This window comes from Rhodococcus sp. TAF43 (genome assembly GCF_052113525.1).
GTDB lineage: Bacteria > Actinomycetota > Actinomycetes > Mycobacteriales > Mycobacteriaceae > Prescottella.
In genome coordinates this window covers 115,344-171,525 of the sequence record NZ_JBFRDL010000006.1, presented here as the reverse complement: position 1 = coordinate 171,525, position 56,182 = coordinate 115,344, and the positions used below count along the sequence as shown (strand labels likewise).

Genomic DNA, 56,182 nt, shown 5'->3' with positions numbered 1-56,182 from the left:
ACTGTTGTTGGTGCCCACGATGTGGCAGGCCGTCATGGGTGTGCCCGATCTGGAACGCTACGACCTGTCCTCGCTCGACTGTGCCCTGACATCCGGTGCGCCTGCACCTGTCTCGGTGCTGGACTTCCTGGCGCGCAGTGGTATCCCGTTCCGGGAGGGGTTCGGGATGACCGAGTGTGCCCCGTCGATCGCGCTGCTCGACTCCGAGCACGTTCGGGAGAAGGCCGGATCGATCGGACGGCCGCTCTTCGGGATCGACACGCGGTTGGTCGACGACCTGGACCGCGACGTGCCCGTCGGAACGGTGGGAGAACTGTTGGTCCGAGCCGACAACGTGTTCGCCGGGTACTGGATGCGTCCCGAGGAGACGTCCCATGCGTTGCGGGGTGGATGGTTCCACACCGGGGACATGGCACGAGCGGACGACGAGGGTTTCATCACCCTGGTCGACCGGAAGAAGGACATGCTGATCAGCGGCGGTGAGAACGTGTACTCCCGTGAGGTGGAGGTGGTGATCGCCGAGATGCCCGGAGTGCGCAACGTGGCGGTGGTCGCGGCCTCCCACGAGAAGTGGGGCGAGACGCCGGTGGCCTTCGTCGTGCCGACCGAGGGTGCCGCACTCGCCGAGGACGACGTCATCGCCTTCGCTCGGCAACGGCTGGCGCGTTTCAAGGTGCCGACCCGGGTCCGGTTCATCGAGGCGCTGCCGACGACGGCCACGGGCAAGGTGCAGAAGAACGCGCTCCGCGATCGCCTGCTCACCGAGACGGTCTGAGCGGGAACCGGCTCCGGTACTCGTCCCAGCTCRCCTTGCACGCGCGGGCGAGGTGGTCGATYCGGTCCTGATCGGCGGTCGGCCAGTCGACGCCCGGTTCCATCAGTTCGGCCGTCGCCCGTTCGCCGAGCAGGAACTCGCGCCGGAATTCGGCCTGCACCGCACCGAGGACGACCCCGGCGGCCTCGGTGCGGTGCCGCAGCGCGGCGAAACGGGCGCCGGCCGCGATGATCTCCTGGCTGCCCAGGTACGGCTGGTTGAGCTGCACGGCTTCCGCCTCGGCGGTGAAGTCCACGAATCCCTTGCGATGTGCCTGCGCGAGTGCGCGGACCCGGGCGGGGTCCATCGTGACCGGATTGTCGCCCCGCGGATCGCCCTCGTGGTCCCCGCGATTCGACAGGGCCACGACATCCGGTAGCAGGTCGGGCTCGGCCCGCAGGACGTTGACCGCGCCGTCGCGTCGGGTCGTGTGGTTCATCGTGTCGTGGAACGAGAGGGTCGTGAAGTCGGTGCCGCGGCGCAGGGCCAGTTCCGCCATGCGGTCGACCAACTCGTCGCGGGTGCGCTCGTAGACGCCCAGGCCGCGGTCGGCGACCTCGGTGAAGGTGTCGGCCAGATGCTTCCATCCGGCGTCGTCGGTGGGTTCGCGCAGCAGCGGGTAGAACGAGAACGTGACCGGTCGGACGGCGTCGACGCCGTCGAGGTCGGCCCGGTTGCCGGGGCCGGCCTGCCGCACCCGCGCGAATGCCTCGCGCAGCGTCGCCTCGAGATCCGTCGGGCGGGCCCGGTTGGGGTCGCGGATCATGCGCGGGTGCGGATTCTCGACATACACGATCCGGGGGTCGATCTCGGCCCAACGCCGCACGATCGGCCCGGTGGACATATCGGTGAAATCGAACTGGAGTCTGCGAGTGAACTCGGGTGCGAGGAACGGTGCGAGCTCCTCGGGGATCGCGTAACCCGAATGCGGGCAACTCACCAGCAGATCCGCCTCGGCCAGCGCCTGATCGAGCGTTCGATTGCCTGGGTCGGCGTAGAACACCAGGTCCTCGGGCGTGAATTCCGTTCCGGCAGGGACGAACAGCGGCGTGCCAGTCATGGCTCGACCATATCGTCTCGGAATACTTTGGGGCGGTAGGGAAATGCGGTCGAATCGGACAGTGGGGAGCGCTGCCGAACGGGCGACGGGCCGCGTCGTCGAAGTCGCTCGAGATTCGGTCGAGAATCCCGGTAAGGCCGTACAGACCGGCCTCCACTCACTAGTCTAGTGGATGTTCCGGACGGTCTTTGACCAGGTCGGGGCCGTCTTCCTGCAAGGAGGGGAGCTCCCCGTGAAACTCCACAGAACAGCCGCCGTGTCCGTGCTGGCCATCGCGGCTCTGGGTGTCGCCACCGGCACCGCTTACGCCGAGCCCGGACCTCCGCCGAGTCCTGGGGTCATTCACTATCAGACCCAGATCGGTTCGAACGGAACATCGCTCGACACTGTGCTCGATGCCGGCACCTTCCGGGTCGCAGGCAATGTCGTCGACGTCGTCGATCCCGCGGGCGCCACCGTCGGCACCATCCCGCTGACCTACCCGGTGGCCGGTACCGACATCTCGCTGGTCCCGTCGGTCGACGGCAGCAGGCTCACCCTCACGCCGGCGGTCCCGGCCCAGGGCGTCGCTGCGCTGCACAACGTGGACGCCCGCCAGGACGCCTACGACAACATGGTCCGGCAGATCGAACAGGGCTGGTTCAACGGAGGACAGATGTCCGCGCAGATCGGCGCGGGTGTCGGTGCCGTCGTCGGCTGCGTTCTGTTCCTGTTCGTCGGCTGCATCCCGGGTGCCGCGATCGGTGGCGCGATCGGAGCAGCGACCGGAATCACCAACAACAACCCGGCGGTCCAGCCCGCCGTGTTCGATTTCATCGCCACGCTCTACTGACCCGGCCGGTCGCTCGCCTCAGAGTCGGGGAGGGGCGAGCTCCGGTGGAGCAGCGCGCGCAGGTTGTCGGTGACGATGCGGGCCGAGATGGTGGGGTCGATGGCGCGCTGGATGCCGAGACCCACGCCCAGGCTGAGAACGCTGCGGGCGGCGTCGTCGGGTGGGATCGGGAGCGTGACGCCGGTCGTCTCGGTCAGCGAATTCAGCAGGGCCAGAACCATTCCGTGCGCCATGCCGAGCGTCGACGCGAGCGCGGCCCGGACCTCGGGGTCGTGTCGGGACGCGGCGATGAACTCGAACTCGAGCATCGTCCAGTCGACATCGCCGAGTGTTCGTTCGGCCCAGTCCTGGAAACGGGCGAGTGTGGTGTCGAGTTCGCCGTCCGCCGCGAGCAGTGCGGCGACCTCCGCGAACTTGGTCGAGTGGATCAGGTCCAGGACCTCGAGGCACAACTCCTTCTTGCCACGGAAGTTCGAGTACACCGCACCCTTCGAATAGCCCGCCGTCTCGGCCACCTTCTCGAGCGACGTCGCCGCGTATCCGTCGGTCAGGAACAGGTCGCGGGCGGTCGACAGCAACTCGGCCCGGGTCCGGGCCTGACTCTCCGACCTGGTCAGACGGGGCATCGCCAATCTCCTCGCGCATTTGGGGTACCCAGAGTATCTGGATGCTGTTAGTTTCTAGATATGACGTCGAGTGACACACATCTCAGTCGCGGCTTGGTGATCGGATGCGGGGGAACGTTGGGGGCGGCGTGGACGGTCGCGGCGCTGGTCGCCGTGCGGGACGCGCTCGGCTGGGATCCGCGCGACGCCGACGTCCTGATGGGCACGTCGGCCGGGGCCGAGCTGGTGACGATGCTGGGCAGCGGAATCGGTGTCGACGAGATCCTGGCTGTGCAGTTGGGCGAGTCGACGCATCCCGTGCTCTCCGGACATCTCGCCGGCGCGCCGGGACGTTTCCCGCCGCTACCGCGACCGCGCCTGGGCTCGCCCGGGCTGCTGCGTCGCGGCCTGCCGACCGTGACCGGGCTGAGCGGGATGCTCCCGGAGGGCGGTGGCGACACGGGCTGGCTTGACCGGCTCGCGACCGGTCTCGGTGCCGGTGGCTGGGTCTCGCATCCCGACACCCGGCTGGTCGCGATGGACTACGGCACCGGCGAGCGGGTGGCGTTCGGTGCGCAGGGGGCACCGAACGCGACGCTGGCGGAGGCGCTCCGGGCGTCGTGGGCGATCCCGGGCTGGATGCCGCCCGTCCGGATCGGCGGCCGACGGTTCGTCGACGGCGGTGCGGCGTCCACGGCGTCCGCCGACCTGCTGGCCGGGCGCGGACTGGACGAGGTGATCGTGTTGGCTCCCATGGCGTCCGGCGGACGCATCCGCGCTCGGGGACCGGCGATCCTCGAGCGGACGGTGTTGCGGAACTGGATGAGCGCCGGACTCGACGCCGAATGCGCGGCGCTGGAGGCGTCCGGCACCCGGGTGATCCGGATCGACGCGACCGCCGAGGATCTCGCCGTGATGGGCGCCAACTTCATGGACGACCGGCGTCGGCTCGCGACGCTGGAACACGCGCTGCGCAGCACCCGGACCGCGGTGGAGCACGCCCTCACGACAGGAGTTCGCGGATGACCCGCCACCACGAGGTGATCGTCGTCGGCGCCGGAATCTCGGGAATCGGCGCCGTGATCCGGCTGCAGCAGATGGGGGTCGACGACGTCGTCGTCCTGGAGAAGAGCGATTCGCTCGGTGGGACGTGGCGCGACAACACCTATCCCGGGTGTGCGTGCGATGTACCGTCGGCGCTGTACTCGTACTCGTTCGCGCCCAACACCGACTGGAGTCGACTGTTCGCGGGGCAGGACGAGATTCGCGAGTACATCGAGCGGACCGCGGCGGCGCACCGCGTCCACGAGCGCGTCGAGTTCGGCACCGAACTGCTGCGCGCGCAGTGGGACGAGCTGTCGCGCCGCTGGCTGCTGGAGACGTCGAACGGTGTGCTCACTGCGAACGCGGTGATCGYGGCCGCCGGACCGTGGAATCAGCCGCTGATCCCCGACATCCCGGGGCTCGACGGTTTCGGCGGCGAGGTCTTCCACTCGTCGCGGTGGAACCACGACTACGAGCTGGCGGGCAAGCGGGTGGCCGTGGTGGGGACCGGCGCGTCGGCGGTGCAGTTCGTGCCGGAGATTGCGCCGACCGTGGCGGAGTTGCACCTGTACCAGCGCACCGCGCAGTGGGTGCTGCCGAAGCCGGACACCACGATCCCGGGCGCGGTGCGAGCGGCCATGGGGCGGGTGCCGGGCGCGCTGAAGGCGTTGCGGCGCATCCAGTACGGAATCATGGAGGCGCTAGGGATCGGCTTCCGCAACCCGTGGATCCTGCGGGTGGTCCAGCAGATCGGTCGGGTGCAGCTGCGGGCGCAGGTTCGCGACTCGCACCTGCGGAAGTCGCTCACCCCGGACTACACGCTCGGCTGCAAGCGCCTGTTGATGTCGAACACGTACTATCCCGCGTTGAATCGCCCGAACGTCGAGGTGCACGCGAACGCGGTACAGCAGGTGCGTGGCAACGTGGTGGTCGGCGCCGACGGCCAGGAGCGCGAGGTGGACGCCATCATCTTCGGCACCGGCTTCCACATCCTCGACATGCCCATCGCGGGAAGGGTGTTCGACGGTCAGGGCCGCAGCCTGGGCGACCACTGGAAGGGCAGCCCGCAGGCGTACCTCGGCACCACCGTCGCCGGGTTCCCCAACGCGTTCGTGCTGCTCGGTCCCGCGCTCGGCACCGGCCACACGTCGGCGTTCATGATCCTCGAGGCGCAACTCGACTACCTGGCCGCCGCGATCGCCACCGCCCGCGCCGCAGGCTGGACCCGGATGGAGACCCGTCCCGAGGTGCAGGCCGCGTTCAACGCCGAGGTGCAGCAGGCACTCGCCACCACCGTCTACAACGCCGGCGGCTGCCAGAGCTACTTCCTCGATGTCAACGGCCGCAACAGCTTCAATTGGCCGTGGTCGACCGGACGGATGCGGGAGAGGCTGCGGCACTTCGACAAGGCGGCCTACCTGACATCGACGGAGGTGTCGTCATGACCCGGTATCCCGCGATTGCTCTCGGCGGCGCGCGGGTGCTCGTGACCGGCGCCGGACGCGGCATCGGCAGGGCCACCGCGCGGGCGTTGGCGGCCCACGGCGCGACCGTTGCTCTGGCCGACATCGACCGGAGTGCGGTCGAGGACGCCGCCGCAGGTCTCGGTACCGCCCACGTGCTGGACGTCCGGTCCCGGGCGTCGTGGGACACGTGCGTGGCCGAGGTGGGGCCGATCGACATTCTCGTCAACAACGCTGGCGTCATGCCGGTCGGGGCGTTCCTCGATGAGCCGGACGCGACCGGTGAGATGACGATCGACGTCAACGTGTGGGGACCGATCCACGGCATGCGGGCCGTGGTGCCCGGCATGATCGAACGCGGCCGCGGCCACGTCGTGAACGTCGCGTCGCTCGCCGGGAAGATCGCCATCCCCGGGCTCGCCGTGTACAACGCGAGTAAGTATGCGGCCGTGGGACTCTCGTCGGCGGCGCGCCTCGAGTTCGCCGAGCACGGAGTCAGCGTCAGCGCCGTGCTGCCCAGCGCGGTCCGCACCACACTGACGTCCGGGATCCCGCTCGGCAAGGGCCTGCCCACCGTGGACCCCGAGGACATCGCCGACGCCGTCCTGCGCACCGTCCGCACGCGACGCGCCGAGACCCCCGTCCCGGGGTACCTCGCGGCCCTCGACGTCGGGGTGGCGGTGGCGCCCGAACGGCTGGTACGGCTGATCCGACGCGTCATCGGCGGGGAGCGGGCGCTCACCCACGTCGACCCCACCGCGCGGGCCGACTATGACGCGCGGCTGCGGCGCACCGAGTCGGAATGAATCCCGCGGTCGGCGCGGGGAGGTTTCGACGGCACTAGGGGAGTGGCGCCGCGTTGCGCTGCGCGAGCATGACCGTCATCAGACCGGACTCCTGGGTCTGGGAATGGAGCATCTCGCGGGCCGCCTGTTTCACCGGTCCGTCGGCGAGTTTCGGTCCGCGGCCTGCGCCATCGCGATCCCGCCCCGGTGGTGACGCTCCATCAGTTGCAGGAACAGGGATCTCGGCGTCCGGGCCCCGGCTCGCCGCCTGATGGCGGCGGCAGCGGCGACCGCGAGCGCTCGGCGGGAACGCGCGCGTACGAAGAATCTCGGCCGCGATGCGAGCCTGCTGGTGGTCACAGCGTCCCCCTGCGTCAGTCGTCCCGGAAGCCGACCGCCACGACCCCGTCGGCCCCTCTGCGGAATTCGCCCGACCGGACACCTGTCCGATCGTCACCGTAGTGTGTGTGACACACCTCATACGGCCAACAGGGTGCGGGCGTAGTTCAGGAGGGATCCGGCCCGAATTTCACCCCCTGGGCGAGGGGGAGTTCATCGGAGTAGTTGACGGTGTTGGTGACGCGGCGCATATACGACTTCCAGGCGTCCGAACCGGACTCGCGTCCGCCGCCGGTCTCCTTCTCGCCGCCGAACGCGCCGCCGATCTCGGCGCCCGAGGTGCCGATGTTGACGTTCGCGATGCCGCAGTCGGAGCCGTCCGCGGCCAGGAATCGTTCGGCCTCACGCTGGTCGGTGGTGAAGACGGCGGACGACAACCCCTGCGGGACACCGTTGTGCAGCTCGATCGCCTCGTCGAACGTGTCGTAGGGCAGGACGTACAGGATCGGGGCGAACGTCTCGGCGCGCACCATCGCGGTCTGCGACGGCATGCGGACCAACGCGGGCGTGACGTAGAACGAGCCACCGCCGCCGACTCGCTCGCCACCGGTCACCACGACACCGCCGTCGGCACGCGCGGTGTCCAGTGCCGCGTGCATCGAGTGGAACGCGGCACCCGAGATCAGCGGACCCACCAGCACCCCGTCGTCGAACGGATTACCTACCGTCAACTGCCGGTACGCGTCGGCGATCCGGTTCGTCACCTCGTTCACGATCGACCGGTGCACGATCAACCGGCGCAGCGTCGTGCACCGCTGGCCGGCGGTACCGGCGGCCGCGAACACGACGGCGCGCACCGTCAGATTTAGGTCGGCGGACGGCGTCACCACCGCCGCGTTGTTGCCGCCGAGTTCGAGGAGGCACCGTCCGAAGCGGGCCGCCACCCGCGGCGCCACGGCCCGTCCCATCCGCACCGATCCGGTGGCGCTGACAAGTGCCACGCACGGGTCGTCGACGAGTTGCTCGCCGACCACCGCCGTCCCGAGCACCACATGGTGCAGGCCGTCGGGGGCGCCGGTCTCGGACGCGGCCCGGCGCAGCAGCGCATCGCACGCCATCGCGGTGAGCGGTGTGCGCTCCGACGGTTTCCAGACGACCGGATCGCCGCACACCAGCGCGAGCGCGGTGTTCCACGACCACACCGCGACAGGGAAGTTGAACGCCGAGATCACCGCCACCACACCGAGCGGGTGCCACGATTCCGACAGCCGATGTCCGGGGCGCTCCGACGCCATCGTGCGGCCGTACAGCTGCCGCGACAGGCCGACCGCGAACTCGCAGACGTCGATCATCTCCTGCACCTCGCCGAGCGCCTCCGAGCGGATCTTGCCCGCCTCGAGCGTCACCAGCTCGGCCAGATCACTCTTGTGCTCGGTGAGCAACTCCCCGAGCCGGCGGACCACGGCGCCGCGCCGGGGTGCGGGCACCGTCCGCCACGTCGCGAACGCGTCGTGGGCGCGACCGACCGCCGCGTCGACGACGGCGGAGGTGCTGGGATGCACGAACGCGAGCACCGAGCCGTCGATCGGGGTGTGTGCCGTGAGCGGCGCGGGACCGGCATCGCCGGCGATCTCGGGAAGTGTGGCGCCGCAACGCCCGAGCGCGACGATCGCGCGGTCCGCCAACGTGCCGGTGCCGGGAAGCGTCATGATCCGGTCCCTCCTGAGCGTTGCTGTTGTCGCCGATACAGCTCGTACGGGTCGTGCACCTCGCGGTCGATCGCCGCCGCCAGCGCATCGCGGTCGTAGCCGACGCCGGACTCCCCGGCCGTCGCGCGGGTGTCCGTGTCGAGGTTGGATCGGAAGATCCCCGCCGCGGACTTCGGCAGGAAGTCCTCGTAGACGATCGGTGCGCGAACCCCGTCGTGGTAGGTGAAGTAGGCCATGCCGCGCTGCTCGAGGTCGTCCTCGGACCGTGGGAACCGCTTGTCCCACAAACGGTTCTCGTTGAACGGATCCGCACCCAGCAGTTCGTCGTACAGCGTCCGTCCCGCCGGGGTGAGCGCGATCCCGCGCGCCTCGACCTCGCCGAACCGCACCCGCAGCTCGCCGTCGGTGATCGAGCCGTCGGAGTCGAGGAAGCGGCGCGGCTCGGCCAGCGCGCGGAACGACGTCTGCCGGAGCAGCACCGCCGGTCCGTCCCACCGCGGCGGGCCCTGGATCCGGTCGATCATCGCGATGCCGCGCGCCGACATCCGCGCATAGAGGTCGTCGATGTCGAGGACCCGCGGCGTGAGGTGGTTGATGTGGGTACTGGTCACGCCCCCGATGTCGGCGGCCACCGCGGAGACCTGCTCGAGTTCCCGGTACCAGCCGCGGTCGACCGGCTCGCCCGACAACTCGAACACCCCGGTGGCCAGCTTGACGAACCGCTGCGCCTGCGACTCGTCCAGTCCGCCGTCGTCGGCCGCGCGGCGGGCGAGCGAGAGCAGCACGTCCGGGAACAGTCGCCGCCTGTCCAGGAAGCCGTCGAGCCGCCGCTGCAGATCGGCGTCGAAGAACCGTCGGTCCGCGGTGGTGAGCATCGACGTGAACACCCGGAACGGGTTCCGGGCCAGTTCCTCGGGGTCGATCGGGCGGAACGCGGTCGACACCACCGGAACCGGGGGAGTGGCCTCCCTCAGGTCGTAGAACCCCACCGGATACATGCCGAATCCGGCGAACAGGACTGCGACGTCGTGCATCTCGGCCGCGGTGCCGACCCGGATCGCGCCGTGGCGCTCCGCCGTCACCCGCGCGATGCTGCCGAGCCGCTCGGCCGAATCCGGATGAGCGGCCAGGAAGTCCGCATTGACCTGTCCGGTGACCTCCACCAGGGTCGTGTAGGCCGGCACCTCGCGGCCGTACGTGCGAGACAGCGCCGCAGCGAATCTCGACCGTAGTTCGTGGATTTCGGCCATCGCACCTCGATCGTACGAGTCCCGACAGCCCTCCGTGACCCGGAACGCTGACGTAGCCTTTCCGTATGAGCACCGCGGTCCGCCCCGCGGCCGGTGACTCGGACCTGCCGGCCGCGCGCGTTCACGACGTCCTGCGCGCGCACATGCTCGCGGACGGGTTCGACCTCGTCCTGGATCTCGAGACGTCCCGCGGCGCGCACGTCGTCGACCTCCGCGACGGCACGACGTATCTGGACATGTTCGGGTTCTTCGCGTCGTCGGCGCTCGGCATGAACCACCACGCGCTCGCCGACGACGAACAGTTCCGCCACGAACTCGTGACGGCGGCGATCAACAAGCCCAGCAACTCCGACGTCTACACCGTCCCGATGGCGCGGTTCGTCGACACGTTCGCGCGCGTGCTCGGCGACCCGGCGCTGCCGCACCTGTTCTTCGTCGACGGCGGCACCCTCGCCGTCGAGAACGCGCTCAAGGTCGCGTTCGACTGGAAGAGCCGACTCAACGAGACTCGCGGGCTCGACCCCTCGCTCGGGACACAGGTGCTGCATCTGACGGAGGCGTTCCACGGCCGCAGCGGCTACACGCTCTCGCTCACCAACACCGACCCCACCAAGATCGCGCGGTTCCCCAAGTTCGGATGGCCGCGCATCGACGCGCCGTACCTCGCGGACGGACGAGACCCGGAACAGGCCGAGGAAGTTTCGCTCGCGCAGGCGCGTCGCGCCTTCGCCGAACACCCGCACGACATCGCGTGCTTCATCGCCGAGCCGATCCAGGGGGAGGGCGGCGACCACCACTTCCGGCCCGAATTCTTCCACCGCATGCACGAGTTGTGCCTCGAACGCGACGCGCTGCTGATCTTCGACGAGGTCCAGACGGGCTGCGGGCTCACCGGCACCGCGTGGGCGTTCCAGCAGATGGGTGTCACCCCGGACGTGGTCGCGTTCGGGAAGAAGACCCAGGTGTGCGGGATCATGGCCGGCGGCCGCGTCGACGAGGTCCACGACAACGTCTTCGAGGTCAGTTCGCGGATCAACTCGACGTGGGGCGGCAACCTCACCGACATGGTCCGCGCCCGGCGCATCCTCGAGGTGATCGAGGAGGACCGGCTGATCGACCGCGCCCGACTGTGCGGCGCGCACCTGCTGCGGCGACTCGAGGTGCTGGCCGCCCGGTACGACGCCGTGACCGAGCCGCGGGGGCGCGGCCTGATGTGCGCGATCACGCTGCCGTCGCCCGAGTACCGGGATCGGGTGGTGACCGAGTTGCGCGAGCGCGAACACGTGCTGTTCCTCGCGACCGGCGAGCGCGGCATCCGGTTCCGGCCGCCGCTGACCGTGACGATCGCCGAACTCGACGCCGCCCTCGACGCGCTCGACCGGGTCCTCGTCCGCTGACTCCGTAGGGTCCTGAGACCCCCATCCAGGTGTTTCGTCCCACATCGACGGTGCGCCGGGCGGGTCCGGTGCGTGGTCTCGTTACGATTGTCGAGGTCTATCGAGGAGGCAGACGAGTGCAGATCACCAGCGTCGGACACGCCGGATTCCACATCCAGACCGAAGCGGGGTCGATTCTCTGCGACCCGTGGGTGAACCCCGCGTACTTCGCGTCGTGGTTCCCGTTCCCCGACAACACCGGCCTGGACTGGGAAGCCCTCGGCGACGTCGACTACCTGTACGTCTCGCACCTGCACAAGGATCACTTCGATCCGGAGACGCTCACCAAGCACGTCAACAAGGACGCGACGGTGCTGCTCCCGGACTACCCGGTGCCGGATCTCGAGCGTGAACTCCGCAAGCTGGGGTTCACGAAGTTCTTCGAGACGCAGGACTCCGTCAAGCACCGCGTGAGCGCAGCCGGCATCAAGGTCGCTCCGCAGGCTCCGCTCCAGGCGGGCGAACTCGACGTCATGATCATCGCGCTGCGCGCCCCGGCCGACGGCCCGATCGGTGACTCCGGCCTGGTCGTCTCCGACGGCGAGACCGTGTGCTTCAACATGAACGACGCGCGCCCGGTCGACATGGATCCGATGCTCGAGGCATTCGGCAAGATCGACATCCACCTGCTGCAGTACTCGGGCGCCATCTGGTACCCGATGGTCTACGACATCCCGGCCGGCACCAAGCGCAACTTCGGCAAGCAGAAGCGTCAGCGTGGCATGGACCGTTGCCGCAGTTACATCGAGCAGGTCGGCGCCACGTGGGTCGTGCCGTCCGCCGGTCCGCCGGTGTTCCTGGACGACGCGCTGCGTTCGCTCAATGACGACCACGGCGACGAGGGCAACATCTTCCCCGACCAGATCGTGTTCCTCGAACAGATGCGCATCCACGGCAACGACGGCGGCCTGCTGATGATCCCCGGATCCACCGTGGACATCCACGGCGAGAAGGCGACGCTGGCGCACCCGATCCCGGACGCCGACGTCGACAAGATCTTCACCGACAAGGCCGCCTACATCGAGGACATGGCCCAGCGCATGGCGCCGGTCATCGCCGCGGAGAAGGCCGCGTGGGCGCCCGCCGAGGGTGAGCCGCTGCTGGGTCCGCTCAAGGCCAAGTTCGAGCCGATCATGGCGCAGTCCGATCTGATCTGCGACGGGATCGGCTACCCCGTCGGCCTCGAGATCGGGGACGAGACCGTCGTCCTCGACTTCCCGAACCGCACGGTCCGCGCGCCGCAGGCAGGTGACGGCAAGTACCGCTACGGCTTCCGCATCGCGCCCGAGTTGGTGCGCACGGTGCTGCGCGACGACGAGCCCGACTGGGTCAACACGATCTTCCTGTCCACCCGCTTCGAGGCGTGGCGCGTCGGCGGCTACAACGAGTTCCTCTACACGTTCTTCAAGTGCCTGACCGACGAGCGGATCGCGTACGCCGACGGCTGGTTCTCCGAGGCCCACGACGACACCGCCTCGATCGAGGTGGGCGGCTACGAGATCCAGCGCCGCTGCCCGCACCTCAAGGCCGACCTGAGCAAGTTCGGCGTCGTCGAGGGCTCCAACCTGACGTGCAACCTGCACGGCTGGCAGTGGGACCTCGAGACCGGGCGCTGCAAGACCTCGAAGGGGCACGAGCTGCGGTCGACGAAGCTGGGCTGACCGCCCGCCCCGCACGACACGAATCCGCCGGCCGAGGCTCGAGAGAGCCCCGGCCGGCGGTGTCGTTTACCGTGGGCGTATGACGTCAATCCCCGGCGCGAAGCCCGGCGCGAGCATCCCCATCCTGTCCGTCCCGAACCTGCGCGACATCGGCGGCTACCGGACGAGTGACGGCGGCTCGGTTCGCTTCGGGCGCTTCTACCGGTCGACCGACCTGAGCAAGATCACCGTTGACGACGCACCGCGTCTCGCGGACCTGGGCCTGGTCACCGTGTTCGACCTGCGCACGCACTCCGAGCGTGAAGCCGCACCAGACCGACTGCCCGCGTCGGCGCGCGAGGTGGCACTCGACGTCCTGGCCGACAAGGCCTACCGCTCCGTGCCCGCGCAGATGCAGGCCGTGCTGGCCGATCCGTCGATCGCGGTGACGATGCTCGGCGAGAACAAGGCCGTCGACTACTTCCTCGGGAGCTACCGCGACTTCGTCACGCTGCCGAGCGCGATCGCGTCGTACCGGGGCATGTTCACCGACCTCGCCGCCCCGGACGCCCTCCCGGCCCTCGTGCACTGCACGACCGGCAAGGACCGCACCGGCTGGGCCACCGCGTCGCTGCTCCTTCTGCTGGGCGTCGACGAGGACGACGTCTACCACGACTACCTGCTCACCAACACGCAGCTGCTGCCCGCGTTCGCGTCGGTGTTCGACAAGTTCACCGTCGCGGGCGGGGATCCGGAACTCCTGAAGCAGGTGCTCGGCGTGCGGTCCGAGTACCTCGACGCGGCGCTGAAGCAGATGCGGGAATCCTTCGGCACGATCGAGGGCTACTTCGCCGACGGTCTCGGTATCGACAAGGACGGACAGGAGACCATCCGCAAGCACCTCGTCGAAGGCTGACGGTCAGACGGGTATCCGCAACGGCCGGGCGAACACCCGGGCCAGTACCAGACCGAGCGCGATGCCCACGGCGTCCGCGGCCGCGTCCCACACCGATCCGCTGCGCTGGATCGGCAGCAGCCCCTGCAGCACCTCCGACACGGCCGCGAACGCCAGCAGCCACGCCGCGGTCCACGCGACGCCGATGCGGGCGTACCGCGATGTGAGCGCCAGCGCCGTGAACATCAGGGCGTGAGTGACCTTGTCGCTGTTCTCCGGTCCGCTCGGAACCGTGGAGCCGGGGGAGAACAGCATCACGAGAACCACGACCGTCGCGATCGCGAGCGGCACGTGACGCCGGTCGAGCTTGTCGAACACGGGGCCCTCAGCGCTCGGTGAGGGTCAGCCCGAGGGCGCCCTCGGCGAATCGTCGGACCGCGTCGGTCGCGGTGGCGAGCACGTCGTCGTGGCCGGGCCGTGCCCAGCCGCTCAGGACGCCGGCGTCCCCGGAGGGGGCCACACCCACCTCGGCGAGCAGTTCGCCCGTCGTCGGTTCACACACGGCCCAGGAATAGTGCTCGTCGGCGGCCCACTGGCGGGACCGCTCGGCGACGTAGCCGGGATCGGCGATGCCGCCGTCGCGCAGCGCCGGACGGTCGTCGACCCGCTCGTCGGCCCGCAGCGCGCGCAGGTACCAGGATCCGGCATTGATCTCGATCGGTTCCATCAGCAGCCGCCGCGTCCCTTCTTGCCGCCGAACAGAATCGCGGCCGTCGCGGGGATCAGCAGGAAGAACAACCAGCTGTTGTCCATCGGCACGAGGAAGAACAGCGCGAGGGCCACGAACGGGATCACCGCCATGACGCTGTTGCGCCATCCCGGGGTGTCGTCGGAGTCGCCGGACGGCTCGGGCGCGGTCGCGGGCGCGGATGCCGTGAGGGCAGGCAGGTCCGAGAACACGGTGTCGAGCTGGCCGCGCGTGGTGGCAGCCGCGATCCGGCCGCTGCGCTCGTCGAACTCGGTGACCGTGAGCCGCCCGTCGCTGAAGTGCCGGGTGAGCGCGTCGAGCGCCTGCTCGCGTTCGGCGGTGCCGATTCGGATATCGGGGACGTCGGCCATGCCTGGATACTACTGTGCGCGCCTTGCGGATCCGAGATCCGCCAGGCGCGCACAGGGTGGAGCAGTGTGTTCCTACCGAAGCATCACTTCAGCTCGGCGAGGACCGTTCCCTGGGTGATGGCGGCGCCGGCCTCGACCGACAGACCCGTCACGACACCGGCCTTGTGGGCGGTGACCGGGTTCTCCATCTTCATGGCCTCGAGCACCACGATCAGATCGCCCTCGGCGACCTCCTGGCCCTCCTCGACGGCGACCTTGACGACGGTGCCCTGCATCGGGGCGGTCACGGCGTCACCGGACGCTGCACCCGCGCCGGCACCGCCACGCTTGCGCGCCTTCGGCTTCTTGCGGATGGCACCCGCGGGAGCGCCACCGGTGCCGATCGAGAACTGACCGGGCAGCGAGACCTCGACGCGGCGGCCGCCGACCTCRACGACGACCGACTGACGGGGGAGGTTCTCCTCCTCGTCGGCAGCAGCACCGGAACCGGTGAACGGCTCGATGGTGTTGTCCCACTCGGTCTCGATCCACTTGGTGTAGACCTCGAAGCTCTCGCCGTCACCGACGAAGGCCGGGTTCTCGACGATGTGGCGGTGGAACGGGATGACGGTCGCGAGACCGTCGACCTCGAACTCGGCGAGCGCACGAGCGGCGCGCTGCAGTGCCTGCTCGCGGTTCTCGCCGGTGACGATCAGCTTGGCGAGCATCGAGTCGAACTGGCCGCCGATGACGTCGCCCTGGACGACACCCGAGTCGACGCGCACGCCGGGGCCCGACGGCTCCTTGTAGACCGAGATGGGGCCGGGAGCGGGCATGAAGCCGCGGCCGGCGTCCTCGCCGTTGATGCGGAACTCGAAGGAGTGGCCGCGCGGAGTCGGATCCTCCTTGATCTCCAGCTCTTCACCGTTGGCGATGCGGAACTGCTGACGCACCAGGTCGATGCCCGCGGTCTCCTCGGTGACGGGGTGCTCCACCTGCAGGCGGGTGTTGACCTCGAGGAAGGAGACGGTGTCGCCCTGCACCAGGTACTCGACCGTGCCGGCGCCGTAGTAGCCGGCCTCCTTGCAGATGGCCTTCGCGGATGCGTGGATGCGCGCGCGCTGGTCGTCCGTCAGGAACGGCGCGGGGGCCTCCTCGACGAGCTTCTGGAAGCGGCGCTGCAGCGAGCAGTCGCGGGTGCCGGCGACGACGACGTTGCCGTGCTGGTCGGCGATGACCTGGGCCTCGACGTGGCGGGCCTTGTCCAGGTACTGCTCGACGAAGCACTCGCCGCGACCGAAGGCGGCGATGGCCTCACGGGTAGCGGACTCGAACAGCTCCGGGATCTCTTCGATGGTCTGGGCGACCTTCATGCCGCGGCCACCGCCACCGAAGGCGGCCTTGATCGCGACCGGGACGCCGTACTGCTTGGCGAACTCGACGACCTCGTCGGCGTTCTTGACCGGGTCCTTGGTGCCGGCGGCCATCGGAGCCTTGGCGCGCTCGGCGATGTGGCGGGCGGTGACCTTGTCACCGAGGTCGCGGATGGACTGCGGCGAGGGGCCGATCCAGATCAGGCCCGCGTCGATGACGGCCTGCGCGAAGTCGGCGTTCTCGGACAGGAAGCCGTAGCCGGGGTGGATCGCGTCGGCGCCGGACTTCTTGGCCGCGTCGAGGATCTTGTCGAACACCAGGTAGGACTCGGCCGAGGTCTGGCCACCGAGGGCGAACGCCTCGTCGGCGAGCTTCACGAACTGTGCATCCGCATCGGGCTCCGCGTAGACAGCGACGCTGCCGTATCCGGCGTCCTTCGCGGCTCGGATGACCCGCACAGCGATCTCGCCGCGGTTGGCGACGAGCACCTTCGTGATGTGCGCGCTGGCATGACTGGGCACTGAGCCTCCTGTGTTTCGCATGGTCTGTCCCCGCGGTTCACCCGTGAGCATCACCGGCAGGTATCTGTTGGCATCTCATCGGAGTGTAGGCACCAATCCGATAGACGATGTAACCGGATAGCGCTTACACATTAAGGGCTGTGGTCGTCGCCGCAACCCTACTGACCAGTAGTGGTGTGGATACCCGCGGCGACCGCCGGTGCGACGGTGCGAGCCGGTTCCTCGGTCGGAACCACCTCCAGCAGGGCCCGCCGGGCCCGCGCCAGGAAGAGCATGACCGCTTCCGTGGCGGCCGGCGTTCCCGGAAACCGGGCGGACACGTTGACGCCGTGCGGCGTTCGATTCACCCAGACGTACACGTCGTGTGTGTAGTGGCGGCTGCGCAGAGCCCGGGCCTGCACCTCGGGCCACTGCTGCGCCATCGGGACGAAGCGGACATCCATGTACGACACGACGAATCGGGGCCGGATCGGCGTCGCGAGGATCTCCTCCACGCGGGCGAAGGGCACCTTCGCCGCCGACTTCGTCAGCGACACCGCGGCAGCAGCACGCGCGGCGGACTCCGCGAAGTCCTCGGCGCCGGCGATGTCGAACTCGATGGGGGACAGGCCCACGAACCAGCCGAGCGACGTCGCCCAGTGCGGATCATTGCGTGTGTGCACCGGGGTTACGGTCCGGAACACCGTGTTGCCGGTCAGTTCGGTACTGGCCTGGGCCAGGCACGCAAGGACGCCGGCGAAGAAGTTCTGACCGGCGCGGTGGCACACCGTGTTGAACGCCGCGGCTTGACGGGCATCGAGCACCCACTCCGAGACCGCGCGCTGCGCGACCCGATTCTCCGGCCGCGGACCCAAGTCGAGTGGGAAATCCGACAGCCGGCCCTTGCTGCGCACGAACGCCGTCCGCCAGCACTCGACGGCGGGGTGCCGGTGATCGATCGTTGCAGCGGAGGCACGCTCCTCGGCGCCGAAATCGATGTAGCTGCCGGCGGGAACCAGATCGGACGGGCTGCCCGTCAGCGCCTCGGTGTACAGGCGGCTGATCTCGTGCGCGACCAGCACCACCGACAGTCCGTCGATCAGCGAGTGGTCCGCGGCGAAGAACACCGTGCACCCCGGCTCGGGGTCGGAGTGCTCGAGCGTGACGAACAGGTAGGCAGGCCAGCGGTGCGGCGAGGTGAGCTCGTCGAACAGGTCGTGCACGCGCTCGAAGACCGTGTCGGCGTCGAACTCGTACTCGTGACGGACCTCGTTGAGATCGATCTGGTCCGCGTCGATCGTGTACCTGCGGATCCGGCCGTCGGACAGCAGCTCCGCGTGGCTCCGCAGCGGCTCGTGCCGCGCGATCCATGCGCGGACCGCGGTGCGGAAGGCGTCGTGATCGAGCGGCTCGGGCAGGCGGAAGGCGGTGCCGAGCCAGGACTCGCGGCCGTCGTCGTGGGTGCTGTCCGCGGTCCGGCGCAGGTGCGCCTCGTGGATGTAGGAGGCGGGACGGCCGTCCTCCACCCACCCGGGTCCCGCTTCGGGTAACCACTCGGTGAGCATGCCGGGGGAGATCGCGTAGTCCGCGAGCTCGGTGAATTCCATCGTGGAGAATCCAGTCTCTTGTTCCGCCGCGGTGGCGGCGGTGAAGATCGTCACAGTCGAGGTTGTCGGGGAGGGTCGCTCCCCGGTGCATTGCTGTTTCGGGTGATGTGTCAGGTGTTACGCGAAGTGCACGCGATCAGTTGCGGAGGTGCCGCTTGATCCGTGCGAGCATCGCGCTCATGCCGCGCAGCCGCAGGGGGCTGACAGCGTCGGCCAGGCCGAGATCCGAGTAGAAGTCGTCGGGAACCGCGAGAATCGTTGCGGCGCTGTGCCCGTCGAGCCCCTGGTGCAGGATCGACGCGAAGCCCCGCGTCGTCGGGGCCTCGGCGGGAGCGCTGAAGTACAGCCGCACCTTCTCCCTGTCCGCGCTGTCGACGAACAGGAACAGCGGCGACTGGCACTCCGGCACCGGCTCCATCGCGCCCTGTTCGAGCTCGGCGGGCAGCGGTGCCAGCTCGCGACTGAACTCGAGCAGCAACTGCAGCTTGTCCTGCCCGTCGACCGCCGCGAAGTCGTCGACGATCTCGGTGAGGCTCTCGGGCAGGCTCACGACGCCACTTCCGCGGGCGAACCCGGCACGACACCCGGCTCGTCACCCTTGACGATCGGCACGCGCACGACGTTGCCCCACTCGGTCCACGAGCCGTCGTAGTTGCGGACGCTCGGGAACCCGAGCAGGTGGGTGAGGACGAACCACGTGTGGCTCGACCGCTCACCGATGCGGCAGTACGCGACGACGTCGTCGTCGTGCGAGAAATCGGCGTAGATCTCCTCGAGCTCCGGGCGGCTGCGGAAACGCCCGTCCGGCGCCGCGGCCCGCGCCCACGGGATCGAGATCGCGGTCGGGATGTGACCGCCGCGCAGCGCACCCTCCTCCGGGTAGTCCGGCATGTGGGTGCGCTCGCCCGTGTACTCCTGCGGGGACCGCACGTCGACCAGCGGGCCCGCCCCGAGGTGCGCGAGCACGTCGTCCTTGAACGCCCGGATCGAGGAGTCGTCGCGCTCGACCACCGGGTACTGCGTGGGCGCCGGCATCGGCACGTCGAGCGTGGTGTCCCGGTTCTCCGACAGCCACGCGCCACGGCCGCCGTCGAGCAGGCGGACGTCCTCGTGGCCGAACAGCGTGAACACCCACAGCGCGTACGCCGCCCACCAGTTGCTCTTGTCGCCGTAGATGATCACGGTGTCGTCGCGTTCGATGCCCTTGCGGCTCATCAGGTCGGCGAACGCCTCACCGTCGATGTAGTCGCGGGTGACCGGATCGTTGAGGTCCAGGTGCCAGTCGATCTTGACCGCGCCGGGGATGTGGCCGATGTCGTACAGCAGGACGTCCTCGTCCGACTCCACCACCTTCACACCGGGGGCGCCCAGGTTGACGGACAGCCACTCGGTCGAGACGAGTCGCTCCGGATGGGTATACGCAGCGAACGCGGGATTGGGGTCGGGCGCGACGGGCACGGGTGGGCTCCTGAGGCTGACGAGGGTGGAGGGTTGTCCGTCACCAATTCTAGGTGGTGGCCCGATTCACAGGGTGGGCGATATCGCCCCGGCCGGTTCGGCGCTACCGACGGGTACCGTCGGGCCCCGTGACGAGTCCCGCCGACCCCTCTGGCGATCTGGCCACCCGTGCCGACGTCGATCGCCTGTTGCGCGCGTTCTACCAGCGCGCACTCGTGGACCCCGTGCTCGCTCCCGCGTTCGAGACGCTCGCAGTTGTCGGACTCGACGAACACCTACCCGTGGTCGGCGACTTCTGGGAACAGATCCTGTTCCGCACCACGCGCTACCAGGGCAGCTTCACTGCCGTGCACGAGGCTTTGAACCGTCAGCACGGGCTCGCGGGCGAACGGATGGAGCGCTGGCTGGAGTTGTGGTGCGCAGCGGTGGACGAGCAGTTCGCGGGGCCGGACGCCGAGCGGGCCAAGGCGAAGGCGCGGGCGATGGCAGGGTCCCTGCAGCGAGGGTGGAAATGAGCTGGGGCTAGCGCACCAGCGCGTTCGCAGCCCACAGTTCGGCGATCGAGACGCCGACGTCGGACAGGAGTCGCCGGACCAGCGGCAGGCCGATCCCGATGACGCTCGACGGATCGCCCTCGAGTCGTTCGACGAACCAGCCGCCGAGACTGTCGAGGGTGAAGGCGCCGGCCACCGTCAGAGGTTCACCGGTCGCGAGATACGCCTCGAGATCCTCGGCCGACGGGTTCGCGAAGTGCACGACGGTGCCACTGTGATCGGCCGCGTCGGCGATGATCGCGCCGTCGGCGATCCGCAGGACGCTGTGCCCGGTCAACAGGGTTGCGCTGCGGCCCGCCATCGACTGCCAGCGTCGGCGCGCGACGTCGACGGTGTGCGGTTTGCCCTGCAGTTCACCGTCGATGAGAAGCATGGAATCGCACCCGATCACGACGGCATCGGTGATGCCGTCGGCGACCAGGGCGGGAATCACGTCGCGGGCCTTGGCCTCGGCGAGCGTGGTGACGACCAGTTCGGGAGCCGCGGACGGGCCCAGACGGTCGATGATGGCGTCCTCGTCCACACCGGACACTCGGACGGTCGGCTCGACCCCGGCGCCCCGCAGCACGGACAGCCGTGCCGGGGACGCCGAGGCGAGAACCAGATGGGTCACTGCGTGAGCCGTTCGATCAGAACGGACGCGGCGCGACCGGGTTGCCGAACGAGTACGGCGAGAACGGCGCGCGAACCCGGTGCATGCGGGTCGGTGCACCCCACGTCTCGGGCGGCCGCTGATCGGACACGGCGTCGCCGGCCGAAGCAGCTGCCGCGGACAGGACCGCGACGAGTGCCGCGATGTCCTGATCCGTCGGGTTGCCCTTGACGATCGTGATCACGGGACCCTGCGACCCCGCTGCGACGTCGGGCTCCAGACCTGCGACAGCTTCAGCCAACGCGGCTCCTTCGAGCGAGGACGCGTCCAGCAGCTCGGCGTCGGCGAGTACTTCTTCCCGGGTGGTCGCTGTCATAGGGGGATGTTCCCATGCTTCTTGGGCGGAAGTGAAACCATCTTGCGCTCCAGCAGGCGCAGAGCGGAGACGATCTGTCCGCGGGTGTGCGACGGAGGAATGACCGCGTCGACGTAGCCGCGCTCGGCCGCGACGTACGGGTTCACCAGGGTGTCCTCGTACTCGGCCTGCAGCTTCAGGCGCAGTGCGTCGACGTCCTCACCGTTCTTGGCGGCCTCGAGCAGCTGCTTGCGGTAGACGAAGCCGACGGCGCCGGACGCGCCCATGACCGCGATCTGTGCGGTCGGCCACGCCAGGTTGACGTCTGCGCCCATGTGCTTGGAGCCCATGACGTCGTACGCGCCGCCGTACGCCTTGCGGGTGATGACGGTGATCTTGCCGACCGTGGCCTCACCGTACGCGTACAGCAGCTTCGCGCCGCGGCGGATGATGCCGTTGTACTCCTGCTCGGTGCCGGGCAGGAAGCCCGGGACGTCGACCAGGGTGATGATCGGGACGTTGAACGCGTCGCAGGTACGGACGAARCGCGCGGCCTTCTCGGATGCGTCGATGTCCAGGCAGCCCGCGAACTGCATGGGCTGGTTGGCGACGATGCCGACGCTGCGGCCGTCGACGCGACCGAAGCCGACGATGACGTTCGCGGCGCGCTCGGCCTGCACCTCGAGGAACTCGTCGTCGTCGAGCAGGCGACGGATGACCTCGTGCATGTCGTACGGCTGGTTCGCCGAGTCCGGGATGATCGTGTCCAGCTCGAGGTCCTCGGGGGTGAGCGAGTCCTCGATGGAGCCGTCGATCGGGTCGGACGGTGCCAGGCGCGGGGTCGCGGCCTGATTGTTGCTCGGCAGGTAGGACAGCAGGTCCTTGACGTAGTCGAGGGCGTCCTGCTCGCCGGAGGCGACGTAGTGCGCGACACCGGACTTGACCATGTGGGTCCGGGCGCCGCCCAGGTCCTCCATGGTGACGTCCTCACCGGTCACGGTCTTGATGACGTCGGGGCCGGTGACGAACATCTGGCTGGTCTCGTCGACCATCACCACGAAGTCGGTCAGCGCGGGGGAGTAGACGTGGCCGCCGGCCGCCGGGCCCATGATCAGGGAGATCTGCGGGATGACGCCGGACGCCTGGACATTGCGGTGGAAGATCTCGCCGTACAGGCCGAGCGAGACGACGCCCTCCTGGATACGCGCGCCGGCGCCCTCGTTGATGCCGATCAACGGGCGGCCGGTCCTGATCGCGAGGTCCATGACCTTGACGATCTTCTCACCGTAGATCTCGCCGAGGCTGCCGCCGAACACGGTGGCGTCCTGGCTGAAGACGCAGACGTCGCGGCCGTCGATGGTGCCGTAGCCCGTGACGACGCCGTCGCCGACGGGGCGGTTGTCGGCGAGGCCGAAGTTGGTGCTGCGGTGGCGGGCCAGGGCGTCGAGCTCGACGAACGAGCCCTCGTCCAGGAGCGCGGTGATGCGCTCGCGCGCCGTCAGCTTGCCCTTCGCATGGACCTTCTCGACTGCGGCCTCACCCATCGGCTGCATTGCCTGCGCCTGGCGGTTCCGCAGGTCAGCGAGCTTTCCCGCCGTCGTGTGAATATCCGGGGTATTCGCCGCCTCCGCCGCGGCTGGCTCCTGCACACTGGTCATGGGATGTGAGCTTAACCAGGTCTCCGAGGCCTCCGTCGAGTGAGGTCTGGTTGCGTTGAATTATTCAACCTAAGCTACTGACGAGTCACATTCCAACCGTGTCCCCGGGCGCATTCTAGGCTGGTCGAATGGCTGGAGACATGTGGACCGATCTCACCCGACCCCCGCTGAACGCCGACGCGCTTCGGCGCGCGCTCGTTCGTGACGCCGGGGGTGACCCGGATGCGTTCTGGGCGCGGGTCGACGTGGTGGCCGAGACCGGTTCCACCAACGCCGATCTGCTGGCCCGGCCGCGGGACGCCCACTACGCACGCAGCGTTCTCGTCGCGGAGTACCAGTCGGGCGGCCGGGGCCGGCACTCGCGACCGTGGGTGAGCGCACCCCGGGCGCTGATCACCGTGTCGGCGGTGCTCGACATGCCGGGCATGGACCTCTCCGACATCGGATGGCTTCCGCTGCTCTCCGGGATCGCGGTGGTCGACGCGTTGCGCACCATCGCGGAGGTCGATGCGGAACTCAAGTGGCCCAACGACGTTCTCATCGGCGGGAAGAAGGTTGCCGGCATTCTCGCGGAAGTTGCCGCCACGGCACCGGTGCCGACGGTGGTCATCGGGATCGGGTTGAACGTGAGTCTGACCGAGGACGAGTTGCCGGTGCCGACCGCGACCTCGCTGCTGCTGGAGGAGGCTGCCGTCACCGACCGCGACATCCTGGTGCGGGCGGTGCTCCGGGAGTTGGCGCGACGCTGGCGGGAGTGGCAGTCCGTCGGGTGGCGAGTGGAGGACCTCGCGGCGGCGTACCGGCAGCGGTGCGGAACGCTCGGACGGCTGGTGCGCGCCGAGCTTCCCGGCGATCGGGAACTGGTCGGGATCGCGACCGACGTCGACGTCGAAGGACGAATCGTGATCGAGGCAGACGGTGAGTCGCCGGTCGCGGTGTCGGCCGGCGACATCACCCATCTGCGATCGGTGTGAGCGTCAGGCGCGCTCGGTGTCCCACGTGGACACGGCCCAGATCACCACGATGTCGAGCGCGATGATCAGGATCGACCACATCGGGTACCACGGGATCCACAGGAAATTCGCGATGATCGACAGTGCCGCGATGATGATGGCGGTCACCCTCGACCACGTCGCACCGGTCAGCAGTCCCAGTCCGACGAGGACCACGACGATGCCGAGGATCAGGTGGATCCAACCCCACGTGGTGAGGTCGAACTGATAGACGTACTCGGGGCCGACGACGAAGAAGTTGTCGTCCGCGAGTGCAGAGATTCCCTGGAAGATCTGCAGGATTCCGACTGTCATGAGAATGATCGCGGCGGCGATCGACGCTCCCGCAGCGAATCCCTGTTTGGCGCCGCCCGAACTGTGGGTCGTCGGTGTGCGATCCGTCATCGCAGTTCCCCTTTCGATCGGTCGAGAAGACATCGCTGGAGAAGCCACTCCATCAGCAGGAGTGTCGTACCGAATTCTGCGGGGAACCTCACCCGCTGCGGGTGAAACCGCGCAGAATCGCAGTCGGAACCACAAAGTCGTTCATCGCTGGCAATCGTGTGAATTGCTGCTACTTTGACGCTCATCCACGATTCGCGTGACGCGGAGGGAAAACGATGAATGGTCAACAAGGCATGTCGGCGGGATCGGACGAAGTCTGGGTCGGTGATTCCGGGCAATTTGAAACTGCTCGGCGGTTTCTCACCGGACTGACCGTCGTATTCGGTCTGCTCACGCTCGGCCTCGGAATTGCGATGCTGGTCTGGCCCGACGCGACCCTGGTGGTGGCGGCCGTCCTCATCGCGATCCAGGTCTTCGCGTTCGGCATCATCCAGATCGTGCGGTCCTTCGCCGAGGTCGGCGCCCCGACCGCGGCGCGCACCCTGACCGGCCTGTCGGGTGCTCTCGCGGTCCTGCTGGGCTTCCTCGTTCTCCGCAGTCCGCTGCAGACGCTCGTGATCATCGCGCTCGTCATCGGTGCATGGTGGGTGTTCCGCGGTGTCCTCGACATCGTTGCCGGAGCGTCGGAGGTCCCAGGCAACCGCGCGGTGGGCATCGTGTTGGGCATCATCAGCGTGGTGGCCGGCGCAATCGTGCTGCTCCAGCCCGAGCTCTCGCTCGGGGTCTTCGTGATCGTCGTCGGCGTCTGGATGATCCTGTACGGCATCATCGTGGTCGCCGCGGCGTTCCTCGCACGACGTACGAGCTGATCCGCCAGGACCGAACCGGTCCTCGCCGCGAGCGGAGGTCGGATGGCACGCAGGAACGATCGGCAACCGCCCGCTCCGACGAACCGCTCGGACTGGGCGATCCCACGCGGCCTGATCGTTCTCCTCGCCATCGCCGCCGGCGTCGTCGCCGTGACCGGGATGAAGGCCTTCTCCGGCGTGCTGGGCCCGGTGTTCCTCGCACTGATGCTGACGGTCGGCGTCCAGCCCATTCAGGAGTGGGTGCGCCATCGGGGCTGGCCACGCTGGATCGGGATGCTCGGCGCCCTGGTCGCGGTGTACGCGATCCTGCTCGGTCTCGTGGGAGCGCTCGCGATCTCGGTCGCGCAGCTCGCGACGCTCCTCCCGCAGTACTCCGACGACGCACAGCAGCTGCTCGACCAGGTCGAGCAGCAGTTGGAACAGCACGGCATCGGATCGGACCAGATCCAGAACGCGCTGTCGGGCATCGACTTCGGTAAGGCGGTCGGCTACGCGGAGGCCCTCGTCTCGGGCCTGCTGGGCGTGTTCTCGAACCTGTTCTTCATCCTCGCGCTGCTGCTGTTCATGGCGTTCGACGGTATGTCGATGCACGATCGGCTGGCCGTCGTCGCCCGGTACCGGCCCGAAATCGCTTATGCCATCGAAACGTTCGCTTCGGGAACCCGCAGCTATCTCATCGTGTCGACAGTGTTCGGGTTGATCGTCGCGGTGATCGACGGCCTCGCGTTGTGGTGGCTCGGCATTCCGCTCCCCATCCTGTGGGCGCTGCTGTCGTTCATCACGAACTACATCCCGAACATCGGGTTCGTGCTGGGACTGATTCCGCCCGCACTGCTCGGTCTGCTCCAGGGCGGACCGAAACTCGCGATCATCGTGATCATCGCCTACAGCGTCATCAACGTCGTCATCCAATCGGTGATCCAGCCCAAGTTCGTCGGCGACGCCGTCGGGCTGTCGGTGACGACCACGTTCCTCGCCCTCGTGTTCTGGGGGTGGGTGCTCGGCCCGCTCGGCGCGCTGCTGGCGATTCCGATGTCGCTGCTGGTGAAGGCGTTCTTCATCGACATCGACCCGTCGACGCGCTGGGCCGATGTGTTCATCAAGGGCGCGCGGGAGGTCGAGCGGCCGCCACCGGAGGAACCCCGGAGTCCGTGAACCGTCGGACGTCCTGTCGGCCCGCCCGACCTGGCACACTCTTCGCATGGGTTATCCGCAGGACGCGCTGGCGGCGGACGAGGAGCTGGTGCTGCACCGGCATCCGCACTGGAAGATGCTCGTCGCCCCGGCACTGATCTTCATCCTGGTCACCGCGATCGCGGGCTTCGCGGCGGGGATCGCACAGTCGCAGCTGAGTGGCGGCGCGGTGACCGTGGTGCTCCTCGTGATCGCCGCGGTGTGGCTCGCCGTCGTCGGATGGCGCGTTCTCGTCCCGGTGCTGCGGTGGAACTCGACGCACTTCATCGTCACCGACCGCCGGGTGATGATTCGGCACGGCGTGATGACCCACACCGGAATCGACATCCCGATGAACCGAATCAGCAACGTGCAGTTCCGTCACGGCCTGGTCGACCGAATGCTGCGGACCGGAACCCTCGTCATCGTCTCGTCGTCCGACGATCCGCTCGAATTCGACGACATTCCGGAGGTGCAGAAGGTGCATTCGCGGCTGTACCACCAGGTATTCGATTCGACGTCCATGCATCGGGACGAGTACCGGGACGACCGTCACCCGGGGCCGGGACGGGCGCCGGACGACTCCGGAGACGACGGCCGGAATTTCCGGAAAGGCTGGTAATGGAACCGCGCCGGCGAAACCGACCGTAGGCTGTCGTCGTGACCGCTGTACTACTTGCCGAAGATGACGAGGCCATCGCTGCGCCGCTGTCGCGTGCACTCGGACGTGAGGGCTACACCGTCACGATCGAACAGACCGGGCCGTCCGCGCTCGATCGTGCGCTCACCGGTGACTTCGAGCTCCTCATCCTCGACCTCGGTCTACCCGGAATGGACGGACTCGAGGTGTGTCGCCAGCTGCGTGCGCACAGCCTCGATCTCGCCGTGCTCATGCTGACCGCGCGCACCGACGAGGTGGACTTCGTGGTCGGTCTGGACGCCGGCGCCGACGACTACGTCGGCAAACCGTTCCGTCTCGCCGAGCTGATGGCACGGGTTCGGGCCCTGCTCCGCCGCAGTGGCAGCGGGGAGGACGTGGCCGTCGAGGTGGCCGGTATCCGCCTCGAGCCCGCGGCCCGGCGAGTGCTCGTCAACGGGTCCGAGGTCGCGCTCGCCAACAAGGAATACGAGCTGCTCCGTGTGCTGCTCGAACATGCCGGTCAGGTCGTCTCGCGCGACACGATCCTGCGCGAGGTGTGGGGCGACGTCGAACTGCGCGGATCGAAGACGCTCGACATGCACATGTCCTGGCTGCGCCGAAAGATCGGTGACGAGGGAGCGGGCGCCGATCGCCGGATCGCGACCGTGCGTGGCGTCGGCTTCCGCATCAACACCGACTAGGTTTCCCGCGCCGTGCGCCGCAGAATCCTGCAATCGATCCTCGCCGTCGTCATCTTCACGGGGCTGCTGCTCGGTGTTCCACTGATCTATACCGCGTGGCTGTGGGTGGAGGACTTCACTCGCAGCGACCTGCAGGGTCGGCTCGACCGAATGGCCGCCGAGATCATCGTGCAGGAGGGTGCCTCCGGCGTCGTCGAAGGCGGACTCGACACGACGGGGCTGCGGCTGGTCGTGCCGGAGGGCGGCAAACTCGTGGTCGTTTACCCGACACCGGAGGAGGGGGCGTCGCGACTCGACATCGGCGCGGAATCGGTGCCGTCACCGCTCGTCGAATCCCTGTCGATGGGGACGTCCGGGTCGCTGCGCCTCGAGATGCCGTCGGATCGGATGCGGACCCTGCAGCGTCAGGCGGTCGGTGCGGTGACCCTGCTGGTGCTCGCGTCGATCGGCGCCGGAGCCGGCGTGGCCGTCGTGACCGCGAAACGTCTCGCCGATCCGCTCAAGGACGTCGCCGACCGCGCCGCCCGGCTCGCGGAGGGCGACTTCCGGCCCGACTCCCGGCGTCACGGGATCCCCGAACTGGACCGCGTGTCCGACGTGCTCGACTCGGCGACGGTCGAGATCGCCGGGCGCCTACAGCGCGAGCACGCGCTCGTCGGCGACGTCTCCCACCAGTTGCGCAGCCGCCTCACCGCCGTGCGACTGCGGCTCGACGAGCTGTCCGGGCACCCCGACCCGGCGGTCGTCCACGAGGCCGAGGAAGCGATGGCGCAGGTCGACCGGCTCACCGTCGCGGTGGACGATCTCGTGCGGTCCTCGCGGGCCAGCGGTGCCGCGGACCGGGAGCCGGTGTCGGTGGTGGGGGAGCTCGCGAGCGTCGTCGCCGACTGGCAGGGGCCGTTCAAGGACGCGGGCCGGGTGCTGCGGTTGCGCGGCGAGCCGCGGTTGACGTCGTCGGCGACCGGATCGCGCCTCCGGGAGGCGGTGTCCGTGCTGATCGACAACGCCCTCCAGCACGGCGCAGGCACCTGCACGGTGTCGGTGCGTCTGGTGTCCGGCCCGGTGGGCCGCGAAGCCGGCAAGGACTCGCGGGTGTGCGTCGAGGTGTCGGACGAGGGGGAGGGCGTGAGCGACGAGCTGGCGCCGCACATCTTCGACCGGGGCTTCTCGGGTGCCGGGTCCACCGGCGTCGGACTGGCGCTGGCGCGGGCCCTCGTGGAGGCGGACGGCGGCCGCCTGGAACTGCAGCGCCGACGGCCCGCCCTGTTCGCGGTGTTCCTCGCCCCGGTCAAGGACGATGCGCCGACCCGGGTGGTCGGGATCCACGAACCGCGCTAGGGGCGGGCGGGGTCCTCGCCTGCGAGTTCGATCGGCTCCGGCTGCGCGATCACCTCGTGCTCGGTCGTCGCCGCGATCGCTGTGTTCTCGGTGTTCTCGGTGTTCGCTGTGTTCACTGTGTTCACTGTGTTCACTGTGTTCTCCTCGGGGAACACCCACCGCCGGAACGACCAGAACCGGAACACCATCTGGAGCAGGTTGCCGATGATGTAGTTCAGCACGAAGTCGACCACCACCAGCGCCCCGAAACTCATGGACGTCCGGATGTCGAAGACGTTGTTCGCGATCCACAGCGGTGCCGCCGCGATGAGGACACCGATGCCACTGATCGTGAAGAAGAGCAGCGCCTCGTGATGGCGCTCGCGCCCGCCGCGATGCTTGAACGACCACTCGCGGTTGAGGACGTAGCTCAGGATGGTCGCCACCACGCCGGAGAGGACCTTCGCGACCACGGGCTTCTGCTCGAGGATCGTGAGGCTCAGGGAGTAGAAGATGGCGAGGTCGACCACCATGGTCGTGCCGCCGACGATTGCGAACTTGATCAATTCGTGGTGGCGAAGAACGATGGCTCTGAACGGCTGTGGAACTCGGCTCATCGCCGCGTCGACGAAAGACACAACATCGTATTCTACGAACCCGGGATCTCGATCGATGCAGCGGATCGTCCATTATCAGGTTCTTCACAGGTTGACACCGTCGATGACCTCGGAAGAACCGGTCCGAGGTGAACGTGACACCATGGTGTGTCGTGACCGGCAAATCTGATTCCGAACCTCGCCCCGCGCCTCCTCGCGATCTCCCCAGCGGTATGCCCGTGGTGACGATGATCGGTGGTGGCCAGCTCGCGCGCATGACCCACCAGGCCGCGATCGAGCTGGGACAGACGCTGCGGGTGCTCGCGGGCAGCATCGACGAGCCCGCCGCTCAGGTCAGCCCCGACGTCGTCCTGGGCAGCCACACCGACCTCGCGGCTCTGCGTAAGGCGGCGCTCGGCTCGAACGCGCTGACGTTCGACCACGAGCACGTCCCCACCGAGCACCTCGACGTGCTGGTGGCCGAGGGCGTCAACGTGCAGCCGCCGCCGCAGGCGCTCGTGTATGCGCAGGACAAGTTGGCGATGCGTCGCAAGCTCAGCGAGATGGGCGCCCCGGTCCCGGCCTTCGCCGCGGTCACCTGGGCCGAGGACGTGGTCCGCTTCGGTGCCGAGCACGGCTGGCCCATCGTCCTCAAGGCCGTGCGCGGCGGCTACGACGGCCGTGGCGTGTGGATCACCGACGACTCCGACGAGGCCGAGGCCATCGTCACCGAGCAGCTCGACAAGGGCGTCGAGCTCATGGTCGAGCAGGCCGTCGACTTCACCCGTGAGCTGTCCGCGATGGTCGCGCGTTCGCCGTTCGGGCAGGGCGCGTCGTGGCCCGTCGTCGAGACGGTGCAGTTGAACGGGCAGTGCGCTGTCGTCCTCGCGCCCGCGCCCCAGCTGTCGGGCGAGCGAGCGGCCGAGGCCGAACAGCTCGCGCTGCGGATCGCTGCCGAGCTGGGCGTCGTCGGATCGATGGCGGTGGAGCTGTTCGAGACCACCGACGGCCGGCTCGTCGTGAACGAGCTTGCGATGCGCCCCCACAACTCGGGTCACTGGACCCAGGACGGTGCGCGGACGTCGCAGTTCGAGCAGCACCTGCGCGCGGTCCTCGACTACCCGCTCGGTGACACGTCGCCCCTCGCCCCGGTCACCGTGATGGCGAACGTCTTGGGGGCACCGACTGCGCCCGTCATGAGCATGGACGAGCGTCTGCACCACCTGTTCGCACGGATGCCCGACGCGAAGGTGCACCTGTACGGCAAGGGTGAGCGCAAGGACCGCAAGATCGGGCACGTCAACGTGCTCGGCGGGGCCGACGGTTCGCCGGACGACCCGCAGTACGTGGCGGCCGTGCGCGAGCGCGCGCAGCGGGCGGCGCACTGGCTGTCGCACGCCGAATGGACTGACGGGTGGGATGAACATGGGCGGGAATGACACTGTTCGGAACGAGCACGGGAGCGACACGAAGTGACTGAATCGAACGGGCCCGCAGTCGGGCTGATCATGGGCAGCGACTCGGACTGGCCGACGATGGAGGCTGCCGCCGAGGCGCTCGCCGAGTTCGGTGTCCGGTTCGAGGTGGGTGTCGTGTCCGCGCACCGCACGCCGCAGCGCATGCTCGACTACGCCCGCGACGCCGCAGCTCGGGGACTCAAAGTCATCATCGCGGGCGCCGGCGGTGCCGCGCACCTGCCGGGCATGGTCGCGTCGGCCACCCCGCTGCCGGTGATCGGCGTGCCCGTCCCGCTGAAGTACCTCGACGGCATGGATTCGCTGCTGTCGATCGTGCAGATGCCCGCGGGCGTCCCGGTCGCGACCGTCTCGATCGGCGGCGCGCGCAACGCGGGCCTGCTGGCCGCACGCATCCTCGGTGCATCGGATCCGGCCCTGCAGCAGCGGATGGCCGTCTTCCAGGCCGGTCTCGAGCAGATGGTCCTGGAGAAGGACGAGGCGCTGCGCGCCAAGCTGCTCGGCTGACCGGTTCGATCCGGGTTCTAGGCTGACGGCATGGCCCGGTTCCCCCTGAGCGAGCGCTGGTATCGCTGGAGCGCCGCCCACGCGGTCGGAATCGACCGCGTGGAGGCGGTGCTCCTCACGTTGGTGTGCCTGCCGAACGCGCTCATCGACGGCAACGCCGTCACCGTCGCGGTGACCCTCGGGATGACGCTGCCGCTGGCGTGGCGTCGGTCGCGGACCGTGATCTCGGGCTTCGTCGTCGCGGCATTCGCGGTCGCGCACCTGGTGCTGATCCCGGACACGTTGCTGCCGAGCGCGTTCGCGGTGCCGGTCGCGCTGTACGCGTTCGCGGCGTACACGCCGCGGTGGAGCAGCTACACGGCGCTGGCGATCGCGATCCTGGGCGCCGCGGCGGCCGGGGCCGAGTACTTCGCGTACGAGGGACGCGGCTGGGAACAGGCCGTGATCACCGCGATGTTCCTCATCGTGTTCGTCCTCGCGGTGTGGGCGTTCGGCGACCTGCGGCGGGTGCGCATCCAGGAACTCGAGGGCCTCGCCGAGCGGGCGCGACTGCTCGAACTCGAACGCGCCCAGGAGGCGGAACTCGCGGCCGTCAACGAGCGCACCCGCATCGCCCGCGAGATGCACGACATCGTCGCGCACTCGCTCACCGTCGTCATCGCGCAGGCCGACGGCGGCCGCTACGGCGCTGCGCAGGATCCGCAGGCCGCGATCGATGCGCTCGAAACCATCTCGTCGACGGGCCGGCAGGCGCTCACCGACATGCGGGCGCTGCTGTCGGTGCTGCGCGAGGACCGGCCCCGCGAGTTCGCGGCCATGCCCGGCGCCGGTGACATCGGGGGATTGGTCGCCGAGTTGCAGCGTGGCGGACTCGACGTCGACCTGCACGTGACGGGCGAGCCGCGCGAGTTGTCGACCGGCACGGGTCTGACGGCGTACCGCATCGTCCAGGAGTCCCTCACCAACGTCCTCAAGCACGCCGGGCCGGGGGCGGTGGCGCGCGTCGAGGTGAACTGGGGTGGCGACGAACTCGAACTCGTCGTCGACGACGACGGCCGTGGCGGCGCGGCGGCCCTGATCGACGCGTCCCCGGGCGGGCAGGGTGTCATCGGCATGACCGAGCGCGCCAAGCTGCACGGCGGCAAGCTCGTCGCGGGCCCGGTCCCGGGCGGCGGCTATCGGGTGCGCGGCCGTCTGCCGTACGTCGCGCCCTAGGCTGGTCGACATGGAAGAAACCTCCGCGCGGCCGATCCGCGTCGCCCTGGTCGACGATCAGCAACTGGTGCGGGCGGGGTTCCGGATGGTGATCGATTCGCAGCCGGACCTGACGGTGGTGATGGAGGCGTCCGACGGTGCCCGTGGCGTCGACGAGCTGTCGCGTACCCCCGCCGACGTCGTGCTGATGGACGTGCAGATGCCGATCATGGACGGCATCGAGGCCACCCGCCGGCTCACCGCGCAGGACGAGTCCCCGAAGGTGGTGGTGCTCACCACGTTCGAGAACGACGAGTACGTGATGTCGGCGATCAGCGCGGGCGCGAGCGGCTTCCTGCTCAAGGACGTCCCGCCGGAGCAGTTGCTCGACGCGATCCGCACCGTGCACCGCGGCGACGCCGTCATCGAGGCGCGGTCCACCCGCAAGCTGCTGCAGCATGTCGGCCCGATGCTGGGCAATGCGGTGCGGCCGTCGCTTCCGGACGACCTGACGCCCCGCGAGGTCGAGGTGCTCGAGGCGATGGCGCGCGGGCTGTCGAACTCGGAGATCGCCGAGAAGTTCGTGGTCTCCGAGGCGACCGTGAAGACCCACGTGGGACGGGTGCTCTCGAAGACCGGCTCGCGGGACCGGGTGCAGGCCGTGCTGTATGCGTTCCAGATCGGTCTCGTGCGGCCGCAGGATCTTCTGGGCTCCGACTGACGTCGGCCTGAGCGTCCATTCCTTCGCGCTCGGCGCGGATTCCCGCGCACACGCTCGAGGTGTGGACACGCACGCCGTCATCGGCGTGCGTGCCTGCGTCGTCGAACCACCTCGACCACCTCGTCCGCGACCCGCCCGGAGTCCTCGAGGACGTCGTACGCGGCGTACCGCAGCACCAGCCACCCCTGACGGACCAGCCAGTTCTGCCGTCGGCGGTCGGACCGGAACACCTCGGGCGCACTGTGGAACTCGCGGCCGTCGACCTCGACGACCACCCGCCCCGGTGCATCGACGAAGTCGCAGACGTACGGCCCGACGGCTTCGTTGGCGGCGAGCGGGCAGCGTCGAGCGTGGAACGCCCGTGCGAGGATCCGCTCGGGTTCGGACTCCGCGCGCACCGCGGCGACCCGCAGTTGCGCCACCGCCGCGGTGTTGCCCCAGCGCCCGGGATGCGCGGTGCACAGGTCCCGCACGCGCACCGGATTCACGGACCGGCACGGTTCGGCGTCGACGAGGGGCTCGAACTCGGGCGCGGGCATCACGGTCGCGCAGTCGACGAGTGCCTGCGTGCTCGACACCGTCGGCAGCGAACGGCACTCGACGACCTCGGCCGGGTCCAGGACCAGGCGGTGGATCCGGAGCCACTCGGGTGCGCGGGCCCGGATGTTCGGCGGGACCGTCGCTTCGAGGATYTTCGGCTCGCCGGTCGCGTAGACCCGGGGGAGGACGCGCCGGTACCGGCCGGTGCGACAGCGGCTGCCGATCGTGCTCGGCGGCACCCCGGCGGCGGTCAACTCCTCGAACGTGTGGACTCCGAAGTGGTTCATGGCTGCAGCCTGGGGGCGCCCGGTGACGGAGTCGGCTACAGGCTCGGGCGCAGGAGTTCGCCTGTGGATCAGTTGGGCGCTGTGGACAGTTCGGCCTGAGCGCCCACTCCTCGGGCCGCAGCGCGGGATCCCGCGGCGATCGCGCAGGAGTGGGCTCTGGGGCTGACCCGGCGTCCTACTCCGGGATGACGCGATCCGCCGAGAGATCGCCCCGCGCTCCGATGTGGAAGGCCACTGACCAGCCATAACGTCGTAACCATGAGAACTGATGACCAGAAGGTGCGGGCGCGGGGCCTGACCAAGACCTACGGCGCCGGCGAGACCGCGGTGCACGCGCTGCGTGGCGTGGACGTGGACTTCGCGGCCGGGGCGTTCACCGCGATCATGGGGCCGTCGGGCTCGGGCAAGTCGACGTTGATGCACTGCCTCGCCGGACTCGACACCGCAACGGCGGGAACCGTGACGATCGGCGGCACCGAGATCACCGCGCTGGGCGACAAGGCACTCACCGAACTCCGTCGTGAGCGGATCGGGTTCGTGTTCCAGGCGTTCAACCTGCTGCCGGTGCTCTCGGCGGAGGAGAACATGCTGCTGCCGATGCGACTGGCGGGCCGGGTGCCCGAACACAGCTGGCGTGACGAGGTGGTGCGCCGGCTCGGGCTGTCCGACCGGCTCGGACATCGCCCGCACGAGCTGTCCGGGGGTCAGCAGCAGCGCGTCGCCGTCGCGCGGGCGTTGCTGCCGCAGCCGGATGTCATCTTCGCGGACGAGCCCACCGGCAACCTCGACTCGCGGACCGGCGCCGAGGTGCTCGACCTGCTGCGGTCGAGTGTCCGCGAGACCGGGCAGACCGTGGTGATGGTGACCCACGATCCGGTGGCCGCGTCGTACGCCGATCGGGTGGTGCTGATCGCCGACGGTGGGATCGCCGGTGAGATCGACCGTCCCACGACCGATTCGGTGATCGAGACGATGCGCCTCCTCGGCGCCGACGACCTGAGCCGGGCGCGCTGATGCGGGGGCTGGCGTGGGCGCAGATGCGCGCGCATGCGGGACGCTACCTCGCGTCGGTGCTGGCGGTCGTGATCGCGGTCGCGTTCATCGTGGCGACACTGACGCTGAACTCGACGTTGAAGGCGGGCGTGACGGATTCGCTTGCCGGGCAGTACGCCACGACGGACGTCGTGGTCAGCGGCAGCGACGACCTGGCGGCGATCCGGGCGGTGCCGGGGGTCCACGCGGTCACCGAGGACGTCTCGACGAGCGTCAAGGTGCGCCGCGACGGGGAGGGCTCGTCGTTCGGTTCGGCGCAGTCGCTGTCCGACGATCCGGGACTGCGCTGGCAGACCCTGTCCGACGGGCGATTCCCCGAGGCGCCGGGCGAGATCGCCGTGGACGCGGGTTCGGGCGTGCCGATCGGGTCCGATCTGACCGTCACCACGCTGAGCTCCGAGGCGCAGATCAGCGACACCGCGAAGGTGGTCGGGCTGGTCGATCTGTCCGGCACGGCGCAGCAGATGAACGGCACCACCGTCTTCGCGACGGTCGGGCAGCTCGACGCGTGGACGACGGGCGGCGGGAGCCGCGAGATCCGGGTCGCCGGCGACGGCGTGATGTCGCAGCAGCAGCTCGCGGACCGGGTGCGCGGCGCGCTGCCCGCCGATGCGACGGTCGACACCGGTGTCCACCGGGCGGAGCTGGCATCGCAGCAGTTCCTCGGCGATTCCGACCTCCTCGCGAGTGTCCTGCTGGCGTTCGGTGCCATCGCCGTCGTGGTCGCGGCGCTCGTGATCGCCAACACGTTCGCGGTGCTGCTGGCCGCGCGGACGCAGGAGCTGGCGCTGCTGCGGTGCGTGGGCGCGACGGCGGCGCAGGTCCGCCGCAGTGTGCGGGTCGAGGCGGCCGGTGTCGGCGTGGCCGCGTCGGTGCTGGGCGTGATGCTGGGCGTCGGAACGGCGTGGCTCGTGGCCCGGATCGCGGCCGCGGCGGACGTGCCGATCCCGTTGCGCGGGTTGAGCGTGACGCCGGTGACGGTGATCGTCGGCGTGGTGGTGGGCGTCGTGATGACCCTGGCCGCGGCGTCGGCTCCCAGCCGTGCCGCGACCCGGGTCTCCCCGCTGGCGGCGCTGCAGCCGCTCGAATCGACGCCCGAACCCGTCGCGGTGTCACGGGCGCGCCGCGTCCTCGGGACGCTCGCGTTGATCGCGGGTGTCGGCATCCTCGCGCTGGGGGCCACCACCGGTCAGGTGCTGATCGCGTGCGTCGGCGGTCTGGCGACGTTCGTCGCGATCGTGATGCTGAGCCAGCGGATCGTTCCGGCGGTGATCTCTCGGGTCGGTGCGCTGCTGGGACGGATCGGTGGGCCGGTGGGACTGCTCGCCGCCGGCAACGCCGGCCGCAATCCGCGCCGGACCGCGGCGACCGCGACGGCCCTGCTGATCGGCGTCACGCTCACGAGCACGCTCGTCGTCGGCATCGCCGTGACGAAGGCCAGTGCGCCCGGCGCGGTCGACGACCAGTTCCCGGTGGACGTGAGCGTCGAGGCGGGTGGCAGCACCGGACTGCCCGGCGTCCTGGCCGAGCGCATCCGCGGCCTCGAGGGTGTGGACGCGGTGGCCCCGCTCGGCACCGCCGACGTCTCCCTGCCCGACGGCCGGACGCTGCCGGTGGTCGGCGTGGACGTCGCGGCGGTCCGGGCGACCCTGCGCACCGACGTCGACCTGCCCGGTCCGCACCAGCTGCTGCTGTCGCCGGACGACCGGCTCGATCTGGGGCTCGACCTCGGCGAGACGGTGTCCCTCACGGGCAACGTCGGACGAAGCGAGCTGACGGTCGGCGCGTCCACGGGCCAGCCGGCCCTCACCGAGGCGCGCCTGCTCGCGGCCCTGTCGTCGCAGGTGACGACCGACCAGATGTGGATCCGGCTCGCCGACCGACTGAGCGACGACGAGCGCCGTGTGGTGCAGGACGAGATCACTGCGCTCGCGGAGCAACTGGCACCGGGAAGCGAGGTCGGTGGATCGCTGGCGATGCGCGCGACCCTCGACAGTGTCCTCGACACGCTGTTGCTGGTCGTGGCGGGACTGCTGTCGGTGGCCGTGGTGATCGCACTGATCGGCGTCGGCAACACGATGGCGCTGTCGGTGCTCGAGCGGCGCCGGGAGTCGGGCCTGCTGCGCGCCGTGGGGCTCACACGCGCGGGCCTGCGGTCGTTGCTGCTGTGGGAGGCGGTGCTGATCGCCGGGGTGGCGTCGGCGCTCGGTGTGGCGCTGGGCCTCGCGTTCGGCATCACCGGATCGGCGTCGGTGTTCGGCTTCGACGACCTCGTGCTGGGCACGCTGCCGTGGCCGACCCTCGCGTTGATCGTGCTGGGCGGGGGAGCGGCCGGAGTGCTCGCCGCGATCCTGCCGGCGCGGCGGGCAGCGCGCACCGCGCCGGTGGCGGCGCTGGCCGGGTGACGACGCTAGCGTGAGGTGTGTGAGCACGACGCGAGGGGCCCGGGATCGGCAGACCATGCTGACCCGGGCCGCTCGCGGCAGTCGGACCTCGCGCCTCGTGACCGTCGTGGCCCTGCGGTACGCCCGGTTGTGGCGGGCCCGCATCGAATTCGACGACCGGTACGGGATCTTCGTGTGTTCGGGGATGCGGGGCGGATTCGGTCGCGGCGGCACCACGCTCGGCGGCGCCTACCTGACGCGAGGCAACACCGCCGATCGCGTGATCCGGCACGAGGCCGTCCACGCCGACCAGTGGGGTTGGCACGGCGCGGTTTTCGCGCTGATGTACCTGTGGGAGGAGATCCGTCACCCCGGCGCCCGCAATCGATACGAGATCGCGGCGGGACTCGAGGACGGCGGCTACGTCGCGAGCTGAGCGGTGACCTTCTCGGATTCGACGCGCCGCGTCATCGCCGCGTCGTCCGGGTTCGACACCTGCACCAGCGACGCCCCGGCGGCGAGGACCGAGACCAGTCCCGCGATCAGGTCGTCGGTGGTCGCCCACGAACGGGTGGACAGGACCCGGTCCGAGCCGCTCACGTTCTGCGCGACGGCCACCGCCCGGGCCGCTGTCAGGACATCGTCGACACCGCGGCCGTCCAGCGCCGCGGACCCGGCACCGCCGGGACGGAACTGGTCGCCGTGCACACGCACCGCGGTCGCGTAGTCGGTGACGCCCACCGGCAGGTCGGGGACCGGACGGCCGAAGGCGTCCAGCGACAGCACCGCAACCTCGGGCGCATCGGCGACGTCGTCGAGTCGATCCGCCGTGACCAGGGCCGCGTCGGCGTCGGGATCGGCCTCCAGCGTCACCTCGAGCCCGGCCCACCACGCGCCGAGCAGGACGGCGGCGGTCTGCCAGTGCGCCGGCAGCAGCACCGAGACCCGCGCGCCGGGCATCAGCGCGAACTCGTCGCACAGGAAGTTGGCGGTCTTGGCGGCCCAGTTCGCCAGCGTGATCGCGGACAGCTCCACCCGCTCGCCGGTGGCGTCGTCGTAGTACGTGATCCGCGGGCCGGCCGGGTCGGTGGCCAGGATCGGGTCGAGCAGCGCGGTGGTCAGGTTGGGCACGGTGTTCCGATCTGTACTCGGTCGACGCAGTGGTGACCGCTCAATTTACGCAGTGGGGGCCGTTGTTGCCCGCGTCGATCGCGGGACCGGGTTCGACGGGGGTGGGCGAGGTGCCGGCGCTGGAGATGCCCGAGGATCCGGATCCGGAGCCCGACGAGGTTCCGGAGGGACCCTTGTAGTCGCCGGCGAGGACGACACGCACGGTGCCCGACGACAGCGACTTGTCGGTCTCGATCGGCAGGCCACCGAGAGTCACCGAGACGGCCTGGGCGCCCTTGCTGTCCGACTTGTTCGCGAACACGGTGGATCGCGTCACGGACTTGCCCGTGTTGTTCCCGACCTCGCCGAGGCCGAAGCCCTTGCCGTCGAGGGTCGTTCCGACGCTCGAGGCGAGACCGCTGATGCTGCTGTCGTTGGAGACGTCGACGGTGACGGAGGACGGATCGATGTCGGGCATCTCGGTCGGGACGGCGGACGTGGTGCTCTGGTCGGACTTGTCCTCGGTGGGTTCCTCACCGACCAGTCCGGCGACGTACTTGCGGACGGCCTTGGGATCGACCTGCACGATCGACTCGCCGTAGTCGGTCATCGCGTTGATGTCGACGACGGGGATCGTCTCGAACTTGACCTTGCCGCCCGCGAGGTCCTTGAGCTGGGTGGCGAACTCGATGATGTCCCAGTCGGCGTCGAGCACCACCGACCGCTGCACCGCGGAACTGAGCTCGTTCAGCTTGCCGGGGTTGGTGAGGGTCTGCGCGCTCAGCACCTCGCGCACCAGCGAGGCCATGAACACCTGCTGGCGGACGATCCGGTCGAGGTCGCCGCGGGGCAGGTTGTGTCGCTGGCGGACGAAGCTCAGGGCATCGGAGCCGTCGAGTGTCTGGTCGCCGGCGGGGAACTTCGCACCCGAGAGCGGTTCGTCGACAGCCGCGTTGAGGCACACGTCGACCCCGCCGACCGCGTCGGTGAGCAGGACGAAGCCGAGCAGGCCGATCTCCGCGTAGTGGTCGACGGTGATGCCGGTCAGCTTCGCGACGGACTTGATGAGCGCTTCGCGGCCCGCCTGCGTCGATTCCTTCTCGGCGTCGGAATCGGATTCCCCGTCCTCGACCAGCTTCTGCCGCTCGGTTTCCTTGGTCGCGCCGTAAGCGGCGTTGATCTTCGACATCCCGATCCCGGGCACGTCGACGTACGCGTCGCGGGGAATGGAGATGGCGGTGGCCGAACTGCCGTCGTTGGGCACGCGCACCAGGACGATCGTGTCGGTGTTGGACGCGACCTCCTCGCCCGCACGCAGCGACTCGAGTTCGGATTGACTCAGCGGATTGCCGTGGGCATCGGTGCGGCTGTCGGTACCGACGAGCAGGATGTCGACGGCGCCGTCCTTGGCGCCGCCCAGTCCGAGATCGCCGATCGTCGAGAGGCTCGACCGCAGCGAGTCGACACTGCGCCAAGCGAATCCGGTGATCACGAGCACCAGCACCGCAGCGACCGCGATGGCGATCTGGATGCGCGAGACCGGGGCTGGCGGTCGCGGCACTTCCGATGCGGTGGGCTCCTGCGGCACCTGTGGCCCCTCCCTGAAGATCCTTGAAAATCCGAGCAGATCCGAACTGCATTCCGAATCGCAATCCGAGCAACTGCGCGATTACAACCGCTGTCAAGGCTACTGGTGTTCTGCGCGCAGCACGCGATACAGCTGTCCGGCGTGCCAGACTCGGAACCCGTGAAGAGGATTCTGGTGACCGGCGCACGCGGGCAGTTGGGTGGTCGCCTGCTCGCGTTACAGGACCTCGTCGACGTCCCGATCGTCGGAGTGGGTTCGGACGAGCTCGACATCACCGACCGCGGTGCCGTCGACGCCTGGGTGGAACCCGGTTCGGTGGTGGTGAACTGCGCGGCCTATACCGCCGTGGACGCCGCGGAGTCGGACGAGGAGACCGCCGCCGCGGTCAACGCGACCGGGCCGCGGAACCTGGCGTCGGCGTGTGCGCGTGCGGGGTCGCGGTTGATCCACGTCTCCACCGACTACGTCTTCGCGGGGGACCGTGCCGTGCCGTACGAGACGGACGACCCCACCGATCCGCAGACGGTGTACGGCCGGACCAAGCTCGCCGGCGAGCTTGCGATCCGCGAGGTGCTGCCTGACGCGCAGATCGTCCGGACGGCATGGGTGTACACGGGAGTCGGGAACGACTTCGTCGCGACGATGCTGCGGCTCGAGCGCGACCGCGACACCGTCCAGGTGGTCACGGACCAGGTGGGTTCGCCCACGTACTCCGCGGACCTCGCTGCCGGACTGCTCGAACTGGCCCGCACCGGCGGCGGGGGCGCGACCACGCTGCACGCGACCAACTCGGGTACCGCGACATGGTTCGACCTTGCCCGTGCCGTGTTCGAGGGGGTGGGCGCCGACCCCGCGCGGGTCCGGCCGTGCAGCAGCGCCGAGTTCGTGCGCCCCGCGCCGCGACCCGCCTACTCGGCGCTCTCGCCCGCGTCGTGGGTTGCAGCCGGTCTGACCCCGCTGCGGCCGTGGCAGGACGCGCTGGGCGACGCGCTGGCCCGGCTCGAATGAGGACGATGCGGGCTTTCGGGATACGCTTGCCCGCGTGAGTTCGAAGCTGGCCGTGGTGACGGTGACCTACTCGCCCGGCGAGCATCTGGAGCATTTCCTCGACACGTTGGCCGATGCGACGGTCGAAAACCCGCAGGTCATCCTGGCCGACAACGGGTCGACCGACGGGGCGCCCGAGGCCGCTGAGGCGGCTCACGATCACGTCCGACTGCTCCGCACCGGCGGCAACATCGGGTACGGCGGTGCGATCAATCGCGCCGTCGCCGAGATCGACCCAGACATCGAGTTCGTCGTCGTCGTCAATCCCGATGTGCGCTGGTCGCCCGGCGCGATCGACGAACTGCTCGCCGCGGCAGCGCGCTGGCCGCGGGCCGGTGCCCTCGGGCCGATGGTCCGCGAACCCGACGGCAGCATGTACCCCTCGGCCCGTCGCGTGCCCGATCTGATCTCCGGTGCCGGCCACGCCGTCCTCGGTTCCGTCTGGCCGTCCAACCCGTGGACGCAGCGGTACCTCCAGGAGAACGAGACCATCATCGAGCGTCCCGCCGGGTGGTTGTCCGGCTCGTGCCTGCTGCTGCGCCGGGTCGCGTTCGACTCGATCGACGGCTTCGACTCCCGCTACTTCATGTACATGGAGGATGTGGACCTCGGTGACCGGCTTGGTAAGGCGGGCTGGCTCAACGTCTTCGTGCCGTCGGCCGAGGTGACCCATGCCAAAGGCCATGCCGCGGGCCGGCATCCCGAGTTGATGCTGCCCGCCCATCATCAGAGCGCCTACCGCTTCCAGGCCGATCGCCACCCCGCGTGGTGGCAGGCCCCGCTGCGGTGGGCTCTGCGGGGTGGACTCGCCTTGCGTTCGAAGCTCGCGGTCGCGGCAGCGGTTCGGGAGCGCCGGGAAGACGAGCGCAAGCAGAACGAGCGTCGAGAGATCGAGATTGAGGGGAAAGCATGACAACTGCTTCGGCGACCGATGCCGTCATTCTGGTCGGGGGTCAGGGGACCCGGCTGCGTCCGCTGACGCTGTCCGCCCCCAAGCCCATGCTCCCCACTGCCGGGGTGCCGTTCCTCACGCACCTGTTGGCCCGGATCAAGCAGGCCGGGATCACGCACGTCGTGCTGGGCACGTCGTTCAAGGCCCAGGTGTTCGAGGAGCATTTCGGTGACGGCAGCGACCTGGGACTCGAGATCGAGTACGTCACCGAGGTCGAGCCGATGGGTACCGGCGGCGGCATCCGCAACGTGCTGCCGAGCCTGCGTGCGGACAACATCATGGTCTTCAACGGTGACGTCCTGGGCGGCACCGATCTCGGGGCGGTGCTCGACACCCATCACCGGACCAACGCCGATGTGACGCTGCACCTCGTGCGGGTCGGCGATCCGCGCGCGTTCGGTTGCGTGCCCACCGACGACGACGGCAGGGTCAAGGCGTTCCTGGAGAAGACCCAGGATCCGCCGACCGACCAGATCAATGCCGGCTGCTACGTCTTCCGCCGCGAGATCATCGAGAAGATCCCGTCGGATCGCCCGGTGTCGGTCGAGCGTGAGGTGTTTCCGGCCCTGCTGGCCGACGGGGCCCGCGTGTTCGGTCACGTCGACACGTCGTACTGGCGTGACATGGGTACCCCCGACGACTTCGTCCGCGGCTCCGCGGACCTGGTGCGCGGCATCGCGCCGTCGCCGGCACTCGAGGGTCCGCGCGGCGAGTCGCTGGTCCATCCCGGCGCGGGTGTCGCACCGGGCGCGCTGCTGATCGGCGGCACCGTCGTGGGGCGGGGCGCCGAGGTGGGCGCGGGCGCCCGACTCGACGGCGCGGTGCTGTTCGACGGCGCCCAGGTGGAGGCCGGTGCCGTGGTCGAGCGGTCGATCATCGGTTTCGGCGCGCGTATCGGTCCGCGCGCGTTGATCCGCGACGCCGTGATCGGCGACGGCGCGGATGTCGGTGCGCGGTGCGAACTGATCGGCGGGGCGCGAGTGTGGCCCGGCGTCAAGCTGCCCGACGGCGGAGTGCGCTTCAGCACCGACGTGTGATTCGGCGACGTGTGATTCGGCACTGAGCCGGCTTCCTTAGTCTTGCTACTGAAATACTGGGAGCATGATGTCGCAGGAACCCGTCTTCCACAGGTACGTCGCCCTCGGTGACTCGTTCACCGAGGGTGTCGGCGACCCCGACGCCACCCGACCGAACGGCCTGCGCGGCTGGGCGGACCGGGTGGCCGAGGAGCTCGCCCGGCGCAGCGCCGACTTCGGCTACGCCAATCTCGCGATCCGGGGCCGGCTGCTCGGCCCGATCGTCGACGAACAGCTCGACGCCGCGGTCGCGCTCGAACCCGATCTGGTGACGATCTACGCGGGTGGCAACGACCTGATGCGCCCCAAGATCGACCTCGACGCCCTCGTCGCGCGGTACGACGACGCGATCGGCAAGCTGACCGAGACCGGCGCGACCGTGCTGGTGTGGACCGCGTACGACGCGGGCTGGTCTGCGGTGTTCTCGAAGATCCGTGGCCGCTCGGCCGTCTACAACGAACTGGTCCGTGAGGTCGCGGATCGGCACGGCGCGAAGCTCGTCGACTTCTGGCGCTTCGACGAGTACCAGGATCTGCGGATGTGGGACTGGGACCGGCTGCACATGTCCACGCCGGGCCACCAGAACATGGCGATCCGGGTGCTCGAGACGGACGGCCGACCGGGAATCCGGGTCGGCCTTCTGTCATGTCAGATCCGTCAGTCGGTACCGAGGTTGCGGGTCGAGGAGATCGCAACCAGGCCGATCAGGCCGACCAACGCGAAGGCGTAGAAGCCCCACGGCACCGCGTATCCGGCGCCGAGCAGCGCGCCGCCGAGGATCGGGCCGCAGATCGCGCCGACGCGTCCGACGCCGGCCGACCAGCCCAGCGCGGTCGCGCGGATGTTCGCGGGATGGTTGGCGCTGGTGAAGGCGTACACGAGAACCTGGGCGCTGAACACGAAGCAGCCGGCCAGGAACACCATCACGTAGATGCCGCCGGCGACGTCGATGCTGAGCAGCGCGAGGAAGATGGCAGCGCCGGTGAACCACACGATGGCCGCGGTGCGGGGGCCGACCTTGTCGGCGACGCGGCCCGCGATGAGCAGGCCGACGACGGCGCCGGCGTTGAGGATCAGCAGGAAGGTCAGGGCCGCGCCCAGCTCGTACCCGGCCTCACGCATGATCGTCGGCAGCCAGGTGTTGAGGCCGTACACCAGCAGCAGGCCCATGAACGACGTGACCCAGATGGCGATGCTGTTCCGCAGGAACTTGGGCGAGAAGAGCGTCTTCACGGGATCGGTGGCCGTGGCGACGGGCGCGTCGGCGGCCGGTGCGGCCTCGAGCGCGAGACCGTACTGTGCCGCGATGGCCTCGGCTTCCTCGCGGCGGCCCTTGGACAGCAGGTACGAGGGCGACTCCGGCAGGTACTTGATCATCAGCGGGATCAGCACGATGGCCGGTGCCGCGCCGACGACGAACATCGAGTGCCAGCCGAACGGGTCGATGAGCACGAGGGCCAGGGCCGCGGTGGCGACGGCGCCGACGTGGTACCCGGTCATCAGCATCGTGGACGCGGATCCGCCACCCTGCTTCTTGGAGAACTCGTTGACCAGTGCCAGGGCGGTCGGCAGTGCGCCACCCAGTCCGACGCCCGCGAGGAAGCGGAGCAGACCGAAGATGAACGGATTCGGGGCGACCGCGCACAGCAGGGTCAGGATCGAGAACGCCGCGACGGCGTAGATCAGTGCCCGGCGCCGTCCGATGACGTCGGTGAGGGTGCCGATGACGAGCGCGCCGATCGTCATGCCGACGAGCCCGAACGTCGAGATTGTCGTGATCGCGCTCGTGCTCAGGTTCCAGTCGCCGTACTCGCGCAGCGAGGGGATGACTGCACCCAGGACCACGAGATCGAATCCGTCGAGAAGGACGGCGATCCAACACAGTGGGGCGACCCACATCGCGGCGCGACCGCGTGTCGCGGGTCGTTCGATGGTGCTCATTCGATCTCCAGAAGCCAAGGTGTTCGCAATACGAACCACCGTTCAATTTCAGAACTCGGCCATTGTTTGGTGGGTCACATGTGAATGTCAAGCCACGAACCAGTGGGTTGGGGGCCCCGTCGGCATGTGGTCCGGCCACACTGGACAGGTGATCGACGAAGGCGAGATCGACCGCAGCATGCTCGGTCGGGCGTTCCGAATACTGAATTCCTTCTCTGTGGATCGACCGCGGATGACGCAGTCCGACCTGAGTCGGCGAACTGGTCTGCCGTTGCCGACCGTGCACCGGTTGTGCATCCAATTGGCGGACAACGGCGCGCTCGAACGCGCTGCCGACGGCAGCTACGAGATCGGTGTCCGGTTGTGGGAGATCGGCGCCCTCGCGCCCGGGGCGCACGGGCTCCGGCAGGTGGCGATGCCCTACCTCGAGGACCTCTACGAGGCCACGCACGAGAACGTCCAACTGATCGTCCRCGAGGGCCTCGAGGCGCTCTATATCGAGCGGCTTTCCGCACGTGGGGCGGTCGCTGTGGTCGGGCGCGCGGGCGGTCGGCTGCCGCTGCACGCATCGAGTGGCGGGCTGGTTCTGCTCGCGCACGGCGGGACGGAACTCCTCGGTGAGGTGCTCGCTGCCGGGCTCGAGCGATTCACGCCCAACACCATCACGACCGAGCATCGACTGCGATCCACCCTCGATCAGATCCGCCGCAAGGGTTTCATCGTGTGCCGCGAGCACCTCAACATCGGCACGCTCGCGGTCGCCGCTCCGGTCTTCAGGGCCGGCGGGGAGGTGGCCGCGTCGATCTCCGTCGTGGTGGCCGCGTCGGCGGATCCGACCCCTCTCATCCCCGCGTTGCGGGCCGCCGCGCGAGGCGTCTCCCGCGGCCTGGCGTGACCGAGATCTCTCCGACCCCATGGGATTGGTCTTTCACTGAGTGAAAGTCGAGGTGTTGCAACGGATCGGCCGCGGGAACAGTGGTGGCCATCACGATCTACCGAGGAGTAACCGTATGACCCACTCGAGCACTCAGGTCGGCATCGTCGGCGCCGGCCCGGCCGGACTGATGCTGTCCCACCTCCTGCACCTTCGCGGCATCGAGTCCGTCGTTCTCGAGGCGCGCACCCGGGAAGAGGTGGAGGGCACCATCCGTGCCGGTGTGCTCGAGCAGAACACCGTCGACCTGATGACCGCGACCGGTCTCGGCGACCGGCTGAAGGCCGAGGGCCTCGAGCACCACGGCATCGAACTGCGCTTCGGCGGCCGCGGCCACCGGATCGCGTTCGACGAACTCACCGACGGACGCGCGGTCACGGTCTACCCGCAGCACGAGGTCCTCAAGGACCTCATCGCCAAGCGCATCGCGGACGGGGGCGAAATCCGGTTCGGCGTCTCCGACGTCGAGGTCCACGACCACACCACCGACAACCCGTACATCACCTACACCGACGCGGACGGCAGTGAGCAGAAGCTCGGGTGTGCGCTCGTCGGCGGCTGCGACGGCTCGCGCACCAAGACCCGCAAGCTGATCCCCGAGCCGTCCATCCGCCAGGACCACTTCCGCCAGTACCCGTTCGCGTGGTTCGGCATCCTCGCCGAGGCGCCGCCGTCGTCCGAGGAACTGATCTACGCCAACCACCCGCGCGGATTCGCGCTCATCAGCACCCGCACCCAGGAGGTCCAGCGCCACTACCTCCAGGTGGATCCGGACGATTCGGTGGACAACTGGTCCGACGACCGCATCTGGTCGGAGTTGCACGCCCGCGTCGACGGTGAGGGTGCGGAGATCAAGGACGGCAAGATCTTCGAGAAGTCGATCCTGCAGTTCCGCAGCTTCGTGTGCGAGCCGATGCAGCACGGCAACCTGTTCCTCGCGGGCGACGCCGCCCACACCGTGCCGCCGACCGGTGCCAAGGGCCTCAACCTCGCCGTCGCCGACGTGTACGAGCTGTCGAAGGGCATGGCCGAGTTCTTCGAGACCGGCAACCGCGGCCGGATCGACCGCTACACCGAGACGGTGCTGCCGCGGATCTGGCGCACGCAGCACTTCTCGTGGTGGATGTCCTCGATGCTGCACCGCCTGCCCGACGCGTCCGGCTTCGACCACAAGCGTCAGGTCGCCGAGCTCGACATGGTGACCCGCTCGGTCGCCGGTCGCACGCTGATCGCCGAGAACTACGTGGGCACCCCGCTGGGCTGATTCGCACGGCAGCGATGCGCCGCCCCGAAACCCGGGGCGGCGCATTTCTCGCTGTCCGGGAAAGCCGTGATGTGGTGGAGTCGACGTTCCGTAGGTTCGGAAATTGCAGCACCGCACCTACAGAAGAGGCTTTCCATGAAGATCCTGATCGTCGGCGGCACCGGCATGATCGGTGCCCACGCGGCACTTCACCTCCGCGAGCAGGGCAACGACGTCACCGTCGCCGCGCGCAACCCGCTGGCTGACGACTCACCGGTGCGCGAGTTCCCGGTGCTGCTCGGCGACTACACCGAACAGACCTTCACCGCCGCGCAGTTGGCGCCGTTCGAGGGCATCGTCTTCGCGGCGGGCCAGGACATCCGGCACATGGGTCGGGTCGCAGATGCCGCTGCCGAGGCCGAGTTCTGGGAGAAGACCCAGACCGGCGGCGTGCCGCGGTTCGCCGCGTTGGCCAAGGAGGCCGGCGTCGCCCGGTTCGTCCAGGTGGGCAGCTACTACCACCACCTGCGGCCGGAGTACGCCGAGACGATGCCGTACGTCGCGGCGCGCCAGGCGGCCGACGAGGGCGCCCGCGCGCTGGCCGACGACAACTTCAACGTCTCGACCCTGAACCCGCCGTCGATCCTCGGCGCGATCAGCGGGGTGTCGGCCAAGCGCTACCGCAAGCTGTTCTCGTGGGCGGCCGGCAACGAGCCGCAGATTCCGGACTTCGCGCCCGCGGGCGGCACCAACTATCTGTCGGCGGGCTCGCTGGCCGAGGCGATCTGGGGTGCGCTGCAGCGCGCCGAGTCGGGCAAGGCGTACCTGATCGGCGACCAGAACCTCACCTTCCGTGAGTACTTCCAGTTGCTCGTCGACGCCGCCGGTGGCGACCGGGTCATCGAGGAGCGCGACGAGGAGCATCCGCTGCTGCCCGACAGCTTCATCGTGCAGGGCCGCGGCAACGTCATCTCGTACGAGCCGGCCGCCGCGGACGTCGAACTGCTGGCCTACACGCGGAACGACTGCGCGCGGGCGATCGCCGAGATGCACGACATCGTGAAGGCCGCGACTGCGGGCTGACATACGCGAAAGGGCCGGTTCCACCGAATGATTCGGTGGAGCCGGCCCTTGTCGTACTCAGGTCGTACCCGGGTCGTACTCGGGTCAGTTGAGGCGCTCGAACACCGCGGCCAGGCCCTGGCCGCCGCCGATGCACATGGTCTCGAGGCCGTAGCGGGCCTCGCGACGGTCCATCTCGCGCAGCAGCGTCGCGAGGATGCGGGCGCCGGTGGCGCCGACGGGGTGGCCCAGCGAGATGCCGGAGCCGTTGGGGTTGAGGCGCGGGTCGTCGGGCTCGAGACCCCACGTGCGGGTCACCGCGAGAGCCTGTGCGGCGAACGCCTCGTTGAGTTCGATGACGCCCATGTCGGCCAGCGACAGACCGAGCCGCGAGAGGGCCTTCTCGGTGGACGGCACCGGGCCGATGCCCATTGTGCGCGGCGGCACACCGGCGACGGCCCAGCTGGCGAGCCGGGCGAGCGGACGCAGGCCGAGGGCGTTCGCCTTCTCCGGCGTGGTGACGATGGCGATGGCGGCGCCGTCGTTCTGGCCGCTGGCGTTGCCGGCGGTGACGGTGGACTGGGGGTCGACCTTGCCGCGGATCGGGCGCAGCTTCGCGAGCGACTCGACGCTGGTGTCGGCGCGCGGGTGCTCGTCGGTGTCGACGACCAGCGGATCGCCCTTGCGCTGCGGCACCGACACGGGGACGATCTCCTGCGCGAAGATGCCGCCGCGCTGCGCGGCGACGGCGCGCTGGTGCGACTGGACGGCGAGGGCGTCCTGGTCCTCGCGGCTGATGGAGAACTCGGCGCGCAGGTTCTCGGCGGTCTCGATCATGCCGCCGGGCACCGGGTAGTTGCGGCCGCCGGCGGTGACGCGGGCGCGGGCGAGGCGGTCGTTGAGGGCGAGGGATTCGCCGCGGACGCCGTACCGCATGCCGGTGGCGTAGAACTCGGCCTGGCTCATCGACTCGACGCCGCCGGCGAGGACGAGGTCGCTGCCGCCGGACTGCACCTGCATCACGGCCTGGATGATCGCCTGCAGGCCGGAGCCGCAGCGGCGGTCCACCTGCAGACCCGGAACGTCCACGCCCAGTCCGGCATTGAGGGCCGCGATGCGGCCGATGGCCGGGGCCTCGCCTCCGGGGGAGGCCTGGCCGAGGATCACGTCGTCGATGTCGGCACCGGAGATGCCGGTGCGGGTGACCAGTTCGGTGATGACGGTGGCCGCGAGATCCTCGGGGGGGACGTCGCGGAAGACGCCGCCGAAGCGGCCGACGGGGGTGCGGAGCGGTTCGCAGATGACTGCGTCAGACATGTCGTTTTCCTTGGTGCGGTGATGATTGAGTCTGGGTGCGGGCGAGGTCGGCCGAGATGGCCTCTGCGGTCGCGACGGCGGCGGGGACGAGCGTGGCGTACACCGCCTCGGTCGAGTAGCGCGCGGCCTGCGTCGAGATGTTCACTGCGGCGACCACGGCGCCCGACCGATCGCGGATCGGTGCGGCGAGGGAACGCAGGCCCTCCTCGAGTTCCTGGTCGACCACGCAGTAGCCGTCGGCCCGGATCTTGTCGAGTTCGGCGCGCAACGCATCGGGGGTGGCGATGGTGCGGCCGGTGAGCGGGGTCAGGTCGACGCGGTCCAGGTAGGCGTCGAGGTCGGCGGGTTCGAGCCCGGCCAACAGGACGCGGCCCATCGACGTCGCGAACGCGGGGAACCGGGTCCCGATCGTGATGGACACCGTCATGATGCGGCTGACCGGCCGGCGCGCGACGTACACGACGTCGCCGTCGTCGAGGATCGACACCGACGTCGACTCGTGGACCTGGTTCGACAGCGATTCGAGGTGCGGTCGGGCGATGTCGGGCAGAGACAGGCTCGACAGGTAGCTGTAGCCGAGTTCGAGGACCCGGGGGGTCAGCCAGAACACCGAGCCGTCGGTGCGGACGTAGCCGAGTTCGACCAGGGTGAGCAGGAACCGACGGGCCGTCGCGCGGGTGAGATCGGTGGCCCGGGCGACGTCGCTGAGCGTGCGCTGCGGGTTCTCGGCGTCGAACGCCCGGATGACGGACAGGCCGCGTGCGAGCGACTGCACGTAATCCGTCGAGGCCGCGGTCGGTTCGGTCGCGCTCGAGTTACTCCCGCTCGAGTTGCTCCCGCTCGAGTTGCTCCCGCTCGAGTTGCTCACTGTCAGGTACTCCCCTCGGTGGCACCCGCCAGGTCGGCGAGGGCCTGCTTGCCGAGCGCGAAGGCCCGGTTGCTGTTCGGCACACCCGCGTACACCGCGGTATGGAGGAATACTTCCACGAGCAGGTCCGGGTCCATGCCCGCGCGCAGCGCGGCCCGGATGTGCATGTCGAGTTCGTGTTCGTTGCCGACCGCGGTGAGGATCGCCATCGTCAGCAGGCGGCGGGTGGGGTGGTCGAGGCCGTCGCGGGCCCAGATGTCGCCCCACGCGGTGCGGGTGATGAAGTCCTGGAACGGGTCGGTGAACGCGGTGCTGCCCGCGATCGCGCGGTCCACGTGCGCGTCGCCGAGGACCGAGCGGCGCACCGACATTCCGACGTCGTGCACCGCGCGGCGGGCCACACCCACCGGCGTCGAGCCCGCGACGTGCGCCTCGATCAGCCGGGTCACGGCGCCGGCCTGCTCGACGTTCGCGAGATGCGCGCCGGGGGACACGACGTGGAGTTCGGCACCGGCGATGCCGTCGGCGATCGACTGCAGCGCCGACGGCGGCGTCGGGCCGTCCTGCTCCGCGGCGATCACGAGCGTGGGCGCGACGATCCGGGCGAGGTCGGCGCGGCCGTCCCACGAGGACAGCGCCTCGCAGCACGCGGCGTAGCCCTCGTTCGTGGTACCGGAGACCATCGTGACGTGGCGGGACACGAGCTCCGGATCACGCTGCGCCAGTTCGGGGGTGAACCAGCGTCCGACGACGGACTCGGCGATGGATGCGACGCCGTCGGCGCGGACGGCGGCCGCGCGATCGAGCCACGGCTGGGCCGGGGCGAACTGCGCGGCCGTGCACATCACCGTGAGCGTCTGTACGCGCTGCGGGTGGTGCGCCGCCAGCCACTGTCCGACGGCCCCGCCGAGGGACAGGCCCACGAAGTGCACCGCGTCCAGGCCGAGCGTGTCGAGCAGTGCGATGACGTCGCCGCCGAGATCGGCCATCGTGTACGGGCCCGCGGGAGCGGGGGAGCCGCCGTGGCCGCGGTGGTCGACCGCGATCACGTGGGCGCGGCTCGACAGCGCACGGATCTGGGGATCCCACATGTGCAGGTCCGAGCCCAGCGAACCGAGCAGCAGGACCGGCGGGGCGGCGGGGTCGCCGTGTAGTTCGTAGTGCAGGGCGCAGGGCCCGTCCTGGGTCATACGAGTCCTCCGAAGGTTCGGTCGGTCTGTGTGGTCCGGGCGGCGAGCGCACGGTCGACGAGGTCGCCGGCGTGGCCGAGGTAGTTCGACGGATCCAGCAGGTCGCGCAGTTCGTCGGCGGACAGGTGGGCCGTGATCTGGGGCGCCCGGTCGAGCGGGACTCCGGAAGCCGCTGCGGCGGTGACGATGTCGCGCGCCGAGTCGGTGTGCGCGGACAGTGCTCCGGTGACCCGTTCGGCGAGGATGAGCCCGCCGGTGATATCGAGGTTGTGTGCCATCGCGTCGCCGTGGACGCGTAGTCCGCCGAGGCTCGAGGCCAGCCGGTGCGCTGCCCCGCCGGTGAGGCGCAGCAGATCGGTGAGCGTCTCCCATTCGGCGTGCCACGCGCCCGCGGCCCGCGCGAACTCGTGGTCCATGGACGACAGGACCGTCGCGACCAGTCCCGGCACCCGCCGGGCGGCGGCGCGAGCCGTGATCGCGGCGACCGGGTTCTGCTTGTGCGGCATGGCCGACGAGCCTCCCGGTGCGTCCTCGGCGACCTCGCCGAACTCGGTCGAGGCCATCGCGGTGATATCGGTGGCGGGCTTGGAGATCGCTCCCGCGGCGACGCCGAGCGCGGACGCCAGGGCAGCGATCGGGGTCCGGGTGGTGTGCCACGGAACGACCTGCCGCGCCAGGCCCAGTTCGTCCGCGAGGGCCTCGGCCATCGCGAGACCGTGGGGGTGGACGGCCGCGAGAGTGCCCGCCGCACCGCCGAACTGGACGGGCAGCGCGGACAGGGCGCGCTCGAGCTGCGCGGTCGCGTCGTCGAGGCCGGTGAACCAGGACACCGCGAGCGCGCCGAACGTGGTCGGCAGGGCCTGCTGCCCGAGCGTGCGCGCCACCATCGGGGTGTCGCGGTGCGCTCGCGCGAGTTCGGCACCGGCGTTCGCCGCCGCCTGCAGATCGGCGAGCACCCGACGGCCCGCCCTGCGCGACAACAGCATCAGCGCCGAGTCCATGACGTCCTGGCTGGTGGCGCCCACGTGCACGGCCGAGGCCGGAACCCCCTCGGCGGCACAGGCCGCCCGGAGGAGGCGGACCAGTGGGATCACGGGATTGCCGCCGGCGGCGGATCTGCGGCCGAGGTCGGCGATGTCGATCCCGTCCGGCGCGCCGAGCGCCGCGGCGACGGAGGTGACCGTCGCCGCGTGCTCGGCCGACACCAGTCCGACGGTCGCGGCCGCCCGGGTCAGGGCGGCCTCGACCTGGAGCAGCGCCACAACCCAGGCGTGGTCCGAGATCTCCTCGGCGAGAGCGGGCTCGCCGCCGGCGCCGAAGAGGGGATCGAACAGTTCACCGCGGGTGTGGGTCACGAAATGCTCCTGGTCACAGCTCGAAGAACGGCGTCTCGACGCCGTCGGGATCGCTGTCCTGAACATAGACCGTGAGGCTGTAGCCGTCGTCGGTCTTGCGCGCGATCAGCTTCGGCCGCTGCGACTCGGGCAGTGACGTCAGGACCGGGTCGACGGCGTGCGCGTCGGTGTCCTCCGGGAAGTACAGCCGGGTGTACAGGCGCTCGAGCATGCCGCGGGCGAACACGCCCACGTTGACGTGCGGGGCCTCGACGGTGTCGTTCTCGGCGGGCAGCGGTCCCGGCTTGACGGTGTGGATCGCGGCGGTGCCCGTCTCGTCGGCCCCGGCACGGCCGAAGCCCCGAAATCCCGCCGGAACCGGCTCGGCAGCGCCGCGCGGATCGTCGGCGTGGGCGAAGCGGCCCACGGCGTCGGCCTGCCAGGTCTCGATCATCGCGTCGGCGACCGGCACGCGATCACCGTCGATGACGGTGATGCGCAGCGTGATCCGGCCGGGTGCGCCCTCGGGCGCGGCGTCCGGGCCGTCCGCCCACGGGAGACCGATGTGCCAGTACGGGCCCACCGTCTGCGACGGGGTGACGCCGAACTCGGCGGTGGTGAAGTCGCCCGGGGTGACGTCGTAGATCGGTGCGGTGTTCTTGGGGGCGGTGTCAGTCATCGTGATCCTCGTCGTCCTCGAACGGGGTGGCGTCGCGTCCGCGCAGGACGATGTCGAAACGGAAGCCCAGGGCCCAGTCGGCCACGGTCGCGTCGTAGTCGAAGACGCTGACCATCCGGTGCCGGGCGGCGGCGGGGACCGCGTTGTAGATCGGGTCCTGGAAGAACAGCGGATCGTCCGGGAAGTACATCTGCGTCACGAGGCGCTGCGTGAACGCCTGACCGAACAGCGAGAAGTGGATGTGCGACGGCCGCCACGCGTTGTCGTGGTTGCGCCACGGGTACGCGCCCGGCTTGATCGTGGTGAAGGTGTAGTGGCCGTCGGCGTCGGTGACGCAGCGGCCGATGCCGTCGAAGTGGGGGTCGAGCGGCGCGGGCCAGTTGTCGCCGATGTGCCGGTAGCGGCCGCCCGCGTTGGCCTGCCACACCTCGAGCAGCGTGTTCGGGACGGGCTTGCCGTTGCTGTCGAGCACCCGACCGTGCACGACGATCCGCTGGCCCTGGGCCTCGCCGCCGTTCGCGATCGTCAGGTCGGCGTCGCCGGGCTGCACGCGGTCCTCGCCGAACACCGGTCCGGTGAGCTCGCCCAGTCGCTGCGGTAGCAGCTTCAGCGGCTGCCGGGGGCTGCGGAGCCCGGTGGTCTTGTAGTCCGCGAAGTCCGGCGGGGCATTCACGCCGGTGCTGACCGGCCGATATTGCGGGGGCAGATGAAGCATGTGACGACCTCGTAGTGGGGGCGGTGGGTGAGGGGGAATCGAGATTGTTCGCTAGGTGGACAACAGGACGCTATGCGAACACGCTAGTGGCTTTCGGTGGCGCAATCAATGATCCGCCGCCCTCGTGTTCGTTATGCGGACAATGGTTCACAATACGCACGAGTCGTCGTATGCTGGCCTGCATGATGGACAAAGTCATTGCCACAGCGGCCGAGGCCGTCGCAGACGTGCCGGACGGCGCGACGATCGCCGTCRGTGGATTCGGCCTGGTCGGAGTGCCGGAGATCCTCATCAACGCGCTGCTGGAGCAGGGCGCCACGGATCTCGAGACGGTGAGCAACAACTGTGGCACCGACGGCTTCGGCCTCGGTGTGCTGCTCGAGAAGGGTCGTATCCGCCGGACCATCAGCTCGTACGTGGGCGACAACAAGGAGTTCGCGCGGCAGTACCTCTCGGGCGAGCTCGAGGTGGAGCTGACGCCGCAGGGCACGCTCGCCGAGCGGCTGCGCGCCGGCGGCGCCGGCATTCCCGCGTTCTTCACCCCGGCCGGCGTCGGCACCCAGGTCGCCGAGGGCGGGCTGCCCCGCCGCTACGACGGCAACGGCGGGATCGCCGTCGCGAGCCCGGTCAAGGAGACCCGCGAGTTCGACGGGCAGACCTACGTGATGGAACGCGGCATCGCCGCCGACTACGCCCTCGTCCACGCATGGAAGGGCGACCGCCACGGCAACCTCGTGTTCCGCCGCAGCGCCCGCAACTTCAACCCCCCGGCCGCCGCGTCGGGCCGGATCACCATCGCGCAGGTCGAGCACCTCGTCGAGCCCGGCGAGCTGGACCCGGACCAGATCCACACCCCGGGCATCCACGTGCAGCGCGTCGTGCACGTGGGCAAGGTCACTGTCGGAATCGAGAAGCGAACGGTACGAGCATGACTCAGGCTATTGCGCAGAAGCTGACCCGCGAGCAGATGGCGGCGCGGGTCGCCCAGGAACTCGCCGACGGCCAGTACGTCAACCTCGGCATCGGCATGCCGACGCTGGTGCCGAACTACATCCCCGAGGACATCACCGTCGTCCTGCACTCCGAGAACGGTGTGCTCGGCGTGGGGCCGTACCCCACCGAGGACGAACTGGACCCCGAGCTGATCAACGCCGGCAAGGAGACCATCACGGTCCTGCCGGGCGCGTCGTACTTCGACTCGTCGCAGTCGTTCGGCATGATCCGCGGCGGTCAGGTGGACGTCGCCGTCCTCGGCGCGATGCAG

Annotated in this window: 57 protein-coding genes (2 of these 57 only partly in view); 31 read left to right on the top strand and 26 right to left on the bottom strand. The window is 69.4% G+C overall.

What is annotated here, in order from left to right:
• On the top strand, positions 1-775 hold the 3' portion of the coding sequence (locus AB4Z09_RS06645) for an acyl-CoA synthetase (RefSeq protein ID WP_114721862.1). 734 nt of this gene lie to the left of the window's left edge; only the last 775 of its 1,509 coding nucleotides appear in the window; its start codon lies beyond the left edge, outside the window; it ends in the stop codon at positions 773-775.
• Here the strand turns inward: AB4Z09_RS06645 and AB4Z09_RS06640 are convergent.
• Positions 759-1,874 carry an N-formylglutamate amidohydrolase gene (locus tag AB4Z09_RS06640; RefSeq protein ID WP_442239391.1) on the bottom strand — a complete coding sequence of 372 codons (1,116 nt, stop codon included), beginning with the start codon at positions 1,872-1,874 and terminating at the stop codon, positions 759-761. The two genes, AB4Z09_RS06645 and AB4Z09_RS06640, sit on opposite strands and share 17 nt — an antisense overlap.
• 232 nt (positions 1,875-2,106) lie before the next feature.
• Here AB4Z09_RS06640 and AB4Z09_RS06635 point away from each other — a divergent pair, with 232 nt between their 5' ends.
• On the top strand, positions 2,107-2,706 hold the full coding sequence (locus tag AB4Z09_RS06635; protein ID WP_254622606.1) for a hypothetical protein: 600 nt from the start codon (positions 2,107-2,109) through the stop codon (positions 2,704-2,706).
• On the opposite strand, the gene AB4Z09_RS06630 is transcribed toward AB4Z09_RS06635, so the two are convergent.
• Positions 2,700-3,332, bottom strand: coding sequence for a TetR/AcrR family transcriptional regulator (locus AB4Z09_RS06630; RefSeq protein ID WP_114721865.1), 633 nt, complete (start codon positions 3,330-3,332; stop codon positions 2,700-2,702). The genes AB4Z09_RS06635 and AB4Z09_RS06630 overlap by 7 nt on opposite strands.
• A 60-nt stretch (positions 3,333-3,392) precedes the next feature.
• Between AB4Z09_RS06630 and AB4Z09_RS06625 the strand changes: the two genes are divergently transcribed.
• From AB4Z09_RS06625 to AB4Z09_RS06615, 3 genes are read left to right on the top strand one after another with little or no spacing between them, the layout of a single operon-like run.
• Positions 3,393-4,337 carry a patatin-like phospholipase family protein gene (locus tag AB4Z09_RS06625; RefSeq protein WP_442239390.1) on the top strand — a complete coding sequence of 315 codons (945 nt, stop codon included), beginning with the start codon at positions 3,393-3,395 and terminating at the stop codon, positions 4,335-4,337.
• The gene (locus AB4Z09_RS06620) at positions 4,334-5,800 is read left to right on the top strand and encodes a flavin-containing monooxygenase (RefSeq protein WP_442239389.1); all 1,467 of its coding nucleotides are present in this window, start codon (positions 4,334-4,336) and stop codon (positions 5,798-5,800) included. Before AB4Z09_RS06625 ends, AB4Z09_RS06620 begins: the two co-directional genes overlap by 4 nt.
• Complete coding sequence (locus AB4Z09_RS06615; protein WP_174912052.1) at positions 5,797-6,624, top strand: SDR family oxidoreductase; 828 nt, start codon at positions 5,797-5,799, stop codon at positions 6,622-6,624. Before AB4Z09_RS06620 ends, AB4Z09_RS06615 begins: the two co-directional genes overlap by 4 nt.
• A gap of 485 nt (positions 6,625-7,109) precedes the next feature.
• On the opposite strand, the gene amaB is transcribed toward AB4Z09_RS06615, so the two are convergent.
• A complete protein-coding gene (gene amaB / locus AB4Z09_RS06610; protein ID WP_442239388.1) occupies positions 7,110-8,651 on the bottom strand; it encodes an L-piperidine-6-carboxylate dehydrogenase in 1,542 nt (513 codons plus the stop codon).
• Positions 8,648-9,901: a 2-oxoadipate dioxygenase/decarboxylase gene (gene hglS, locus AB4Z09_RS06605; RefSeq protein WP_114721870.1), complete on the bottom strand. Its 1,254-nt coding sequence runs from the start codon at positions 9,899-9,901 to the stop codon at positions 8,648-8,650. Before hglS ends, amaB begins: the two co-directional genes overlap by 4 nt.
• 65 nt (positions 9,902-9,966) lie before the next feature.
• Between hglS and lat the strand changes: the two genes are divergently transcribed.
• The 3 genes from lat to AB4Z09_RS06590 all read left to right on the top strand — a co-directional run bounded on the left by lat (position 9,967) and on the right by AB4Z09_RS06590 (position 13,893).
• Positions 9,967-11,298: an L-lysine 6-transaminase gene (gene lat, locus AB4Z09_RS06600; RefSeq protein ID WP_174912040.1), complete on the top strand. Its 1,332-nt coding sequence runs from the start codon at positions 9,967-9,969 to the stop codon at positions 11,296-11,298.
• A 116-nt stretch (positions 11,299-11,414) separates the two neighbouring features.
• Positions 11,415-12,998: an MBL fold metallo-hydrolase gene (locus AB4Z09_RS06595; RefSeq protein ID WP_174912037.1), complete on the top strand. Its 1,584-nt coding sequence runs from the start codon at positions 11,415-11,417 to the stop codon at positions 12,996-12,998.
• A 79-nt stretch (positions 12,999-13,077) separates the two neighbouring features.
• Positions 13,078-13,893, top strand: coding sequence for a tyrosine-protein phosphatase (locus AB4Z09_RS06590; RefSeq protein ID WP_114721873.1), 816 nt, complete (start codon positions 13,078-13,080; stop codon positions 13,891-13,893).
• A 3-nt stretch (positions 13,894-13,896) separates the two neighbouring features.
• On the opposite strand, the gene AB4Z09_RS06585 is transcribed toward AB4Z09_RS06590, so the two are convergent.
• The 7 genes from AB4Z09_RS06585 to AB4Z09_RS06555 all read right to left on the bottom strand — a co-directional run bounded on the left by AB4Z09_RS06585 (position 13,897) and on the right by AB4Z09_RS06555 (position 19,909).
• Entirely contained in the window at positions 13,897-14,250 is a 354-nt protein-coding gene (locus AB4Z09_RS06585) for a VanZ family protein (RefSeq protein WP_397484705.1), read from the bottom strand.
• Positions 14,251-14,257: 7 nt separating this feature from the next.
• A complete protein-coding gene (locus AB4Z09_RS06580; protein WP_174912034.1) occupies positions 14,258-14,599 on the bottom strand; it encodes a hypothetical protein in 342 nt (113 codons plus the stop codon).
• Positions 14,599-14,991, bottom strand: coding sequence for a DUF1707 SHOCT-like domain-containing protein (locus AB4Z09_RS06575; RefSeq protein WP_174912032.1), 393 nt, complete (start codon positions 14,989-14,991; stop codon positions 14,599-14,601). Before AB4Z09_RS06575 ends, AB4Z09_RS06580 begins: the two co-directional genes overlap by 1 nt.
• An 83-nt stretch (positions 14,992-15,074) precedes the next feature.
• Positions 15,075-16,865, bottom strand: a complete 1,791-nt coding sequence (locus AB4Z09_RS06570) for an acetyl/propionyl/methylcrotonyl-CoA carboxylase subunit alpha (protein ID WP_114721876.1) — start codon at positions 16,863-16,865, stop codon at positions 15,075-15,077.
• Between the two features lie 158 nt (positions 16,866-17,023).
• Positions 17,024-18,505 (bottom strand): condensation domain-containing protein, encoded by a 1,482-nt coding sequence (locus AB4Z09_RS06565; RefSeq protein ID WP_254622605.1) that lies wholly within the window; start codon positions 18,503-18,505, stop codon positions 17,024-17,026.
• An 82-nt stretch (positions 18,506-18,587) separates the two neighbouring features.
• The gene (locus tag AB4Z09_RS06560; RefSeq protein WP_174912029.1) at positions 18,588-19,001 is read right to left on the bottom strand and encodes a SufE family protein; all 414 of its coding nucleotides are present in this window, start codon (positions 18,999-19,001) and stop codon (positions 18,588-18,590) included.
• Entirely contained in the window at positions 18,998-19,909 is a 912-nt protein-coding gene (locus tag AB4Z09_RS06555; protein ID WP_114721878.1) for a sulfurtransferase, read from the bottom strand. Before AB4Z09_RS06555 ends, AB4Z09_RS06560 begins: the two co-directional genes overlap by 4 nt.
• A gap of 128 nt (positions 19,910-20,037) precedes the next feature.
• Here AB4Z09_RS06555 and AB4Z09_RS06550 point away from each other — a divergent pair, with 128 nt between their 5' ends.
• A complete protein-coding gene (locus AB4Z09_RS06550) occupies positions 20,038-20,424 on the top strand; it encodes a group III truncated hemoglobin (RefSeq protein WP_174912026.1) in 387 nt (128 codons plus the stop codon).
• A gap of 7 nt (positions 20,425-20,431) precedes the next feature.
• On the opposite strand, the gene AB4Z09_RS06545 is transcribed toward AB4Z09_RS06550, so the two are convergent.
• The 3 genes from AB4Z09_RS06545 to AB4Z09_RS06535 are packed head-to-tail and all read right to left on the bottom strand — an operon-like array spanning position 20,432 to position 23,068.
• Positions 20,432-21,076 (bottom strand): Maf family protein, encoded by a 645-nt coding sequence (locus AB4Z09_RS06545; protein WP_174912023.1) that lies wholly within the window; start codon positions 21,074-21,076, stop codon positions 20,432-20,434.
• 16 nt (positions 21,077-21,092) lie between these two features.
• Positions 21,093-21,431 (bottom strand): acyl-CoA carboxylase subunit epsilon, encoded by a 339-nt coding sequence (locus AB4Z09_RS06540; protein WP_174912020.1) that lies wholly within the window; start codon positions 21,429-21,431, stop codon positions 21,093-21,095.
• Positions 21,428-23,068, bottom strand: a complete 1,641-nt coding sequence (locus AB4Z09_RS06535; protein ID WP_114721882.1) for an acyl-CoA carboxylase subunit beta — start codon at positions 23,066-23,068, stop codon at positions 21,428-21,430. The genes AB4Z09_RS06540 and AB4Z09_RS06535 overlap by 4 nt, the downstream gene beginning before the upstream one ends.
• A 140-nt stretch (positions 23,069-23,208) precedes the next feature.
• Here AB4Z09_RS06535 and AB4Z09_RS06530 point away from each other — a divergent pair, with 140 nt between their 5' ends.
• Positions 23,209-24,042 carry a biotin--[acetyl-CoA-carboxylase] ligase gene (locus tag AB4Z09_RS06530; protein WP_114721883.1) on the top strand — a complete coding sequence of 278 codons (834 nt, stop codon included), beginning with the start codon at positions 23,209-23,211 and terminating at the stop codon, positions 24,040-24,042.
• A gap of 3 nt (positions 24,043-24,045) precedes the next feature.
• On the opposite strand, the gene AB4Z09_RS06525 is transcribed toward AB4Z09_RS06530, so the two are convergent.
• Positions 24,046-24,465: a DUF7144 family membrane protein gene (locus tag AB4Z09_RS06525; RefSeq protein WP_114721884.1), complete on the bottom strand. Its 420-nt coding sequence runs from the start codon at positions 24,463-24,465 to the stop codon at positions 24,046-24,048.
• A gap of 233 nt (positions 24,466-24,698) precedes the next feature.
• Between AB4Z09_RS06525 and AB4Z09_RS06520 the strand changes: the two genes are divergently transcribed.
• From AB4Z09_RS06520 to AB4Z09_RS06500, 5 genes are read left to right on the top strand one after another with little or no spacing between them, the layout of a single operon-like run.
• A complete protein-coding gene (locus AB4Z09_RS06520) occupies positions 24,699-25,274 on the top strand; it encodes an HdeD family acid-resistance protein (RefSeq protein WP_174914886.1) in 576 nt (191 codons plus the stop codon).
• Between the two features lie 42 nt (positions 25,275-25,316).
• Positions 25,317-26,429: an AI-2E family transporter gene (locus AB4Z09_RS06515; RefSeq protein ID WP_174912018.1), complete on the top strand. Its 1,113-nt coding sequence runs from the start codon at positions 25,317-25,319 to the stop codon at positions 26,427-26,429.
• Positions 26,430-26,475: 46 nt separating this feature from the next.
• Positions 26,476-27,069 carry a PH domain-containing protein gene (locus AB4Z09_RS06510; RefSeq protein ID WP_114721887.1) on the top strand — a complete coding sequence of 198 codons (594 nt, stop codon included), beginning with the start codon at positions 26,476-26,478 and terminating at the stop codon, positions 27,067-27,069.
• A gap of 38 nt (positions 27,070-27,107) precedes the next feature.
• Entirely contained in the window at positions 27,108-27,788 is a 681-nt protein-coding gene (locus tag AB4Z09_RS06505; protein ID WP_114721888.1) for a response regulator transcription factor, read from the top strand.
• A 12-nt stretch (positions 27,789-27,800) separates the two neighbouring features.
• Positions 27,801-29,126, top strand: a complete 1,326-nt coding sequence (locus AB4Z09_RS06500) for a sensor histidine kinase (RefSeq protein ID WP_174912015.1) — start codon at positions 27,801-27,803, stop codon at positions 29,124-29,126.
• Here AB4Z09_RS06500 and AB4Z09_RS06495 read toward each other — a convergent pair.
• Positions 29,123-29,743, bottom strand: coding sequence for a GtrA family protein (locus AB4Z09_RS06495; protein WP_442239387.1), 621 nt, complete (start codon positions 29,741-29,743; stop codon positions 29,123-29,125). The genes AB4Z09_RS06500 and AB4Z09_RS06495 overlap by 4 nt on opposite strands.
• 131 nt (positions 29,744-29,874) lie before the next feature.
• On the opposite strand from AB4Z09_RS06495, the gene AB4Z09_RS06490 reads away from it, so the two are divergent.
• The 4 genes from AB4Z09_RS06490 (at position 29,875) to AB4Z09_RS06475 (ending at position 33,598) form a co-directional block, all read left to right on the top strand.
• The gene (locus tag AB4Z09_RS06490) at positions 29,875-31,140 is read left to right on the top strand and encodes a 5-(carboxyamino)imidazole ribonucleotide synthase (RefSeq protein WP_174912009.1); all 1,266 of its coding nucleotides are present in this window, start codon (positions 29,875-29,877) and stop codon (positions 31,138-31,140) included.
• Positions 31,141-31,209: 69 nt separating this feature from the next.
• A complete protein-coding gene (gene purE, locus AB4Z09_RS06485) occupies positions 31,210-31,683 on the top strand; it encodes a 5-(carboxyamino)imidazole ribonucleotide mutase (RefSeq protein WP_442239412.1) in 474 nt (157 codons plus the stop codon).
• A gap of 30 nt (positions 31,684-31,713) precedes the next feature.
• Positions 31,714-32,898, top strand: a complete 1,185-nt coding sequence (locus AB4Z09_RS06480; RefSeq protein WP_174912006.1) for a sensor histidine kinase — start codon at positions 31,714-31,716, stop codon at positions 32,896-32,898.
• 10 nt (positions 32,899-32,908) lie between these two features.
• Positions 32,909-33,598: a response regulator gene (locus AB4Z09_RS06475; protein WP_174912004.1), complete on the top strand. Its 690-nt coding sequence runs from the start codon at positions 32,909-32,911 to the stop codon at positions 33,596-33,598.
• A gap of 77 nt (positions 33,599-33,675) precedes the next feature.
• Here AB4Z09_RS06475 and AB4Z09_RS06470 read toward each other — a convergent pair whose 3' ends face one another.
• Positions 33,676-34,425, bottom strand: a complete 750-nt coding sequence (locus AB4Z09_RS06470) for an endonuclease domain-containing protein (protein WP_174912002.1) — start codon at positions 34,423-34,425, stop codon at positions 33,676-33,678.
• A gap of 258 nt (positions 34,426-34,683) precedes the next feature.
• On the opposite strand from AB4Z09_RS06470, the gene AB4Z09_RS06465 reads away from it, so the two are divergent.
• From AB4Z09_RS06465 to AB4Z09_RS06455, 3 genes are read left to right on the top strand one after another with little or no spacing between them, the layout of a single operon-like run.
• Positions 34,684-35,439: an ABC transporter ATP-binding protein gene (locus AB4Z09_RS06465; RefSeq protein ID WP_174911999.1), complete on the top strand. Its 756-nt coding sequence runs from the start codon at positions 34,684-34,686 to the stop codon at positions 35,437-35,439.
• On the top strand, positions 35,439-37,883 hold the full coding sequence (locus tag AB4Z09_RS06460) for an FtsX-like permease family protein (RefSeq protein WP_174911996.1): 2,445 nt from the start codon (positions 35,439-35,441) through the stop codon (positions 37,881-37,883). Before AB4Z09_RS06465 ends, AB4Z09_RS06460 begins: the two co-directional genes overlap by 1 nt.
• Positions 37,884-37,938: 55 nt before the next feature.
• A complete protein-coding gene (locus AB4Z09_RS06455) occupies positions 37,939-38,298 on the top strand; it encodes a hypothetical protein (protein ID WP_114721898.1) in 360 nt (119 codons plus the stop codon).
• Here AB4Z09_RS06455 and AB4Z09_RS06450 read toward each other — a convergent pair.
• Together AB4Z09_RS06450 and AB4Z09_RS06445 are read right to left on the bottom strand one after the other, a co-directional pair.
• Positions 38,283-38,993 (bottom strand): TIGR03089 family protein, encoded by a 711-nt coding sequence (locus AB4Z09_RS06450; RefSeq protein WP_174911993.1) that lies wholly within the window; start codon positions 38,991-38,993, stop codon positions 38,283-38,285. The two genes, AB4Z09_RS06455 and AB4Z09_RS06450, sit on opposite strands and share 16 nt — an antisense overlap.
• A gap of 40 nt (positions 38,994-39,033) precedes the next feature.
• On the bottom strand, positions 39,034-40,533 hold the full coding sequence (locus AB4Z09_RS06445) for an LCP family protein (protein ID WP_442239386.1): 1,500 nt from the start codon (positions 40,531-40,533) through the stop codon (positions 39,034-39,036).
• Positions 40,534-40,719: 186 nt separating this feature from the next.
• On the opposite strand from AB4Z09_RS06445, the gene rfbD reads away from it, so the two are divergent.
• The 4 genes from rfbD (at position 40,720) to AB4Z09_RS06425 (ending at position 44,365) form a co-directional block, all read left to right on the top strand.
• Positions 40,720-41,568: a dTDP-4-dehydrorhamnose reductase gene (gene rfbD / locus AB4Z09_RS06440; RefSeq protein ID WP_442239385.1), complete on the top strand. Its 849-nt coding sequence runs from the start codon at positions 40,720-40,722 to the stop codon at positions 41,566-41,568.
• 34 nt (positions 41,569-41,602) lie between these two features.
• Positions 41,603-42,520 carry a glycosyltransferase gene (locus AB4Z09_RS06435; RefSeq protein WP_442239384.1) on the top strand — a complete coding sequence of 306 codons (918 nt, stop codon included), beginning with the start codon at positions 41,603-41,605 and terminating at the stop codon, positions 42,518-42,520.
• Complete coding sequence (locus AB4Z09_RS06430; protein ID WP_174911984.1) at positions 42,517-43,596, top strand: sugar phosphate nucleotidyltransferase; 1,080 nt, start codon at positions 42,517-42,519, stop codon at positions 43,594-43,596. The genes AB4Z09_RS06435 and AB4Z09_RS06430 overlap by 4 nt, the downstream gene beginning before the upstream one ends.
• Positions 43,597-43,660: 64 nt before the next feature.
• Positions 43,661-44,365 carry an SGNH/GDSL hydrolase family protein gene (locus AB4Z09_RS06425; RefSeq protein WP_442239383.1) on the top strand — a complete coding sequence of 235 codons (705 nt, stop codon included), beginning with the start codon at positions 43,661-43,663 and terminating at the stop codon, positions 44,363-44,365.
• On the opposite strand, the gene AB4Z09_RS06420 is transcribed toward AB4Z09_RS06425, so the two are convergent.
• Positions 44,293-45,576, bottom strand: a complete 1,284-nt coding sequence (locus tag AB4Z09_RS06420) for an MFS transporter (protein WP_442239382.1) — start codon at positions 45,574-45,576, stop codon at positions 44,293-44,295. The two genes, AB4Z09_RS06425 and AB4Z09_RS06420, sit on opposite strands and share 73 nt — an antisense overlap.
• A gap of 124 nt (positions 45,577-45,700) precedes the next feature.
• Between AB4Z09_RS06420 and AB4Z09_RS06415 the strand changes: the two genes are divergently transcribed.
• The 3 genes from AB4Z09_RS06415 (at position 45,701) to AB4Z09_RS06405 (ending at position 48,836) form a co-directional block, all read left to right on the top strand.
• Positions 45,701-46,471 carry an IclR family transcriptional regulator gene (locus AB4Z09_RS06415; RefSeq protein ID WP_442239381.1) on the top strand — a complete coding sequence of 257 codons (771 nt, stop codon included), beginning with the start codon at positions 45,701-45,703 and terminating at the stop codon, positions 46,469-46,471.
• A gap of 115 nt (positions 46,472-46,586) precedes the next feature.
• Positions 46,587-47,774 (top strand): 4-hydroxybenzoate 3-monooxygenase, encoded by a 1,188-nt coding sequence (locus AB4Z09_RS06410; RefSeq protein ID WP_114721904.1) that lies wholly within the window; start codon positions 46,587-46,589, stop codon positions 47,772-47,774.
• A 135-nt stretch (positions 47,775-47,909) separates the two neighbouring features.
• Positions 47,910-48,836: an NAD-dependent epimerase/dehydratase family protein gene (locus tag AB4Z09_RS06405; protein ID WP_174911982.1), complete on the top strand. Its 927-nt coding sequence runs from the start codon at positions 47,910-47,912 to the stop codon at positions 48,834-48,836.
• 84 nt (positions 48,837-48,920) lie between these two features.
• Here the strand turns inward: AB4Z09_RS06405 and AB4Z09_RS06400 are convergent, their stop codons facing one another.
• The 6 genes from AB4Z09_RS06400 to pcaH form a co-directional block, all read right to left on the bottom strand.
• The gene (locus AB4Z09_RS06400; protein ID WP_442239380.1) at positions 48,921-50,132 is read right to left on the bottom strand and encodes an acetyl-CoA C-acetyltransferase; all 1,212 of its coding nucleotides are present in this window, start codon (positions 50,130-50,132) and stop codon (positions 48,921-48,923) included.
• Positions 50,125-50,907: an IclR family transcriptional regulator domain-containing protein gene (locus AB4Z09_RS06395; RefSeq protein WP_254623022.1), complete on the bottom strand. Its 783-nt coding sequence runs from the start codon at positions 50,905-50,907 to the stop codon at positions 50,125-50,127. Before AB4Z09_RS06395 ends, AB4Z09_RS06400 begins: the two co-directional genes overlap by 8 nt.
• 95 nt (positions 50,908-51,002) lie before the next feature.
• Positions 51,003-52,190 (bottom strand): bifunctional 3-oxoadipate enol-lactonase/4-carboxymuconolactone decarboxylase PcaDC, encoded by a 1,188-nt coding sequence (gene pcaDC, locus AB4Z09_RS06390; RefSeq protein ID WP_114721908.1) that lies wholly within the window; start codon positions 52,188-52,190, stop codon positions 51,003-51,005.
• Positions 52,187-53,545, bottom strand: a complete 1,359-nt coding sequence (pcaB, locus tag AB4Z09_RS06385) for a 3-carboxy-cis,cis-muconate cycloisomerase (protein WP_442239379.1) — start codon at positions 53,543-53,545, stop codon at positions 52,187-52,189. The genes pcaDC and pcaB overlap by 4 nt, the downstream gene beginning before the upstream one ends.
• A gap of 13 nt (positions 53,546-53,558) precedes the next feature.
• Positions 53,559-54,203, bottom strand: a complete 645-nt coding sequence (gene pcaG, locus AB4Z09_RS06380; protein ID WP_174911973.1) for a protocatechuate 3,4-dioxygenase subunit alpha — start codon at positions 54,201-54,203, stop codon at positions 53,559-53,561.
• Positions 54,196-54,918, bottom strand: coding sequence for a protocatechuate 3,4-dioxygenase subunit beta (gene pcaH, locus AB4Z09_RS06375; RefSeq protein WP_114721911.1), 723 nt, complete (start codon positions 54,916-54,918; stop codon positions 54,196-54,198). Before pcaH ends, pcaG begins: the two co-directional genes overlap by 8 nt.
• Positions 54,919-55,103: 185 nt before the next feature.
• On the opposite strand from pcaH, the gene AB4Z09_RS06370 reads away from it, so the two are divergent.
• Both AB4Z09_RS06370 and AB4Z09_RS06365 read left to right on the top strand, forming a co-directional pair.
• The gene (locus AB4Z09_RS06370; RefSeq protein ID WP_442239411.1) at positions 55,104-55,850 is read left to right on the top strand and encodes a CoA transferase subunit A; all 747 of its coding nucleotides are present in this window, start codon (positions 55,104-55,106) and stop codon (positions 55,848-55,850) included.
• On the top strand, positions 55,847-56,182 hold the 5' portion of the coding sequence (locus AB4Z09_RS06365) for a CoA transferase subunit B (RefSeq protein WP_114721912.1). Its footprint extends 312 nt past the window's final position; the window shows 336 of its 648 coding nt (coding positions 1-336); the start codon lies at positions 55,847-55,849; its stop codon lies off the right edge, out of view. The genes AB4Z09_RS06370 and AB4Z09_RS06365 overlap by 4 nt, the downstream gene beginning before the upstream one ends.

Excerpts from the sequence above, each read along its gene's own strand:
- AB4Z09_RS06575 (WP_174912032.1), bottom strand. The coding sequence starts at position 14,991 with ATGGCCGACGTCCCCGATATCCGAATCGGCACCGCCGAACGCGAGCAG.
- AB4Z09_RS06460 (WP_174911996.1), top strand. The coding sequence starts at position 35,439 with ATGCGGGGGCTGGCGTGGGCGCAGATGCGCGCGCATGCGGGACGCTAC.
- AB4Z09_RS06520 (WP_174914886.1), top strand. The coding sequence starts at position 24,699 with ATGTCGGCGGGATCGGACGAAGTCTGGGTCGGTGATTCCGGGCAATTT.
- AB4Z09_RS06410 (WP_114721904.1), top strand. The coding sequence starts at position 46,587 with ATGACCCACTCGAGCACTCAGGTCGGCATCGTCGGCGCCGGCCCGGCC.
- AB4Z09_RS06625 (WP_442239390.1), top strand. The coding sequence starts at position 3,393 with ATGACGTCGAGTGACACACATCTCAGTCGCGGCTTGGTGATCGGATGC.
- AB4Z09_RS06540 (WP_174912020.1), bottom strand. The coding sequence starts at position 21,431 with ATGACAGCGACCACCCGGGAAGAAGTACTCGCCGACGCCGAGCTGCTG.
- AB4Z09_RS06630 (WP_114721865.1), bottom strand. The coding sequence starts at position 3,332 with ATGCCCCGTCTGACCAGGTCGGAGAGTCAGGCCCGGACCCGGGCCGAG.
- AB4Z09_RS06420 (WP_442239382.1), bottom strand. The coding sequence starts at position 45,576 with ATGAGCACCATCGAACGACCCGCGACACGCGGTCGCGCCGCGATGTGG.
- amaB (WP_442239388.1), bottom strand. The coding sequence starts at position 8,651 with ATGACGCTTCCCGGCACCGGCACGTTGGCGGACCGCGCGATCGTCGCG.
- AB4Z09_RS06515 (WP_174912018.1), top strand. The coding sequence starts at position 25,317 with ATGGCACGCAGGAACGATCGGCAACCGCCCGCTCCGACGAACCGCTCG.
- pcaDC (WP_114721908.1), bottom strand. The coding sequence starts at position 52,190 with ATGACCCAGGACGGGCCCTGCGCCCTGCACTACGAACTACACGGCGAC.
- purE (WP_442239412.1), top strand. The coding sequence starts at position 31,210 with ATGGGCAGCGACTCGGACTGGCCGACGATGGAGGCTGCCGCCGAGGCG.
- hglS (WP_114721870.1), bottom strand. The coding sequence starts at position 9,901 with ATGGCCGAAATCCACGAACTACGGTCGAGATTCGCTGCGGCGCTGTCT.
- AB4Z09_RS06475 (WP_174912004.1), top strand. The coding sequence starts at position 32,909 with ATGGAAGAAACCTCCGCGCGGCCGATCCGCGTCGCCCTGGTCGACGAT.
- AB4Z09_RS06530 (WP_114721883.1), top strand. The coding sequence starts at position 23,209 with ATGTGGACCGATCTCACCCGACCCCCGCTGAACGCCGACGCGCTTCGG.
- pcaG (WP_174911973.1), bottom strand. The coding sequence starts at position 54,203 with ATGACTGACACCGCCCCCAAGAACACCGCACCGATCTACGACGTCACC.
- AB4Z09_RS06455 (WP_114721898.1), top strand. The coding sequence starts at position 37,939 with ATGCTGACCCGGGCCGCTCGCGGCAGTCGGACCTCGCGCCTCGTGACC.
- AB4Z09_RS06510 (WP_114721887.1), top strand. The coding sequence starts at position 26,476 with ATGGGTTATCCGCAGGACGCGCTGGCGGCGGACGAGGAGCTGGTGCTG.
- AB4Z09_RS06615 (WP_174912052.1), top strand. The coding sequence starts at position 5,797 with ATGACCCGGTATCCCGCGATTGCTCTCGGCGGCGCGCGGGTGCTCGTG.
- AB4Z09_RS06525 (WP_114721884.1), bottom strand. The coding sequence starts at position 24,465 with ATGACGGATCGCACACCGACGACCCACAGTTCGGGCGGCGCCAAACAG.
- AB4Z09_RS06400 (WP_442239380.1), bottom strand. The coding sequence starts at position 50,132 with ATGTCTGACGCAGTCATCTGCGAACCGCTCCGCACCCCCGTCGGCCGC.
- AB4Z09_RS06425 (WP_442239383.1), top strand. The coding sequence starts at position 43,661 with ATGATGTCGCAGGAACCCGTCTTCCACAGGTACGTCGCCCTCGGTGAC.
- AB4Z09_RS06465 (WP_174911999.1), top strand. The coding sequence starts at position 34,684 with ATGAGAACTGATGACCAGAAGGTGCGGGCGCGGGGCCTGACCAAGACC.
- AB4Z09_RS06580 (WP_174912034.1), bottom strand. The coding sequence starts at position 14,599 with ATGGAACCGATCGAGATCAATGCCGGATCCTGGTACCTGCGCGCGCTG.
- lat (WP_174912040.1), top strand. The coding sequence starts at position 9,967 with ATGAGCACCGCGGTCCGCCCCGCGGCCGGTGACTCGGACCTGCCGGCC.
- pcaH (WP_114721911.1), bottom strand. The coding sequence starts at position 54,918 with ATGCTTCATCTGCCCCCGCAATATCGGCCGGTCAGCACCGGCGTGAAT.
- AB4Z09_RS06590 (WP_114721873.1), top strand. The coding sequence starts at position 13,078 with ATGACGTCAATCCCCGGCGCGAAGCCCGGCGCGAGCATCCCCATCCTG.
- AB4Z09_RS06480 (WP_174912006.1), top strand. The coding sequence starts at position 31,714 with ATGGCCCGGTTCCCCCTGAGCGAGCGCTGGTATCGCTGGAGCGCCGCC.
- AB4Z09_RS06430 (WP_174911984.1), top strand. The coding sequence starts at position 42,517 with ATGACAACTGCTTCGGCGACCGATGCCGTCATTCTGGTCGGGGGTCAG.
- AB4Z09_RS06405 (WP_174911982.1), top strand. The coding sequence starts at position 47,910 with ATGAAGATCCTGATCGTCGGCGGCACCGGCATGATCGGTGCCCACGCG.